The sequence below is a fragment of the Pseudomonas sp. NPDC087817 genome, from assembly GCF_044742875.1.
Lineage (GTDB): Bacteria > Pseudomonadota > Gammaproteobacteria > Pseudomonadales > Pseudomonadaceae > Aquipseudomonas.
Map to the genome: position 1 here is coordinate 117,214 of NZ_JBIUVJ010000005.1, position 42,592 is coordinate 159,805.

The window sequence follows — 42,592 nt, forward strand, 5'->3', positions numbered from 1 at the left end:
CAACGCGCTGAAACAGCGCGTGACCTTCGCCGACATGGACGAGTTTTACTACTTGTCGCGGGCGATTCTGGTGAAGGACGAACGGCATTTCGACAAGTTCGACCGCGCGTTCGGCGCCTACTTCAATGGTCTGGAAAAACTCGACGATCACTTGCAGGCGCTGATTCCCGAAGACTGGTTGCGCAAGGAGTTCGAGCGCTCGCTGACTGACGAGGAACGCGCACAGATCCAGTCCCTCGGCGGCCTGGACAAACTGATCGAAGAGTTCAAGAAGCGCCTGGAAGAACAGAAGGAGCGCCACGCCGGCGGTAATAAATGGATCGGCACCGGCGGCACCAGCCCATTCGGTTCCGGCGGTTTCAACCCGGAAGGCATTCGGGTCGGCGATGCCGGCAAACGCCAAGGCAAAGCAGTCAAAGTCTGGGATCAGCGCGAGTACAAGAACCTCGACGACTCGGTGGAACTGGGCACGCGCAACATCAAGGTAGCCCTGCGCCGTCTGCGTAAATTCGCCCGCCAGGGCGCGGCGGAAGAACTGGACATCGACGGCACCATCGACCACACCGCCAAGGACGCCGGCCTGCTCAACATCCAGATGCGCCCGGAACGGCGCAACACAGTGAAGCTGCTGTTGCTGTTCGACATCGGCGGCTCGATGGATGCGCACGTGAAGATCTGCGAAGAACTGTTCTCGGCCTGCAAGACCGAGTTCAAGCATCTGGAGTACTTCTACTTCCACAACTTCATTTATGAATCGGTGTGGAAGAACAACATGCGCCGCACTTCCGAGCGTTTCTCGACTCAGGATCTACTGCACAAGTACGGCGCCGACTACAAAGTGATCTTCATTGGCGACGCGGCCATGGCGCCTTATGAAATCACCCAGGCCGGCGGCAGCGTCGAGCACTGGAACGAGGAGCCGGGCTACCTGTGGATGCAGCGCTTCATGGAGAAGTACAAGAAGCTCATCTGGATCAACCCGTATCCGAAAGATACGTGGGGCTATACCTCGTCGACCAATATCGTGCGAGATTTGATCGAGGATCAAATGTATCCGCTGACCCTGCGTGGGCTTGAGGAAGGGATGCGGTTTCTGTCCAAATAATTGTTGTTGTCTGGACTGGCGCCATCGCGGGCAAGCCCGCTCCCACAGGTATCGGTGGTGTACATAAATTTCGAGTACAACTCGGACACTGTGGGAGCGGGCTTGCCCGCGATGCTTTTAGCGATTGATAAAGCGCTGCAAATACTCGACATGCTCGCGGTGCGCGACGTCCTGCACCACCGGCCTCAACCTCACCTTGGCCCCCGGCAAACACTGCGCCAGCCGCGCCAATGCCAACGGCGTCAGCGCCCCCAATCGCGGATAGCCGCCAATGGTCTGCCGATCGTTGAGCAGCACAATCGGTTGCCCATCCGGCGGCACCTGCACGGCCCCCAACGGAATACCCTCGGAAATCATCGGCTGGCCGTGATACTGCAACGCCTTGCCGAGCAAGCGAATGCCCATGCGATCGGCGCGACTGTCGAGCGTCCACGCGCTGTTGAACAGATCAAACAGACTCTGCCCGCTGAACTCGCCGATCTGTGCACCGAGCACCAGATCCAGCGGCGTATTCAGCCGTAGATCCGGACGATATTCCATCGGCACCTCACGAACCAGCAAGGTGTGTCCCTGATAAGTCAGCGTCGCGCCTTTGGCCAACGGCAAGCCCATGCCATCCAGACCGCCGAGCTCTTCGCGCACCACCGTGGCACTGCTGCCCAACACCTTCGGCGCGTCGAATCCACCGGGTGCGGCAAGATAAGCACGGGCGCCGAGCAGCGGCTGGGTGAACTGCAACTTCTGCCCTTGGGCCAGTTTGAAACTGCGCCACGGCGCCACTGGCTGCCCGTCGATCTGCGCGCCGAGATCGGCTCCGGCCAATGCCAGCAAGCAGTCCTCCTCAGCCACCACGGCAAACCCGCCAAGGGTAATTTCGACCACCGGCACGTCCAGCCCATTGCCCAGCAGCCAATTGGCCCAACTCATCGAACACCCGTCCGCCGCGCCGCCCTGGGTGACGCCCAGATGCCGCACGCCAAAACGTCCTGCGTCCTGCAACAGGCACAGCGGCGTGCTCGCTTCAATCTTCAGTCGGCTCATTCCAGCGCCTCCAGAGGCGTGTCATCGCCGCCCAAACGGATGAATTCGGCATGGCTCACCGCTTCGAAACGCACAGTGTCACCAGGTTGCATCAGGCTGTAGCCATCGCGGTTACGGTCAAACAGCTTTGCGGGCGTGCGGCCAATCAGGTTCCAGCCGCCGGGGGAGACCACGGGATAGGCGGCGGTCTGGCGTTCGGCGATACCGACGCTGCCGGCCGCGACTTTTTTCCGTGGGGTGCTCAGCCGTGGCGCCGCCAGAATCTCTTCGACCAACCCCATGAAAGCGAAACCCGGCGCAAAGCCGAGCGCGAACACCTGATATTCCCTGGCGCTGTGACGGCGAATCACCTCCTCCAGCGCCAGACCGCTGCGCTCGGCGAGCAGGCTCAGCTCCGGCCCGACACTCAGGTCGTACCAGACCGGCAGCACATGACACTGGCCGCCGGTTCGCGCATTCGGCGACAAGTCGACCAGCGCTTGCGCAATCAACTCCCGCGCCTGATTCGGACTCAATGAAGTCAGGTCGTAATGCACCATCAACGTCGTATAGGACGGCACCAGATCAATCAACTGCGTGCCGAAAGCCTGACGCAACCGCTCGCTGGCCGCCAGCATCCATGGCATGTTGGCCTCGGCAATTTCATCGAACAGACGCAGCATCAGGCAATCCAGTGCCACCACTTCAATCCTTGGGTTCATTGCGCATCCTGCTGATTCAGGGCCTCGCGAATGCGTTGCACGGCGGCGACCGAACTGGCGTTGTCGCCGTGTACGCAGAGGGTGTTGGCTTGCAGGCGCAAGGCGCTGCCATCGTTGGCGATCAGATTGTCACCACGGGCAATCGTCAGCGCTTGTTCGATGATGATCTCGGGATCGTGATGCACCGCGCCCGGCAGTTGCCGTGAAACCAGTTTGCCGGCGCTGTCATAGGCGCGATCAGCGAAGGCCTCGAACCATAGCGTGAGGCCGTACTCATCACCGATCTGCTGCGCAGCGCGATTGTCACGAGTGGCCATCAGCATCAGCGGCAGACTGCGGTCGTAAGCCGCCACGGCCTGAATCACCGCGCGCAATTGCGCCGGGTTCGCCATCATGTCGTTGTACATCGCACCGTGGGGTTTGACGTAACTGACTCGCCCGCCCTGGGCGCGGCAAATGCCGTCGAGGGCGCCGATCTGGTAATGCAGAATGTCTTGCAGTTCCTGCGCGGAGTACGCCATCGAACGGCGGCCGAAGCCGACCAGATCCTGATAGGCCGGATGGGCGCCGATCTGCACGCCGTGACTCAGGGCCAGGCTGACGGTTTTGCGCATGATGCTCGGGTCGCCGGCATGGAAGCCGCAGGCGACGTTGGCGCAATCGATGAAGGGCATGACTTCGGCATCCAGACCCATGGTCCAGCTGCCGAAACTCTCGCCAATGTCGCAGTTCAATAACAGGCGGCTCACGGTAAACACTCCTGTAGCTTTTTGTCTTTCTATCCGTAGGACATTACCCGTCGGGCAGTGCCTCGCAGGTTAGCAGTTACTGTGCATCGAGTTGCTTGCCGCGAGTCTCCGGCAGGCTCAAGGCCGCGAGAATCACCACGCCGTAGGACACTGCAGCGAACGCACCGATGCCCATGCTCAACGGCACTTTCTGGCTGAGCAGACCAATCAGCAGCGGAAACAATGCGGCCAGCGCGCGACCGATGTTGTAGCAGAAGCCTTGCCCGGAACCACGAATCCGCGTTGGAAACAGCTCGGTGAGAAACGCGCCCATGCCGCTGAAGATCCCTGAAGCAAAAAAGCCCAACGGAAAGCCCAGCCATAACATCACAGCGTTGCTGACCGGCATTTGCGTGTACAGCAGAACGATGGTGAACGAGCCCACCGAGAACAGGACGAAGTTCTTTTTGCGCCCCAGCAGATCGGTCAGATAGGCGCTGATCACATACCCGACGTAGGAACCGACGATCACCATGGCCAGATAGCCGCCGGTGCCGAGCACGCTCAAGCCGCGTTCATTTTTCAGGAAGGTCGGCAGCCACGAGGTGATTGCGTAGTAACCACCTAGCGCACCGGTGGTCAGCAGCGAGGCACGGAATGTGGTGAAGAGCATGCCGGGGGCAAAAATCTCGTAGAACTTCGCCGGGTTCTCGGGTGTTTGTGCAGCCTTGGCTTCGCGGTAAATCTCCGGATCTTTCACCAGTCGACGGACGAAAATCACGAAAATCGCCGGGACGATGCCGAGAATGAACAGCGCGCGCCAGGCGTCTTCCGGCGGTAGCACCGAGAACAACAGCGCATACAGAATCGCCGTCAGCCCCCAACCCAAAGCCCAACCGGATTGCACCATGCCCACCGCTTTGCCGCGATCCTTGGCGCGGATCACTTCACCGATCAGCACCGCACCGGCGGTCCATTCGCCACCGAAACCGAAGCCCATCAGGGTGCGGGCGATCAACAATTGTTCGTAGTTCTGGGCGAAGCCGCAGAGGAAGGTGAAGAAGGCAAACCACAACACGGTCAGTTGCAGGGTGCGCACGCGACCGATGCGGTCGGAAAGGATGCCGGCAACCCAGCCGCCGATGGCCGAGGCGATCAAGGTGCTGGTGTGGATCAGCCCGGCTTCACCGGTGGTGATGCCCCACATCGCAATCAGCGTTGGCACCACGAAGCTGAGCATCTGCGTGTGCATGCCGTCCAGACCGTAACCGATCTTGCAGCTCCAGAACGTGCGGCGCTCCTGTTGATTGATGTTGCGGTACCAGTCGAACGGCCCCGGACGCGCCGCTGCCTTGGGTAAATCAATGGTGTCGGGAGCACTCATGGCAAATCTCCGCAGGTTTTTATTGGTCTTGTTCGCAGATCCCGCGACGCCTATCGTGGGAACCGGATGCGCCGATTTTTGGGCGCGCCGCCCTGCTGCGTCCAACGAATAAAAACCCGCCTTAGGCATAAGAAAAATTTGTCACCCGAGCCTTTGCCATGAACCTGAAGTTTCTCGAGACCTTTGTCTGGGTCGCCCGGCTGAAGAGTTTTCGCCTGACCGCCGACAAGCTGTTCACCACCCAGGCGTCGATTTCCAGCCGTATCGCGGTGCTCGAAGGTGAGCTGGGGGTGAAGCTGTTTTTGCGTGATTCTCGCGGGGTCAGCCTGACGCCCGAAGGCTTGAAAGTGCTGGACTATTCCGAGCAGATGCTCGACACCATGAGTGCGCTCAAGCAATCGATCGAAACCCGTTCGAGCAAGGTCGGCCGGGTGCGTATCGGGGTGATGGACACGGTGATCCACACCTGGCTGAGCCCATTGGTGGCGCAGATGACCGATCTCTATCCACGCGTGGAAATCGAGCTGGTGGCGGATACCTCGCTGAACCTCTGCGATCAGCTGCAAAAAGGCTTTCTCGATCTGATCCTGCAAACCGATCTGGTGCGCCATGAAAGCGTGCGCAGCCTGGAGCTGGCCAGCCATCCGCTGGGCTGGATTGTCGCCAGTAATTCGATCTACAACCGCGAGTACGCCGATCTGGCCGAACTGGCGCAGGAACGGATCATCACCTATTCGAAAAACTCGCGGCCGCATCAGGACATTCTGGCGTTGATGCAGGCAAATGGCGTGCTGGCACCGCGATTGAATTGTGTGAATTCGGTATCGGCGATTACGCGGTTGTTGCGTGATGGATTTGGTATTGGCGTGTTACCGCCCGTGCTGGTGGCGGAGGAATTGGCGCGGGGGGAACTGACATTGTTGGCCATTGATCAGCGGCCGCCGGACTTGCAAGTGGTGGTGTCGTGGCGAGTGGGGGTTGAGTGGGTCGAGGAGATTGTGACGTTGTGTCAGCAGGTGTTGGCGGGGTATGCGCACAAAGTGGGTGAAAACTACATCACCCTCACTGACTGATCACACCTGTGGTGAGGGGATTTATCCCCGATGGGCTGCGTAGCAGCCCTCAAACCTGCAGCATCAGGTTTACCTGACACACCATAGGGGGCCGCTTTGCGCCCCATCGGGGATAAATCCCCTCACCACAAAATCCCCTCACTTCAACGGATTGTGCAGGCCTTACAACCCGCGCACGTCGCGATCTTCGATCGGCCGGCTCTGGCGCAGACGCTTGCCGCCCAGCACCACCCAGTCAATCAGACGGAACAGGCATTCAATCCCGAACGACAGCAGCAGCGCGCCACTCATGCCCCAGATCATCGCCTCTGGCGTCAGCAGAATCTGGTAGCTGTAGCCATTCCAGGTTTCCTTGCGGATGTCCGGATCAGCGGCCAGCACCACTTGCAGGAAGCGGATGTACCACGGGCCCTGCATCGCCTGGTATTGCTTGTCCAGCGCCAGCTGACGATTGAGCAAGGTGCTCAGGCTGTCGGCGTCGCTGCGAAATACCGGATCTTCGCTGGCGCGGTAATGCGCAACCAGCGCCTGCAAGTCGCCTTTGAAAAACTGCTCGGCAGTGCCCTGAAACCCGCGCAGGCCGGTCTGCGCTTCGATCAGATGAGCCTCGACGCGTTTCGCATAATCGCTGATGAACCCCGGCACCTGGACACCGATCAACAGGCCCGCCGCAAACAACACCAGCCGTAGATAACTGAGCAACATGGGGTGCAATCCTTATTCGGTCTTGCCTTGGCTGACGCATTCGCCGCGTCGCCACAGGCTCCATTGGCCCGGTTCGTAGCGGGTCCAGGTTTCGTTTTCGGTCAGAGGTTCGGTGGCGATCACCGTGACCACGTCGTTGGGCGTGGTTTCCGCCTGGAAGTCGACGATCACATCGACGTCCTTCAGGCGAGCCGGGCCGAACGGTGCGCGTCGAGTGATCTGCGCCAGTTTGGTCGAGCAATAGCAGAACAGCCAGTCGCCGTCGCTGAGCAGGCAGTTGAACACGCCTTTGCTGCGGTATTCGGCGCACGCGGCGACCAGATCCGGCAGCAGCACTTCTATATCGACCGGTTCCGGGAATGCTGCACGCACACGATTGAGCAAATCGCAGAACGCCGCCTCGCTGTCGGTATCGCCGACCGGGCGGTAGAAACTTTTGATCGGGGTGAAATCGGCGAGCTGGCCGTTGTGCGCGAAGCACCAGTTGCGCCCCCACAGTTCACGGACGAACGGGTGAGTGTTGGACAGGCAGACCTTGCCGACGTTGGCCTGACGAATGTGGCCGATGACCACTTCGCTCTTGATCGGGTAACGCTGCACCAGGTTGGCGACTTCGGATTCGCAACTCGCCGCCGGATCCTGAAACAGCCGCAGGCCACGGCCTTCATAGAAAGCGATACCCCAACCGTCGCGGTGCGGGCCGGTGCGACCGCCGCGCTGCATCAGGCCGGTGAAGCTGAACACGATATCGGTCGGCACGTTGGCACTCATGCCCAGTAATTCACACATGTGCGGACTCTCGGATTACAGACGCGGCTCGACCCGCATGCGCTGCGGATTGTTCGGCACTGGCGGGCGACCATAACGATCATCACCGGCACCACCGAACGGTTGATCGTCGTCTCGATCCTCGGACCGGGCCGCTGCCTTGGCGGCTTCAGCCTGTTCGCGGCGAGCTCTGGAAGCGCGCTCGATCGGGAAGCGGATCAACACGAAGATCAGGTAAATGCCAAAAGCGATCATGCCGTACATGAACAGATCGGAGATTGCGCGCCAGGCGTTGTTACCGACCTTGAAGGCCAGATCCAATGCGGTGATGGCGATGGCCGGCGCAACCTTTTCCTTCACCGGATCAATGATGGTCGGGCTGAACAGCAACACCGCCATCAACACGCGCAACGGTTCGCGCAGCCAGCGCCACATCCAGGTGGTCAGGCGCATCCATACCAACAGGCAGCCTACAGCGGCAAAGGCGTAGAGGCCCCAGGCGATCAGATAGTCGTTCTCGGTCATGGTGTCCATGGCAAGGCAGGCAAAGAGGCGCTTATAGTAACGACTTTTCGCCCGTCAGGCTTGTCCCAATAGACATGCAACCTGTGGGAGCGAGCCTGCTCGCGATGAGGCCGGCACATTCAGCACCTATGTTGTCTGGCCGTCCGTCATCGCGAGCAGGCTCACTCCTACAGGGTCTGCGGCGGTATCAATATCAGCGAAAAACCCTATTCCGAACATTGTCCGAGAGCCTTCCATGCCCGTATCCGCCAACGTCATCAGTGCCCCGATTGCCCACAAGGCACCCGGCGCCGACCCGTATGCCTGGCTGCAGGAGCGTGACACCGACGCGGTGCTCGACTACCTCAAGGCCGAAAACGCTTACCAGGAAGCGCAAACCGCCGATCAGGCCGAGCTGCGCGAAAGCCTGTTCGAAGAGATCAAGGGCCGGATTCTTGAAACCGACCTGTCCCTGCCCTCGCCGTGGGGCCCGTATCTGTATTACACGCGCACCACTGCCGGTGACGAATACGCCCGGCACTACCGCTGCCCGCGTCCGGCGGACGACAGCCTGACCCTCGATGAAAGCCGCGAGCAACTGTTGCTCGACCCGAACGTGCTGGCCAATGGCGGTTTCTTCTCGCTGGGCGCGTTCAGCATCAGCCCCGATCACCAGCGTCTGGCCTACAGCGTTGATGCCTCGGGCGATGAGATCTACACGCTGTTCGTCAAAGAACTGGCCAACGACAAAGTCAGCGAACTGGAGTTCGAAGACTGCGACGGCAGCATGACCTGGGCCAACGACAGCCTGACGCTGTTCTTCGGCGTGCTCGACGACACCCATCGCCCGCACAAACTGTTCCGCTACCGCCTCGACGGTACCGCTGCCGAAGAAGTTTTCCACGAGCCGGACGGGCGTTTCTTCCTGCACTGCTACCGCGCAAGCTCCGAACAGCAGTTGCTGCTGTCGCTGGGCAGCAAGACCACCAGCGAAATCTGGGCGCTGGACGCCAACCAGCCGCAGCTGCCATTCGCTTGCCTGGCGCCACGGGTCGAGGATCACGAATACGACGTCGACCATGGCCTGCTCGATGGCGTATGGACATGGTTTATCCGCACCAACCGCGATGGCATCAACTACGCCCTGTATCAGGCGCCAGACACTGGCGTGGTGCCGACGGAGGCCGATTGGCAACAGCTGATCGCGCACAGCGACACGGTGATGCTCGACGGTGTGAGCCTCAACAGCGAGGCTATGACCCTGAGCCTGCGCGAAGGTGGCTTGCCGATCATCGAAGTTCACCCACACGGCGTGGCGCCTTATCGCGTGCAATTGCCGGACGCGGCCTACAGCCTCTACGTGCAAAACAGCCTGGAATTCGATAGCGACCGCATTCGTCTGCGCTATGAGGCGTTGAATCGCCCGGCTCAGGTCCGCCAATTGATACTGGCCAGCGGCGAACAGACCGTCCTGAAAGAAACCCCGGTACTCGGCCCGTTCGATGCCGACGCTTACGTCAGCCAACGCCTGTGGGCGAGCGCGCCGGACGGTACGCTCGTGCCGATCAGCCTGGTGATGAAACGCGAAATGGTCGGCAAACCGGTGCCGCTGTATCTCTATGGTTATGGCGCTTACGGTTCGAGCCTAGACCCGTGGTTTTCCCACGCACGTCTGAGTCTGCTCGATCGCGGTATGGCCTTCGCCATCGCCCACGTACGCGGTGGCGGTGAACTGGGTGAAGCCTGGTATCGCGCAGGCAAGCAGGAACACAAACACAATACTTTCAGCGACTTCATCGCGTGCGCCGAGTTTTTGATCCTCAACGGCATCACCACGGCGGAAAAACTGGCGATCAGCGGTGGCAGCGCCGGTGGTCTGTTGATCGGCGCGGTGCTCAACCAGCGCCCGGATCTGTTCGGTGTGGCGATTGCCGAAGTACCGTTTGTCGACGTCCTCAACACCATGCTCGACCCGGAGCTGCCGCTGACCGTCACTGAATACGACGAGTGGGGCAACCCGCAGGAACCGGAAGTCTATGATCGGATCAAGGCCTATGCACCGTACGAAAACGTCAGCGCTCAGGCGTATCCGGCAACGCTGGTGATCGCCGGCTACAACGACAGCCGCGTGCAGTACTGGGAAGCGGCCAAGTGGGTGGCAAAATTGCGCGCGACGAAGACCGACGACAATGTGCTGCTGCTCAAGACTGAATTGGGCGCCGGCCATGGCGGAATGAGCGGGCGTTATCAGGGATTACGTGACGTAGCGCTCGAATACGCATTTGTGTTCAAGGTTTTGGGCATCGTCTGAGGAACTCCGTCGGTCACTTGGGTCTTAACTCCAGACCCAAGAGGCCGATACCTCACAGATCTCCGTGAGAACCGGTCCCCTCACCACAAAAAGGGTTCCCACGGGATCCGTGTACAGCCTCGAAAATGTGAAAACAAAAAGATTGCCACGACATGTCAGAACCCACCTTACTCAACAACGAAATTCGCGACTGGCTGATGGATTGCGGCCTGTTCGATCAATTGCAACTGGCCGATTTCGCAGCGGCATCCGGCTACTTCAGCATCAGCACCGTGGCTGAAGGCGAAGCGATTTTCCGCGAGGGCGATGCCGGCAGCTTCATGTGCATCCTCCACACCGGCCAGGTCGCCGTGCAGAAAACCGGCGCCGACGGCCAGGTCATCACCATGGCCACCCTGCGCAGCGGTCGGGCGTTCGGCGAAATGGCCGTGCTGGACGGCGAAAGGCGTTCTGCGACGTGCGTGGCAGCGAGCAATTGCCAACTGCTGAACCTGGGCAAGGACTCGCTGGAAAAAATGCTCAACGACGCGCCGAAGATCGCCGCCAAGATCATCCGCGCCCTCGCCGTCTCTCTCTCCAAACGCCTGCGCATGGCCGACGGCCAATTGGCGGCGCAGCAGATTTAACCGCCCGGGGATTTGGCCTTGGTGCCGCTCGGTTCAATGCCCGGCACCGCTTGATCCTTGCTCGGCGGACTGGGCATTTCGATCGGCACCAGCGGCGGGCTGCCACTGCCGGCGCCCGACTTGGGAATGTTGATCGGCGTGATCTGCGGATACGGTGTCGGTGTTGCGGTTCCGGGCGAGCCAGGCTGCGGCGCCGGGCTGACCGGAACAACCTGCTGTGCCTGCACGGCAGTAATCGAGAGCGCGGCCAGGGCAATGACCGTTAGAATGGTGCGCTTCATCAAGGGCTCCGTTGGCCTTAGTCTGCGCTCAGGCTACTCCCAACGGGCCTGCTTGCCTTCCCCCTTGTAGAGATTTCCATGAAACGTTTCGTTCTGCTCGACACCACCCCGATCCCTGAAAGCGGCGGTGCCCTGTGCCTGTTCGAGTATGGCGAGGATTTCGTCATCAAGATCCAGGGCGGCGACGGCGGGCAATTGATGAACACGCGTATGCACGGTTCCGAAGATGCGCTGGCCGAGATTCCTTGTCGCAAGGTGGCTGGCCGGCCGAACTCGCGGGTGCTGATCGGTGGGCTCGGCATGGGTTTCACCCTCGCCTCGGCGCTCAAGCATCTGGGTAAAACCGCCGAAGTGGTGGTCGCTGAGCTGGTGCCCGGCGTGGTCGAGTGGAACCGTGGCCCGCTCGGCGAAAAGTCCGGGCGGCCATTGCTTGATCCGCGCACGGTGATCCGTCAGGACGATGTGGCCAAGGTGCTGCAAAGCGAGCCGAACGGCTTCGACGCGATCATGCTCGACGTCGACAACGGCCCCGAAGGCCTGACCCAAAAGGCCAACAGCTGGCTGTATTCCGCCGCTGGTTTGAATGCCTGTGCCAAGGCCCTGCGTCCCAAAGGCGTACTCGCCGTATGGTCGGCCAGCGCCGATCGGCTGTTTTCCGACAAATTGAAGAAGGCCGGTTTCAAGGCCGAAGAAGTGCAGGTGTTCGCCCACGGCAACAAGGGCACCCGCCACACGATCTGGATTGCCGAGAAACTCAAGGGCTGAGCTAAACTCTGCACATAACCGTCATTAGTCTTTTACAAAGGTGAACCCATGAGTTCGTCCACCCCAACCAACACGTCGAAGCTGGATCGCATCCTCGCCGACAACCAGCGCGACAAGGAAATGGGCTACCGCGACAAGGCCCTGAAGATGTATCCGCACGTCTGTGGCCGCTGCACCCGCGAGTTTTCCGGCAAGCGCCTGAGCGAACTGACCGTGCACCATCGCGACCACAACCACGACAACAACCCGCAGGACGGCTCGAACTGGGAGCTGTTGTGCCTGTACTGCCACGACAACGAGCACTCGCGCTATACCGATCAGCAGTATTTCAGCGAAGGCTCGCTGAGCACGCCGAAAATCGCCAAGGCAACGCACAACCCGTTCGCCGCCCTGGCCGGGCTGATGAAGAAAGAAGACTGATCTTCATCGCCTGAATTGGCCTCATCGCTGGCAAGCCAGCTCCCACAATGATTTTGGTCGCTCACAAATTTTGTGTACACCCGAGATACCTGTGGGAGCTGGCTTGCCAGCGATGAGGTCAGAGCAGACAGCGCAAATCCTGAATCTGCCCGCCCTCCCCCAATCCCCGTATAATCGCCGTCTTTTTCCCGAAGGCACCCCGCTCGTGGCAGACAAACGTTACAGCTGCATTGGTTTGTACAACCCCAAGTCACCGGAGAACGTCGGTTCGGTGATGCGCGCCGCAGGCTGTTACGGCGTGGCGTCGGTGTTCTACACCGGCAAGCGCTATGAACGCGCCGCCGATTTCGTCACCGATACAAAACGCGTGCACTACGACATCCCGTTGATCGGCATCGATGATCTGAAAAAGATCCTCCCGCTCAACTGCGTGCCCGTCGCCGTGGAACTGGTCGAAGGCGCCCGTCCGTTGCCGGAATACACCCACCCTGATCGCGCGCTGTACATCTTCGGTCCCGAAGACGGCTCGCTGGACAAAGAGATTCGCGACTGGTGCGAAGACGTCGTGTACATCCCGACCACGGGCTGCATGAACCTCGCCGCCACGGTCAACGTCGTGCTCTACGACCGCATGGCCAAGGGCCTGAATACCCGCTCCGGGCCGAAATTCCGCTGAAGCGTCGCACATCCGATGGAACAAGCGGACCGCTCTGGCAGTCAGCTTGTTTATCCATTACTCATTGCCTGGAGAAAGATCATGAGCGAACTCAAACGTGTCGAGCGTATCGAATCCACCCCGTTCCAGAGCCGTTCCGAGCAGAACGTGGAAGGCTGGGAGCGCATCGGATCCTTGGCCGGCGGCGTGATCATGGTCGGCAAGGGCCTGCGCCGTGGCGGGGTGTTCGGGTTGATTCAGGTGGCGATTGGCGGCGTGGCCATGGCTCGTGGGATTACCGGGCACAGTTCGGTGAAAAGCCTGATCGAGAAAAGCCGTCAGGACATGAACAACGTGCGGGCGAAGATCGAACGCGCGGGTGAAGAACTGAGCAAGCTGAAGGCCAATGCCGAAGCAGCGACCAGTACCGCCACCGTTACCGGCAATGATTCGGTGAAATCGCCGAAAGCCGGGGTTTGATCCAGGATTTGCTTTGGGGCTGATGACCCCATCGCTGGCAAGCCAGCTCCCACAGGTCTTGTGGTGATCACATATTTTGTGTCCGACCTAAAACACTGTGGGAGCTGGCTTGCCAGCGATGGCGGAGTTACTGAAGTAACGCGGTATCGAGGACTTTGGAAGACTCGCCGAGAACACTCTCGGCCAGTTGCACAAATTCCTTGGTACTCACCGTCCCCAAATGCATCGCCCCGCGCAACACGTCATCCAGCGAGCGCTTGTTGCGTGTCTTCAAACGAATCTCGCCATCCAGTTCCTGCAACACCACCACCGCTTTCGCCACCTGCGCCGGGCTGATCTGCTCGCCACGCAAGGTTGTAACCTTCTGGCTGTCCTTGGCCAATTTCGCCTGTAACGCCTGATAACGCTCATCGCTCATACCACCGGCACGGCGTACCAGTTCGATCGCGTAATACTCGGCAAACCCTTCGCTGATCCAGTCGCTGCGCTGCTCGTCATTGATCCGGCCGAACACCTGCGCCAACTCACGCACCAAGGCACTGCTGCCGCTTTCACTGACCAGCGGCAGGCGCGTATTGAGATAGATCGACTCGTGTGCGCCGAGGCTGCCGCGCCACATCGGATCATTGGCGCCGACGATCAGCAACTTGGTCGGATGACGCGGATACAGCGCTTGTACCTGCGGCCAGACAAACGTCAACAACGTCAGCACGTCCATCCGCCGCATGCCCTGCCCTTGCGGCGACGCCACGGTGACCTCGGTTTCACCCAGGCGCGTGCGCCGGCTGCCGAGATGGCCGGCAAGCATCCAGCCCGTCGGGCGATCGAACAGACGTGAGGGATTGTCGATGCGGAATTTGTTCTTGCCGATGCGTGGCCAGGCGGTTTCGACGCTTTTCCAGCCCTCGGGCAGTTCGAATTGCAAGCGCGAGACCAGTTCGGTGCCGTCCTGTTGATCGAGTTTGGCCGACGGCACCAGTTCGTCGCCGCGCATCAACGCCCAGGTTGACGTCATACGGGTGTCGAAACTACCGCTCTTGCGGCCGTGGCTGATGCGCACGCGGTAGGTCAGGCTGGCCTTGTCGCTGGTCGGACGCCAGACGCCACGGGCCTGTTTGCCGGGCGTCAGCAGCCATTGGCCGTCCGCCTTGAAGTCGCTGTAATGACTGCCGTCGCCGAGGTCGAAATCAAGGCTGCGCACCGCTTCACCTTTGGCCAGGGTCAGGCGCACTTCAGCCTGATCGCTCTGTGGCAACAGGCGTACGTGGTAATCCAGATCGACTTTCTTCGCCGCCCATGCCGGCGCGCTGAGCGCCAACAGCGCAACCATCAACGCCCGCTGCAATCCCACAGCCATACCCACTCCTTGTTGAAATCTGGATTTGCGGGCGTTTAACCCGCCCGGAAAATCAGGTGATCTTCCCAGTCATCCTCCGGCACGCTGCCCTCGGCGAGCATGCGCCCGGACTGCGAAATCCGCTCGTGGTGCACCGCGTCGCGGTCGCCGCAGACCAGGTGATGCCAGAGTGGCAGGTCCTTGCCTTCGCTGACCAGACGATAGCCGCAGGTCGGCGGCAACCATTTGAACTCTTCGGCCTGGCCCGGGGTGAGCTGGATGCAATCCGGGACAAACTTGATGCGGTTCGGGTAATCGCTGCACTGGCAGGTTTTCAGATCGAGCAGTTTGCAGGCGATGCGAGTGTAATAAACGCTGTTGTCCTCTTCATCCTCGAGTTTTTGCAGGCAGCACAGACCACAGCCGTCGCACAGCGATTCCCACTCCTCGTGATCGAGTTGATCGAGGGTTTTGCGTTTCCAGAACGGTTCGACTTTGGCGACCATGGCTCAAGCATCAACATCAGGTGGTGAAAAGGCCGCCAGTCTAGTGCTCCAGGCCTTGCGGGCCAAGCGCTGGCGACTGCCGGTTGCGCAGCACTTGTCAGTTTTTGTGACGGCGAGTAGCTTTGCCAGTCGCAGGAGCCTTGCCCGGGAGCCATTAACGCTCGACCACGTTGCATCCCGGTGAACTGACACGGCTCGGAAAATCCCATCGTTCAGCGCAACTGATCCCGCCGGGTTTTCGTTCGAATCTTTTACTCAAACGTAGCAAGGAATTTCTTGATGAGTGCCAACCCTCGCGTTGCCGAATACGCCATTCACCCACAGTTCACCGACCGCTGGTCGCCCCGCGCCTTTACCGGTGAAGCGATCCCGGAAGAAACCCTGCTGAGCTTTTTCGAAGCGGCGCGCTGGGCGCCATCGGCCTATAACTCGCAGCCGTGGCGCTTTCTGTACGCACGTCGCGATACGCCGAACTGGGAGCGTTTTCTCGGTCTGCTGAACGAATTCAACCGTGGCTGGGCGCAGCACGCTTCGGCGCTGGTGATCGTGATCTCGAAAACCACCTTCGCCGTGCCGGGCGCCACTGAAGAAACGCCGGCGCTGTGGAGCACCTTCGACACCGGTTCGGCGTGGGGTCATCTGGCGCTGCAAGCCAGCATCAGCGGCTGGCATACCCATGGCATGGCCGGCTTCGATCAGGAGCTGACGCGCAAGGAGCTGAACATTCCTGAGGGTTATGCGCTGCATGCCGCAGTGGCCGTCGGCAAACTTGGCGACAAATCGACGCTGGCGGATTACCTGCAAGCGCGTGAAGAGCCGAGCCCGCGTCGCCCGTTGAGCGAACTGGCGGCAGAAGGCGACTTCACCCTGTAAGCCACAACGCAAAAAAACTATAGGAGTGAGCCTGCTCGCGATGAGGCCGTGTCAGTCGACATTAATGTTGTCTGACACACCGCTATCGCGAGCAGGCTCACTTCTGCATTGTTTGCGGTGAATCAGTAACCGCGGTTGAAATCCACTTCCCCGCGCAACGCTTCACCCGCCTGATACGCCCGCAGATTCTCGACAAACAACTGCACCATCAACGCCGGTGAAGTCGGTGCCGAGCTGTGACCGGTCAACAGCAAACCCCAGGCCGTCCAGAACGGATGACGTTGCGGCAACGGTTCCTGACGGCAGACGTCGATCACCGCGCCCGCCAGATGCCCTTCCTTCAAGGCCTCCACCAGATCCGCATCAACCACCGCCACACCGCGCCCGACGTTGATGAACAACCCGGTCGGCTTGAATTGCTTGAACAGCGCCGCGTCGTAGATATCGTGGGTGTGTTCGGTGTTCGGCAGCAGGTTGACCACGTAATCGACCTCGCCCACCAGACGCGGCAGATCCGCCATCGAGCCGACTTCAACGAACGGTGCCTGCTCACGGGCGCTGCTGGCGATACCGTACAGTTCGACGCCGAACGGCAACAGGAACTGCGCAACGCTCTGGCCGATGTCACCGGTGCCGACGATCAGCACCTTGCGTCCGACCAGGCTCTGGCCGGTGCGGTTGTCCCATTTGCGCTCGACCTGGCTGACCAGCCGCGCCAGCACTTCGCGTTCGTGGCCGAGCATGTAAGTCAGCACGTATTCGGCCATCACCTGGCCAAAAATCCCCACCGCGCGGGTCAAGCGGTAATCCCGACGCAAGCCATCAGCGAGCAGCGGCGTGATGCCGGCCCAGGTCGATTGCAGCCATTGCGGTTGATGGCCCTGGCGCAACAGGGTCGCGAGCAGATCCGGTTGCCCCAGCCATACCGGGCAATCGGCGGCCTGACGGGCCAGTTCAGCGGAGTCGCCGCTGGTCAATACTTCAAGCTCCGGCGCTGCCTGACGCAGCAGCCGGGCGTATATCGCGTGGTCGTGTTCAGCAATCAGAACGCGCATCTTCAAACCTTTCGCAAACCGTGCAGACAGCCGCCGCTTTCAGGGCGGCCATCGCGGTAAAAACAGTTCCAGGGTTAACAGAGGCCCAGAACAGGGCCTCGCCGATCAGACCGGGTCGTTGCGGCGCAGCAACTCTTCGGGCAAGTGCTCGATGTACTCGTCCTCGGCCGGTGGCATTTGCAGGTGATAGCCCTGCTTGTCGAGGTTTTCCAGGACCACGACGATGTCCTCACTGGCCAGTTTGCGCTCAGGCGTCAACACCAGACTGAAGGAAAATATGGCTTTGCCGAAAGCCGCCATCAACGCCTCGGGCACGCGTTCCAATTCATCGCTCTTGAGCACATAGAGGTACATGCCTTTGCGCTTCGAGCTTTGGTAAATAGAGCAAATACGTTTCAAGGCTGTTCTCCGGCGGTGGCCAGGCTGTCGAGCAGCTTCTGGCCCATGAGTTCGCGGCGCCAGCCACGCAACGACTCAGGCAATTGGTAAGGACCCTCGGGGTAGCCGCTTTTGACCAGCGCTTCGAGGGTTTTCTTGCGCAGCATCAGCTCTGGGGCAATGCCCAGACGCTCGGCCTCAGCCTGGCCCAATGCGCGCAGTTGTTTGATCAACGCTGCCGCTTCGATCGGCAATGGCTCTGCTACAGCAGGCGGCCATTGATCAGGCCCCACACTGCCAGAGCGCTTGATCAGATCAAGCAGAAATTGACCGTCCTGACGCACGGTACGCGGGTGCATGTCTTCGATCTTGCCCAGCGCGGCGAGGTTGTCCGGTTGGGTACGCGCCAGCGGCCACAGCGAATGCTCGCGAACGATGCGGTTGCGTGGCAGATCGCGGGCACGGGCTTCTTTTTCACGCCAGGCGCACAGTTCACGCAGTACAGCCAACTGGGCGCGAGACAGTTTCCACGCCAGTTTGGCCTCGCGATAAACCTCGTAAGGGTCGGTTTCGCGACGCAGGTTGGCGACCAGTTCGGCGCCGTCTTCCAACACCCAGGCGAACTTGTCGTCAGACAGTTTCGGCCGCAGCTGGACGAAAACCTCCGCCAGATGCACGGCATCTTCAGCGGCGTAGCTGATTTGCGTGTCGGACAACGGACGCTGCAGCCAGTCGGAGCGGGTTTCGCCTTTCGGCAGTTCGATGCCGAGCACTTCCTGCACCAGTCGCGAATAGCCCATCGAGAACCCTAGGTTCAGGTAAGCAGCGGCCAATTGCGTGTCGAACATCGGCGCCGGCAGGCTGCCGGTCAGGCGCAACAGGACTTCGAGGTCTTCGCTGCACGCGTGCAGGACTTTGAGCACTGCCGGGTTTTCCAGCAATGCGGCCAGCGGTTGCCAGGCATTGATGGTCAGCGGATCTATCAGGTAGGCGCGTTTGCCGTCGCCGACCTGCAACAGGCCGGCAATCGGGTAAAAGGTGTCGACCCGCATGAATTCGGTGTCGAGGGCCACGAAAGGCAGCTGCTGCCACTCGGCGCAAAATTGCGCGAGGCTTTCGTTGTCGCGAATCCAGTGAATATCGATGGCCACACGGCTCTCCCTTGAAGAATGGCGCGCAGTATATATCGCCACTGGCGATTTACGCGCCTGCGAAGGGCAAGAGCTGTAACGAAATGTCCTGCCAAAGAGCAAGAATAGTCTGACAGAGGAAACGGACAGGCCCGTCGCGTCAGAACGACAGGCCTTAAACGGCTCAGTCCTTGGCCAGCACGCCGTCAATCACCGCGCCACGGCATCCGGCAAACAGGTCCAGATCCGGCTGATAGACCTTGCTGCGCACCTCCAGCAGACCAAGCATCGAGTGGAACAGATTGTCCTGACTCAACGGTTTGTCACGACTCATTTGCAGGCAATGGGTGTCGACCGAATAAGCCTTTTGATAGTTGTCGGAGAACCACGCGAGCATCGCCACATGCTTTTGTTGCTCGGGTGCCAGCATGTAAGGCGTGCCATGCAGGAACAAGTTGTACTCGCCCAGCGACTCACCGTGATCAGACAGATACAACATCGCAGTATCGACTTTGTCCTGATTGTTGCGCAACACATCGATCAGGCTCGACAGCACATGATCGGTATAGACCAGGGTGTTGTCGTAACCGTTGACGATACTTTCGCGGCTGCAATTGTTCAGCGCGTTACTTTCACAGACCGGCGTGAAGTGCTCGTATTCCTTTGGATAACGCTTGAAGTATTCCGGGCCGTGACTACCCATCTGATGCAGGACCAGCACGGTGTCCTTGTCCAGATGATCGATAAAGCCTTGCAGACCTTGCAGCAGGATTTCGTCGCGGCACTCACTGTTGGCGCACAGCGTCGGGTCCTTCAAGTTGCTGACATCCTGCAAGGTGACCCGATCACAGGTGCCCTTGCAGCCGGACTGGTTATCACGCCAGATCACGTCGATGCCGGCACGTTTGAGCACGTCAAGCAGGCCTTCTTCGTTCTTCGCCTTGCTGGCGTCGTAATCCTTGCGGCCCATGTTGGAAAACATGCACGGTACCGAGACCGCGGTTTCAGTGCCGCAGGAATGCACATCGGTGAAAGCGATCAGCCCGGCTTCCTTGTCCAGTTTCGGCGTGGTGTCCCGGCCATAACCGAGGATGCCGAAGTTCTCTGCACGGGCACTTTCCCCCACCACCAGTACGGTCAGGGATTTGCGCGGCTGGACTTTCAGATCCGGGTTGCGTTGTGCGTCTTCGCCAATTTTCACGAACGTTTGCTGCGCCGAGACGACCTGCTCCCGCAGGTAACCGGCCGACGCGCCAATGTAGTTGCTCGGCACGAGCATCAGGCGCAGTTCATGGTGATTACGAAACAGCGAAGACAATCCCTGATAGTTGGCCAGCGCCACACCACCGATGACCGCGACCGAGGCCACACTGACGATAACTTTACTGAGCAGTTCGTGATGCCAGCGACGATAGTTGACTGGAACTTTCCATAACAACCACGACGGTAAAACGCCTAACAACAAGACATACACAAACAACTTCAACGACAACAAGTCACGCACTTCCGTGACGTTGGTTTCAGCAAAGTTACGAAACATGCCCGAATCAATCATCACGCCATACTGGCTCATGAAATAAGCCACGCCGGCGCTGATCAAGAACATCAAAGTCAGGATGGGTTTAAGCAGCGGACGAAAGGCCAGAAAAGTCAGCACGATGTTGAACGCGGCAAAGATCATCACGGCGAAAGCCACGCGCATGGCGATGCCTTTGCCATCCGCCGCGGTAATCTCGAACAAATGCTGCCAGAGCACAAAGTTGAAACCGAGCAAAAGAAAGGCACTGGCAATCAACGTCACCCATTCCGGGCGCACGGTTTTTAACTTCAACATAGAGGTGGGCAATTCCTGAAAAGAAGCGCCTGGGTTAATTGTGAAAAACTCATTAACCGAGGCATAACAAACTTTAGGCAGGCAACCATCAATTTTTTGTGAAAAAGACGCCAACGATTAGTTGGCAGGTGGCTATAACGCGAACTTGTGAAGTATTTGAGAATGATTCAGCTCTGGTTAAGTTTTGGACCAGACACTTTCTGTGGGAGCGGGCTTGCTCGCGAAGAGGTCGGCACATTCCGCACTGAGGGTGACCGCCCCCACCGCTTTCGAGAGCAAGCCCCCTGCCACAAGGAGAGAAGTGTTATCGACTTTTTAAATACTGCTCGGGATTTTCTGGTTTGTCCGGTGCGACAGCCGGGCGCCTAATTGTCAGCCTCTCGCTCATAGGTCTGAAGATGGAAAACGTCCGCACCACCGCCCGCCCCGCTCTCTGGCTGATGCTCGCCATCATTCTGGTCGCACTTAATCTGCGTCCATCGATGGCCGCGGTCGGGCCATTGCTCTCGGCCATTCGCGGCGATATCCCGTTGAGTTACAGCCTCGCGTCGCTGCTGACCATGCTGCCGGTGATGGCCATGGGCATGGCGATGTTTTTCGGCATTAGCATCAGTCAGCGTCTGGGTGAGCAGCGCACGGTGCTGCTGTCGCTGCTGATCATCGGGTTGGCAACACTGGCGCGGCTGTTTGTCGATTCTGCGGCGGAGCTGATTATCAGCGCGGTGCTGGCGGGAATCGGCATCGCGCTGATTCAGGCGTTGATGCCGGCGCTGATAAAAGCACGTTTCCCGGACAACGTGGCGCTGTGCATGGGCTTGTACGTGACCTCGATCATGGGCGGCGCGGCCCTTGCCGCCTCGTTCGCCCCACTGGTGATGGTGCAAACCGGAAGCTGGCGCGTAGGGTTGGCCATTTGGGCAGCGCTGGCGTTGTTCGCCTTGCTGTTCTGGTGGTCACAACGCACCCATCTGCCAAACGCCGTCAGCGCTGCCGCGAAGAAAGAATCGTTTTTCGCCAATTCCCGCGCCTGGTTACTCGCGGTCTTCTTCGGTCTGGGGACGGCGTCCTACACCTGTGTGCTCGCCTGGTTGGCGCCGTACTACGTTGAAAAAGGCTGGAGTGAACAGAACGCCGGTCTGCTGTTGGGTTTTCTGACGGCCATGGAGGTGATTTCCGGCCTGGTGGTTCCGGCCATCGCCAATCGCAGTCGTGACCGGCGCGTGGTGTTGATGGCGCTGCTCGGATTGATCATCGTCGGCTTCTGCGGGTTGATCCTCAGCCCGCACCATCTCAGCCTGCTGTGGCCCTGTCTGTTGGGGCTGGGTATTGGCGGACTGTTTCCGATGAGCCTGATCGTCTCGCTCGACCACCTCGACAATCCACAGCGTGCCGGCGGCCTTACCGCTTTCGTGCAAGGCATTGGTTATCTGATTGCCGGCCTCTCCCCTCTGCTGGCGGGGATGGTTCGTGATCAACTCGGCAGCTTCGAATGGGCGTGGTGGTCGCTGACAGCGGTGATGGTGGTCATGCTGCTGATGGTGCTGCGCTTTAATCCGCGACATTATACGCAGCATATTCGATGATCGCAGAAGCCCATGAGCTAGAGGCCTCTGGCCATCTTTGCGCGGATTATTCAGCGACGTCGTGTTGCTAAAACTTTCTGTCCCACAACTGTCCGTGAAATGTCCTACAGGGGTTTCTCCTAGTACCATCGTTCCGTTAGGATCGTTCGCACACGTTTGCGCGGATTCAGCGCAAGGAGCACAGCGAGACAGTACGGATGCTGAACAGTAACTTGCTTCGAAAGCTCGACATGCAGGACCTCATGGTGTTTATCGCCGTGTATGAGCAGAGCAGCGTCACCGATGTGTCGGAAACGCTGTTCGTCAGTCAATCCACCGTCAGTTATTGCCTGAAAAAACTGCGTACCAGTTTCGAAGACGAGCTGTTCATCAACACCCGTACCGGCATGCGCCCGACCTACAAGGCCTGCAGCATGTACAGCCATGTGCAGAAAATCCTCGAAAGTATCAACCTGTGCCACGCCGGTGCCCCGGCATTCGATCCGAGCCGGCAAGCCGTCACCTTCAACATCTGCGCCCCGGAGTACTTCGAGCAACTGATCCTGCCGCGTCTGTTGAAGCGTTTCGACTACGATGACTTGCCAGTAATGGTCAACATGCACAAGTTCGAAACCGACGTGCCGGCCGATGAACTGCGTGACGGCAGTCTCGACCTGGTGATCAGTTTCGGCCCGAACTTTCACCGCAATCACACTGACCTGAAGTCGCGGATGCTGCTTGAAGATGATCTGGTCTGCGTCTTCGATAAACGTGCCACACCACTGGAACCACGCCTGAGCCTGCAAGCCTTCACCGAACGCCGGCATGTCTTTCCGACACCCTGGACGTCCACCACCAACATGGTCGATGGCTGGCTGGCACGGCAGGCGCAGAAACGTCAGATCGTGGCACGCTCCAACAGCTATAGCGCCGCACTGAAAATGATTACCGGCACCGATTTCATCCTCACCCTGCCCCGGCGCATCCAGCGTTTACTGACCAAAGAAGCCATCTTCAATCACTGTGAGGCGCCGAATGGCCTGCCGGGGTTCACTCTCGACATGCAATGGAGCCAGCACGCCGACCATGACAGCGCCAACATCTGGCTGCGCGAACAAGTGATCAAGGTGTGCAGCGAACTGGAAGCCGCCTGAAGCTTCACCAATGCCGGTTTTGCAAATCCCTGCAGGCGCTGTCGCGCCTGACTGCAGTGATTTCAAGGCGCGGTGAGGGGGCGCTCGCTCATGAACGCTTCCAGCCGCGAACGTAACCAGCGCTCGGCCGGGTCGCTGTCGACGTGACTGAGCCAGACCATCGACAGATCGAGCATCGGCGTCTTGAAAGGAAACGGCTCTTTGAACAGCAATCCGGACGCAGCCATGGCCTCGGCGGTGTAATCCGGCAGGCTGGCAATCAGATCCGTCCCGGCCAACAAGGCAGGCAATGAGCTGTATTGCGGCACTGACAACACGACCTGCCGGGTGCGACCGAGTTCGGCGAGCCACTCGTCAGCGTAACCACTGATGTTCGCCGTGTGGGAAACCAGCACATGGGGCCGCGAGCAGTATTCATCGAGGGTCAACGGTGAGTCGGATGCATCGGCACGCAGGATACTCGGCTGGATATGCCGCAGCAGTTTACGTTTGGCATTGGCCGGTAGACCACGGGTCTGGCTGATACCCACGGTGATATCACCCGCTGCGAGCAAGTCGGGAATGCGCCAGTAATCGACGTGTTGCACCACGAACACGACTTTCGGCGCTTCCTGGCGCAGGGCGCGCAGCAAGGGTGGCAACAGGCCGAACTCGACGTCATCGGACAAGCCGATGCGAAAGGTCATGTTGCTGACAGCAGGATCGAAATTGTGCGTCAGGCTCAGCGCGACGGACAGCGAATCGAGCGCCGGCGAGAGATGACGAAACAGTTCTTCGGCACGGGCCGTAGGCTCCATGCGATGGCCGACGCGGATAAACAATGGATCGTTGAACATCGACCGCAAGCGATTGAGCGCCGAGCTGATGGTCGGCTGGCCGAGAAAAAGCTTTTCCGCCGCCCGGGTCACATTGCGTTCGAGCATCAAGGTCTCGAACACCACCATCAGGTTGATGTCAGCCTTGCGCAGTTCATTTCGATTCATCCATTGCTCCCCTGATCCCCAGACTGGAGGCAGTGTAGAAAGTCCTTGGGCCTGGCGTCCATCAGCATCCACACAGTGTTTCAGCGCTTAGTGGACGGTCAGCGTTTTCAACCCCAGCCCCATGACCCGCGCATCATCATTCAAGCCCAGCTGTTGCGGGCTGACGGCATCGGGCAGATGCAACTGAAGTTTCAGCAGACCATTCTTGCCCAACGTCTCGCGGATGGCCGTACTGAGCGGAATTTCCAGCCGGTTGTCTTGCACCTGCGTCAGACGCGTCGACAACACCTGTTCACCATTGATGCTGACGATGACCCGCTGGGTAAGACCTGGCGGCATCACGAATGCCAGTGCCTCCAGCACGATCACTTGGGTATCCGGCTTCACCCGCAGGGTGATTTCAGCCTCCGTCCCTTCGCTCCAGGTACCCCAGGTTTCAGGCGCCGCCCAGCCCTTGGTCAGCTGTCGGCTTTTACGATTGAATGTCTGCACCAGCCCTGACTGGCTGGACGGAATCGAGGACATTGCCCGCCCCTCATCAACCATCGCCAGGCATTGATTGCAGTGTTTCCAGCCCGGTGCCAATACAACAAAATCGTCTACGCGGGTCAGCAGGTCAGTGTCGCTGTGCACACTGTTGATGGCCGCGTCCAACGCCTCATCATCTATGATGTACAGCGAGTCGGCCTCGTAATCGCCCGTCGCCAGCCTGCGCTGCGCACCGAGCTGGGTGCGTTCGAGGACAGAAGGACTCATGCGCCCCATGTACACGGCATCGGTCTGCAATCGATGAGCAGCGGCGAAATCGGCGATGGCCTGCCACTGATCGGGCTGATTTTTCGGGATCATCGCGCGGATATTCTTGTAATGAGCCGCGGCGCTGTCCCAGAAAGGATCATGCATGGGGCTGGCCCAGGTGGATGTCGGTGGCAGCATTTTCGCCGCCCGCAAACTCGCCCAGGCGATGCGGGTATCCACCACTTGCACCACCAGCGCCAGTGCCAGCAAACCGATGGCGGTACGCGTTCGATAGCCCCGCACGACGAAGAACACCAGCAACACGACGATGGCGTAAAACACCGGCCAGAACATGCGACCCGAGGCGCGAAAAATACTCGCCAGACGCTCAAGGATTTTGGGTAGCGGATAGCTGAACGTGTGCGTGCCCCAACCGATCTGGTTCGACAGTGCGAACAGGGTCAATCCCAGCATCGCCAACACCAACCAGGGCCGGCTGCGCAGCAGCGCCTTCAAGGAAATGCCGCTTCTGAACCAGGCGATGCTCGCCAATGGCAGCAATAACAGAACCCCGAGGCCCAGATAATTGAAGCCTTCATAATCGCCGCCGCCGTTGGCAAGGTTTGGCAGAACATATGACCAGCCATCCGAATCGACCAGGGACAGCAGATTCATTCGATACCAGCCAAACCCGCCACCGCCCGCGCCGTCGACAATGCTGAAATACCCGGCTTGCCAGCAGCACACGCTGACCAGGGCAAACAGACTGGCGAACTCGATCAGGCCCTGACGTCGGGTCAGCCTGCCTACCCAGACCTTGCCAAGCAGATCCGCCACCCAGATCAGCGCCACCATCACCAACAGATACGCATGCACCAGTGCGGTGGCGGCCAGTAATGCGCCCCATGCCAGGCGCCGCCGTTGGAGCATCGGCTGCAGCGCCAGGTAAAGGGGCGCCAGAATCAGGAAGTGTCCGGCCAGGGACAAGTGCCCTCCGGTACGAAGAAACATCGGCGGAGAAAACACCAACAGCCCCGCGCCCAGCAGTCGAAGCACGGGGTTATCAGTCATCAACCCGAGCAATTGCCAGGCAAACCAGGCCTGCAAAACGAAACAGGCCAGCAACCAGATTCCGAAATACTGAAAGGTGTCCGGCAACCAGCCACTGAACGGTTTGAACAGCAACGCCATCAGTGGATTGGAGTCAGAAAAGATGATCGCGCTGCCCAACTCCAACCCATACGACGGGTTGAGCCCGAGCGGAAACGTCCAGGGCGAATGACGGAAATTCACCCAGCCCAGGTAATGCGTTGCCGGATCACCGTCCTTCAACCAAGCGATGTTCTGCGGATCCAGCGCCTGTGGACCGATCACCAGGAAGAACACCAGCACGCCCAGCAGGATCGGTAGCAACGCGAGGGCCGGATGGGTGTTCGAAACCTTCATCGATACGTCCAGAAGTTATGCAGCACAAAAGTGAATGCCGGAATCGTCAGCGCCACCGCACCGATGCCCAACAGATAGTGGAGCCCGGCCATTTGCGCAGCCCAGGCAACCAACATCGCCAATAAAAACCCACCCAGCGATACCAGCAGAAAACGCATCAGGGTTCTGCCATGCAGCCGGGCCGAGAAACTCCAGGTGGTGTTGATCACGTAGGAAACGACGGTCGCGACGGCAAAAGCCACGCCGTTGGCAAGCGGTGGCTGAGGGGCGATGAAATTGATGAACAGCACCGCGACCAGGGCATGCAAGCCAGTGACGAAAATCCCGGTCAAGGCAAAACGCAAACCGCGCTGGATCAACAGGGATTTTTCCGCTGAGGTCACGGTTTTTGCGCCAGCACAAAAACGCTCAAACCGGCGAGGCGATTGGTGCGCATCAATGGCAGCTCCAGGCTGCAAAGGGCCTTGAGCACCGAGTTCACCAGCGGGTGATGACGCTTGAGCTGCGAGCGTGGCGTTGCAGTCTGCGGGCCCTGTGGCAGCAAACGCAGTGCCGCCGCAATCGGGAACACCGCGCCGAAATAATAGGCACCGCGCTGCACCGTCAGGCCGGCATCGCGAGCCAGTGTTTCGAACTGTGCCAGGGTGTAGCGGCGCTTGTGTTCAAGGAAGTCGTCGTGACCGCTCCAGAGAAACTGGAACGCCGGCACCGTCATCAGAAAACGGCTGCCGGACGGCACTTTGTCGACGTATTCCTTGAGCAGACCGAGGTCGTCATCGACGTGTTCAAGGACATCCATCAGCAGCACGAGATCGGCGTCAATGGTTTCGATGCCGCGCCGGTAATGCACCGGTTTGCCGGTGGTGGTTGCATCTGAATCAACGGGGTAGCTGATATCCACGCACCAGGCCTCACGCGCATCGGTCTGGCTCAACAGATGATGGGAGAAAAACCCGGAACCGGCGCCCACATCGAGAATCCGCTTGATCGGCGCATCGCCGAGCAAGCGACGGGTGGCTGCTGCTTTGGAGCAGTAATACCAATGCTCGCCGATGCTGTCGCCGAGGATGTCGGTTTCCTTGAGATCCATGTGTCAGTCCTTGGGGTCGTAGACGCGACGCACCAGATAAACCGGCCGGCGTTTGGATTCGATATAAGTGCGGCCCAGGTACTCGCCGAGCACACCGATGCCAATCAATTGCAGGCCGCCAAGGAACGTGACCGCGACCATCAGCGAGGCGTAACCAGGCATGTCGACACCGTGGACCAGCGTACGCACCACGATAAAAATGGCGAAGGCAAACGACACCAGCGACACAAGTGCCCCGATGTACGTCCAGATCCGCAACGGTTCGGTGCTGAAACTGGTGATGCCTTCCAGGGCAAAATTCCACAGTCGCCAGCCGTTGAACTTGCTGTGCCCGGCCACGCGCTCGGGGCGCTCGTAATCGACGTGAGTGGTGCGAAATCCGACCCAGGCGAACAAGCCTTTCATGAAGCGTCGGGACTCCGGCAAGGTCAGCAACGCATCGACCACACAACGATCCATCAGGCGGAAGTCGCCGACGTTCTCCGGCAATGGCTGTTCGGCGATTTTATTGTGCAGGCGATAGAACCAGTGCGCCGAGGTCTGCTTGGCCCAGGTATCGCTGCGGCGACTGATGCGATGGCCCAGCACCACTTCGTAGCCTTCCCGCCAGCGCTCGATCATTTGCAGGATCACTTCAGGCGGATCCTGCAGATCGGCATCGATCGGCACCACGATCTGCCCCGTCGCCATTTGCAGACCGGCAGACAACGCCGCCTCTTTGCCGAAGTTGCGACTCAGATCGACGATGCGCAGGCGCGAGTCTCGCTGCTGGCGCTCAAGTAAACGCTGCAACGTGGTATCAGTGCTGCCGTCATTGACGAACACCAGTTCAAGGTCAATTGACGGTTGGGTCTGAAAGACCTCATCTATGCGCAGGAGAAACGTGTCGAGACTGTCCTCCTCGTTAAAAACGGGGACAACCAGCGATAACGTCACCCGAACGGCCTGTTGCGTTCCGTGCTCAGTCAAAGGAGTGCTCTTTTTATAGTGTTTGTCGGTCGACGAAAGATTTTCGACGCCATGAGCCGTCCCGTATTAAGCAGTAGCGTCGACGGCGTTGCAAGGGTCAAACGGCGTCATATCGGCCAAACCAGAGGCCTGACCCGGCGCTCTAGTCCGCACTCCTCAGAAACATCCGCGAACGATTGGAAACAAATGTCCGATAGCCAAAACACTCGCCTGCGCTAGGCTTGCGTCGATGCGCCACACAGGCTGTCGCACGCACAAATCGCATGGAGCGAACTGAATGTATTTCGAGATTTACAGGCAATCCAGAGGCACCCCAAGCACCGGCAAAGGCCAATGGCGGTGGAGGCTGCGCGCGGGCAATCACGAGACCATCGCCAGCGGCGAGTCGTATGTGAACAAGGCGGATTGTTTGCATGTGATCGCGCTGATCAAGGGTGCAACGGGAGAGACGCCGGTCAAGGAGATTTAACCGCGAGAGCCAATGCACGACTGCGTCCTACAGCCCTTTCCTTTTTTGTTCGAACCAGTGGCGAGTTATCCCAACGCCTCTACGCTGACCGGCGTATGGGGCAATCCGGCCCTGTTCCACCTGATCAATCGAACTCGAAAGGAGCCGTAAAAATGGCTAGAGACAAAGCGAAAGACGACAAGCACTTCAACTGCTCGCAAGAACACGAAGCGGACTATGTCGCCGGCCTCTACCCACATGCCAAGGACGAAGTGAAAACCTTCCTCAGCTCGGCATGCAAGGACAAGACGCTGCACAACTCGACGCATAAGGATGTGTATGAATTGATCAAACGGAAGCTGGGGCACTCGCAGCCGTGAGTGATTGATTGCGGGGAGTTTTAGACCCTGCAAACATGGAAAAGCCCCACATAGTGAATTCTGTGGGGCTTTTCCAAGGCACCGAAAACAAAAAATCCCCGTAGATTTTCATCTACGGGGATTTTTCTATATATGGCGGAGAGATAGGGAATCTCCGATTTCAAAACTACAGCCCACAGAGCACGGTATTTCTTGGCTTCCGACCTCAAGAGTGGTCAAATTGAGTGGGCAAATCAGGAATAAAAAATGGCCGACTACCTCACACGAAAAAAGGGCGAATCGAGATGGTACGTGCGCATGACGGTTCCCCCGGAAGTCCGTCATGCATTTGGTGGACGTGCCAAACTTATCAAAACCACTGGCACCAGTGACTTAACCGAAGCGAAAGCTATAGCCATGCGCGTCGCTGGTCAGTGGAAGGCAGAGATTGAGAAAGCTAAGGAGCTAAAGCTCAACGCTCGTGACCAGTGGCGTCCCGAACTCGCAGATAAAAGCTTGAACCTGCAACAACAAATAGATGCAGCGTTGTTAGATGCCGTCAAGAATCCACCCAAGGGTTTAGGCGGTACAGCCGCTGAGATTTACGTCCGTTCTGCGAAGCTGCAAGAGGAAATAAAAGAGTTCTTGCGAGATGCTCAGCAGTTGGAGATACAAGGTGCCACCGGCCTTGTAGACCGTTTAAGAGCTGACCTTGAGTCAGAGCCAATCACGATGGTTGACGCGGTGATGCGTTCCGCTCAAACCGTACAAAACACTATGGTTCAGCTAGCCGAACGCAGACATGGGCTTTCTACGCATGATCTGAGAGAAGCTCACGAGATTATCCAAGAACCAACAAGCTACAAACCAGTTTCTCCTATTACAGCGCATCGCCTAGAAAAATTTCGAGCATACCGCGTAAAAGATGGTATTGCGGCTAAGACCATCGACCAGCAGGAAGCCAAGCTCATCAAGCTGTCTGGTTACCTCCGTGATCAAGGTGCATCGCTGACAAGTACCACCGTTGCCGCGTGGTTAGAAACGCTTAATCTATCGAGCAAAACCAAAGCTCAATACTTACTAGCAGGTTCAACGTTTTGGCGGTGGGCAATGAAGACTGATGCGCGTTGGCAAGAGTTGCACCTGGGACTGGACAACCCGTTCAAAGGACAAGAACTTCCCAAGGTGCGTGGTAAAGCCAAGGCAGATGCAGCCCGCAAGGCATTCGCCCCAGAGCAGATTGAATACTTGTACGGAGTTGCCCAAGCTGAAGGCAACCAGACGTTGTGCGATTTAATCATGCTCGGTGCCTACACTGGATGCCGTATCGAGGAGCTAGCCCAGCTTCGCAAAGATACGGTGTTGAAGATCGAAGGGGTTCTGAGCTTCACCATTGAAGACAGTAAGACTGTTGCAGGTATTAGACAAATACCAATACACCCATCCCTGTTGACCACCGTTGAGCGCCTGAATGCTGATAGTACGGACGGTTTCCTCCTGCCAAGCTCAGCAGGGAACAAGTACGGGATTCGATCCGACTCACTCAGCAAAGCATTCGGTAGATTGAAAACAGCACAAGGCTTCGGCAAGCAGCATGTATTCCACAGCGTAAGAGCAATGGTCGTAACTTTATTACTACGAAGCGGAGTTCCCGGCCCTACTGTTGCGAACATCGTCGGTCACGAGACAGGTTTGGTTACATTCGATGTCTACGACGAAGGTGCCAGCCCAAAACAGAAACTTGACGCACTCTCTAATCTATCATTCGAATTTAGTTTTTTGTAAACTTAAGTGTGAAAAACATATTACTCTTAGTTGACAAATATGAACTAAAGTGTTATACTTTAAATATGAATCGAGCAACATCAATGCTAATTAACAATCCTTCGTAGTTTCGTATTTCCTTCCGTTGTAAATCAGCTATCTCGGTAGCAACCCTCTAAGCAAACTGGTCTGTCACTTCTTCTTTTTCTTCCGAGTGACGGACTTTTTTGTGCCCTAAATAAAATATGTCAAATTCTAATCACAGTTAACTGTCGAAGTAAGCTGTGCATCATCTATAGGAAAACAAATGAAATTCACACAATGTATTGTTTGTGCTACACCGCTTATTAACCGTAGGGCTGATACTAAGACCTGTACCAGCAAATGTAGAACAGAACTCTATCGTCGAAACAGAACAGGAACCGTCCTTCTCCAAATACGAGTTCCAATCGTTATGTACACAGATCTTGCTCTTAAGACTTTTAACGACGGAGTAAGTGTGAATGACCGTCTGCTACGTCAGCTGGAATGTTTGTGAATACTGTGTTCATACACTAAACCCACTCCCACACATAACGAGGTATAAATACCCAAGGAGGTAATCATCAGTAATTACTTTGCAATCAACGCACCATCAAACCTAATCATTGGTGTTGTAACCTGTAGCTACATCCCGCAGGACAGTAAGTTAAAGAGATTTGTCTTAGCCAATGACAAGGCATTAGACATCTACTACCGACACCTTGCTAAACAAGATTCAACGCTGTTAGACATTGGTGAGTTAATGGCCCGCTCTGCGTATATAGGCGATCAAGTGTCAGGCGGTAGGGTTGGTAATGCAAAGCCAATGAAGATCCGAATAAGAGACGAACAACGTAAGCTGTTTGTAGACCGTGAAACACAAGTGAAGATGTGGATTGACGCTAATCCTAACGCTACTCCATATGAATTGGATGAAGCATTGAACACAAGCATCTATTCCGCTCGTGCCTACCTGCTGAATACGCAAACATCGCTTAACGGTTTTACTGGGCTGTAGAGCATGAAAAGTGGCAACCCTACATAGGGTGTCAGTAGACACTTTTGCACCTCTGGAGGCCACGTAATACGTGGATCAAAACATCAAATATCGCATTATCTCAGCCTAACTTGAAGGCGAGGCTCAACTGTGGAGGAAAGGAATGGTTTACATGTACGAAACGTATGACATGAGTGAGTGGAATACTTACCCTGATGTGATGAAATGTCTAAGCGCTCTGCGCATTGCTGCCAGTGAAGGCAACAAGATGTTGTACCAATATGCTCAAGATACGCTGGGTAAGCTGATTGAACATCATGGTTTACAACCAACTGCCACTTGCATTGAGAGGAATGCAGTTCAAGCCCAGTCGTATGCAAGTTTTAGGTACGGTCGACAATTGAGGGCCGCAGCATGAACGGACTGGATCAATTTAAAAGAGCAGCAGCCAAAGTAAAGGCAAGGAAAGAAGCTGAAGCACTGGTTGCTACATCGGCCGAGGCTGCTAAAGCGAACGTGCAATCAGCTGTACATACAGTAGTACCAAATACTACTAAGACCTTGGTAAAACACGTACAGCTGACAGATGCTGAACAGTCTGAGGTGGATGAGCAATTTAGATTAAAGCTACAAACTACTATTATCGGGCATTTCAAGAAACTAAGAGGAGTAAGCAAATGAGTAAACATGATAAAAAAATTAAGATCCAAGGTGTACCACCTGCATGGGATGATCAAGAGTACTTGCGTCGGCTTGATATGGAGCTGCATGCATATCATCACACTGCTGCCAGCCTTGAGATGATACATGCTCCATTGGAGCATAACTTTCTCAACCTTGTGATTGAGAAGGCTCAGCAAGGATATAGCGTTAGCACTCGCTACCCTGTTGAACATGGCCAACTATCGCATACGGTTATGATGATCAAGCCCCTTGAGATGCAAGAAGCTGACATTGAACACCTGAAGCAAAAGACGAAGGCTGACTATGTTGAGCATCTGAAGTCCGAACACAAACGTTATCAAGACTTACTGCGTGAACAATTGGTACAAGCTGATGAAGAAAGACAACGACTCCAGCGCGAGAAAGAAGAAGCTAAAAAACAGGATGTCATCAATAAGCAAGTGGAACAATGTTATTCCCCGTTGGTTATTCCCGATGATATTCCTGAACAAAAAGCCGTTGAATTTTCGACAGATATGCAAGGTTAACCCAATATCAAACGAAGCCCTGTGGTGGCTATCTTAACGGTTGACCATGGGGCTTTTTCATGTGTGTACGCCATACCGTTGCCCTGAGTGGCTCATGCAAGCGTTGTTCGTGAGACAGCTTTCATCAGCACCACCGATTCTAAGCGGTTCAGAGAAATAGTGTAGGGCTGATTATCAGCAAGAATTCACCTTTTTGATTTCTCTACAGTTGCATTAATTGACCTGTAATTACTCTACAGATTAAATTACGTCAGCTTATACGTCGCTCACACAGTCCCTGTCGAAATTGATGTGTGATCCTGCGCCGGTAAGCGATATCGATCGAAATATTTTCATACTGATCTGGCAGTTACCGTGAGGAATGCCTATGAGCTGAACTAACAAATGGAGAAAAACAATGAGCAAAACCATACAACAGTGGAACGCACAGTGTCGCTGCAAAGGTTGCACTGGTCACGGCTTGGGTTGGATCAAGCATGTACAACCTAAGAGTTATCAGCCGAGGCTACACCACTGCAACGATCAGAATGTAAGTCGCACACACAACATTGATGGATTCAGTGTGAACCCAGCTACGGGCGAAATAATGGGGATCTACACAATCCAAGATTATCATCCGGAGCCATACGGCTATACGATTCAAGCAAAGAAAAATGTTGCTAACCGATCTTGCTTTGTAATGTCTGATGATGGCACCCCAATTGACATTGGTGCTACCTCAAACATTGCAACTCAATGCTCAGGGGACGTCATTCAGTTTCCTGCACAGGCCGATTATCGGAAGTCGAACGCAGGCTCCCCTGTTATTAATCTGACCAACCCCATTTGCGGATACTTGCAGTTCTTCAGATTTGACGGGCACTCAACCTCCTGGATAGATGATTGCGTTATCGGAGCGTGTGGCACACAGGTAGAGCGAGAAGGTGGCGGCACGCCGACAACGGGACGTTTCAACGTGTCCCCCGGTGATGTACGTAGAGTTTTGTATCTGCCTGAAATCTCGACTGAAACAGCTGCTACAGTGCTTTGCAATCACAACGTAGAGCCTATGAGCATCCGTCAGGTTGAGCGTGTTGTTCAAGCTGCACGAATTGCACTTGGCGGTCTAATGCTTCACCTTGAGCGTCGTCCAGAGTTACTGGAGCAGTTCAATTATACGCTAGATTTCGATGCGTTCTGGAAGGAGCGTGGTGGACAGCTTCGTGGTGCATCTCTCGAAAAATTAGATGCAATTTTGCTATTCCAGCAAGATCAAAGCCTAACGATCAAACATATGGCTGAACGGTTTGGCGTACACAGGAATACAGCAAGCAAGTGGAGGCAGGAAGCACTGATGCACAATTAACGACAGATCTATAAGAGAGCGAAGCGAACGTGATTCTTGATGTCGGAGGTCATCCACTTGGTTTCCAAAGGGATACTCTAGAAAAGATAAGGAAGAAGAGGGGCGCCCCCCCCCCTCAAAACGTCAAAGTAACTATTCCTGTGCAACGCACAGAAGCATGTACTTATAAAGTAGTGATAATCATGTACTGACGTACATAGGCAGATCAAGAGCTTGGTGGTCTTATTGACTCACCTCGTGAAAATCATTCACACCTTTGGTGCTCACTGGCTAACACTGGATCTATGAGTGTCAATCTGTAAAGACATGTAGGCGAGGTGAACGGAGTGAGCTGCTTTTAGAGGGAAGGATGAAATAATCATCCCCTCGCTTTTGATCTTTCTTGTGTGTCACACACACAAATACCTACCTGTTGAATCAATAGCCTATGTACGTTCCATATACGGCGACTTCCTGTACCTGTATGAGTGTGTATCAGGATCTTCAACAGGGCATATTGGTGTCGATTCTGACCTTAAATATCAGTCATGACCTGGGTCACGAGTTGATTAATTGGCTGACATGCCGATGTCTATTGGTGATGGGTTACTTATCTGGTAAGCACTGTCAGTAATCGGTCGTGATTGGCTAATGATTCGTCACATTTCTTCCATTCTAGGTCATTTTGATATTGATTCTCAATCGACAATAGATTTCATTGTGTTCGATGATCAGTTATTCGCCAAAGTGAATACCTGATGTTGTCAAGAGTTTTTATTTTGCTCATTGTCACTGCATGGTTGTTCCACCTAGGTTTGACAAACCATAGGCTGAAAAGTAAAATCAGTACCATCAACAAGGCACTCTGCCAGACCACACAGGAATGATACTTAAATGAAAAGCGTTGTCGCCTACCTTCGAGTTTCCAGCGGTAAACAGGAGCGCTCTGGCTTAGGTACCAAGGCACAACGTGAGTACATTGCCACCGCCGCCAAGTCGAATGGCTGGAACATCGTTGCTGAGTTTGTCGAAACTGTCAGCGGCAGCATCGCACCAGCCGACCGCCCTGAATGCTCCAAGGCCATTGCTGCCTGTAGGGAATATAGTGCCGATTTTGTAGTTGCCAAGCTTGATCGTGTAGGTCGAGACGTTGAACACGTTGCTGGGTTGATGAAACGCGTAGACGTGAAGGTAGCTACCATGCCAAACGCTGATAACTTCGCATTGCACTTGTTCGCAGCGCTCGCTGAACAAGAACGTAAGTTCATTGCTCAGCGTACTAAGGACGCAATGGCAGCTTTGCAGCGTGATGCTGATGCTGGTAAGGCCGAGGCCGTGGCAAAGGTTAATCGTCGTACACAAGGACTTGAGAAAGGTCGTGGTAAAGCTACCGGGAAAGAAGGTAAGGCAACTATTGCAGCGGTAGCGAAAGCAGCAGCATTGAACGCGGTAACCCGTCCACACATCGAAGCGTGCCTGTACAACAAGCTCAACACGTTGCAGGCCGTAGCCGATTGCCTGAATACCAAGGGCATCATCACTTCGCGTGGTAGTGCATGGAATCCAACAGCAGTTCGCCGCCTGATGATTGCCCTTGACCTGAGCTTTGACAAGGCAGCTTAAAGCCGCGGTCATAGAGCAACAAGCCTAACCCTATAGGGCGAGTTGGATAGCACCGCTAGCACCTCGCCACGAGCCTTCTATGAGCTTCTGGCGGGGTGTTTTAGTTTGTAGCGGGGGGGATTTTAGATATCTGAAGTACTGGACTACCAGTGCAGCAAGGTACAGGCTCGACACTGTCGATATCGGACGGGGGATTTGACCACCATACTTCCGTTGGCTGTTTTGAAGATGGTGGTTTCATTTTGGCGGGGGTAGTTAATCTCGCTGCAATAACTTCTTAAGAGCATCGGTGGATTCTTGCGCGCTTTGGATATCCTCAGAAATCTCCACCATACAGTCAACCAAAATGCATGCCATGATGGAGCTGAGTCTACTTATCAGTCGCCGTTATCGCTGGATGAAACTCATCAACACAAAGTTTGTTCCAGTAAGCATCTTCGAACCCGGAGAGCATGCCCACATCTCTCGCCTGCGCTGTTTCCGATGGATTTTCAATCTTAACCGTATAAGTATCGAATGTGCCAAGGTTCTCATTTGAGACGCTTCTCGAAGCGAATCGCACGCTATCCGCATAACCGCCGAAGCTATTTTTTCCATCTACAAACCCGCAGACGGATATCTCTCTTCGAGCACCTGATTTTCTCTCAACGACGTAAGATGATCGAATAACCATAGAGTTTGGGTCTTTCATTTTAGCTCTTAAAGACTTCTCGACATCATCCATGGCCCAGCCGACCGGGCCAATGGCCTTGTTCCTGATGAAAGCCCCTACTACGACCACAACAGGGACAAGCACGATTACCGCGATCCATTTAACAGCTTTCATAGGTTTCCAAGCTCCGTTCTTCAGTGCCATCCACAAGTAGTTGTGTCGCCAGTTGAGATTCGTAATTTCAGGGGGGGGTAGCGGTGACTGGGCCGAAGTCTCCTGAAGCTAACAATCAGTCCGTATTCACGTCCCTGGGCAAGATTTCGCTAGACGAGTTTTTCGCACCAGTCTCAAGCAATGCCAGACTTGGCCTCGCAATATCTACGCTGATCGCCCATCAATTGGCCAATTTGTCTCTTAGCCCGCAACTGGCGTCAAGGTGCAGATTATCCCAAATTCAGATATCTGGAAACCAGATATAGCTTGAGAGGCTAGTCAGGTAGCCGATCAGCCCATGCCAAAAACGATCTATAGACGCGAGCACGCGGTGCTTCTCTCACTGTTGAAGAAATACAGAAAGGCAGCGGGACTCACTCAAGTTCAATGCTCAAAAGCCCTGAACCGCCCGCAGTCATTCATGAGCGATGTGGAAGGCGGGACGCGTCGGCTGGATATCGTGCAGCTCCGCGACCTGTGTGAGGTATTGGGACTTAGCCTTCCAGAATTGATAACTGAATTTGAAAAATCTTTGTCTGGTGGATGAGCGAGTCTGTAACGCTGAAATCATGTTGCTTGATATAATCTATGCCGCTCGCTCACACCTACAGTTTTTTCGCGTGCAGGATGACAGTCCTTTAGTAGGGGCGGGCTTTCGCCTTATTATTGTTCCAGATCAGAACACAGTCCGATCCCACCCTTTGCAATATCTGAAAACGGCGGGGTCAAATTCTGAGAGTATCGACTCATGGTTTCGCAGTGTCCGTGGTGCACTGCTTCAAGCGATCAGTGTCCGTACCGCTACCTTCACTGGTATCAATGTCGCCATTAGCATCAAGGTAAATATGAGTCGTCGGCCACTTCGGGGTGACGTTGACGCAATGGTTGCGAGTCTTGGCACCCCACCAATAGAACTCCATAAAGAAGTCTTCGTCTGGGAAGATATGACCAAAGTCCAGCGACGATTCACCGGGGTACAAACCACCGCGACCACTTCTATAAATCCTATCCTGTGTATTCCAGACAGCCCCAAGTTTTTCGGTAGCCTCCTTTGAATAGTGGACGATCACCGTCGGGGTTGCGATGTACCAGAATGCAAGCGGCGAGAGCAGCAGCAGAAGTACGGCAAAAAATCGCCTGTATCTAGTTGGTATGACATTTGTGCGCACGTACACCGTCTCCCCACTCTGTTGGTGATACTGCCAACACTTTGTCCATAACCATTTTGGCTGTGATACCTCCATTCGGGTGCTCCTTGAAAAGCTGCACGCCTATCTGAATCGATATTCGGTCGGGAGCATCGTCAAAGGCGCGGGCCCCTTCAACATTCCCGGAACGGTGTGGGCCGGGAAGTGGTTTTTCAGGTGTCTGTTGCGTTAGGATTTCTACGATTTTTTCTTCCGCTTTTCGAATGAAATCTGAGGCATATTGTTCAACGCCCGCACCGTCTGAAAGAGCGCTCTCGGACAAACCACCAGCCATCCCCACATACCCGTAATGGACGTTCGACCAAATGTCGTAGAAGTAATCGTAGTCTCCTTGTTTGTGCCAAACGCCTCCAATAATCTTGGGAATCTTTTTCTTGTGATCCCAATCCATACCCTGCCCCACGCGCTCAGTCCAAAGTGCCATAGCAGCCGCAACATTTGCAGCGCCAATAGTTTGAGGACTGGTCGCACCTACTTGAGCATACCAAGGCAGCTCCATTTGCTTTCGAGTTTCTTCCGCAACGTCGTAGCTCAATAGCTCTTTCATCTTCAAGACTGATGGGTGATGGATGTTGGTATTTATCTCGCCAGCAATGTAACTTGCCAGTTCTTCCATCATGTCATGGTCTTTACAGACAGTAGGTGCCGCTTTCTCCTCAGGCTCCTTACCGGCAGCCTTAGGGTCTACCAAAGCGTTCGCTGCTAAGGCTTTCTCTTTGAGATTCGGGTCGGCCAACAAGGTCGCCATTTTCTCATCGTCTACGGTGCCATCTGGGCGGAACGCTCCCAGTGCCATGAAGTTGATGATCGTTGCACTGCCAGCATCGCCCATTACAAACCCGCCACCGACATCACCTGATCCCGTGATGATCGTTCCGCCGTGACTCGTGGGACTGCCCAAGTGGGCCATAGGACGGCCATTCACCTGGATCGATGGAAACCCTGTGGTGATTACGGCGCCACAACCACACGTATCGCCAACACGAGCCGACCCCATGAAATTGATATTCACGTTGCCACTGGCGGAGGCAATTGGAGTGGTGCCATGACCGGGCAATGGACAAACATGTTTGTCACCCAATCGTGCGGAAGAAATCATAAATCGTCCTTGAATCGTTGTGAGGAATTCCAGCGTGAAGCTGGTGCAGAATGACGTTACCGGGAGGATCAAGCGTTGGCTGTAGGACGAATCCCAAAAGCCTCGTTGATTGCTCCCCGCATTCCGTGTCGTTTATTGAGGAGCGGAGGATAAACGTTCAGGTAGTAGCTTTGAATGGTGGCCATAGGCCAATCAGATCCGTTGCACCGCGTAATTCACCGTCAGGTAAGAGTGGAAGCAAAGGCAGTCATCGGGAAGAGCAGAGTCGGCTATTTGGAGCATAAAACGACTACTCGTCATTGTAGCGAGCAGCCTCCCAATCCAGTTGGTCAATGTCGTGCTTGATGTTGATGAACTGCTGACCAATCGCTTTATCGATCCAACCATACTGCTGGATGATTCGTGGATTTATCCATCCAACAAATGCGAAAGCTAAAATCTGGCTTCTCCAGCCTTTCTGATAAGCAGGAACATCGAACCTTCTCCAGCCTTTCAGAGCATCTTCACTCCCGAGCGCATACCAAGGGCTGTCGTACGCATTCTCGAAAACCAAATTGACGCTTTTTCGCTTCCAATAATTGTTCATCTGACGCTTACAACTCTCAAAGTTAAATTGTTGACCTTGCGTCAAATCGTGTACAGCCCCCTTGATATGAACTTCGGCCAGTCTACGAGCTTTATAGCGAATTACTTCATTGAGCAAAGCTACCATGAGAAACTCCGTAAGAGGTGGATATGAGAATTTCTCGGATCAGTGGAATCACTACCCGACTTCACACGGTAGACTCGGGTCCTCGGTAACCTTGTCGCTCAAAGTCATACCAAGGGCTGTGATTTTTCCATTTTAGTCCTCGCATTTCGACTCCCATACCGCTGGTGAGATGGGACATTTCCTTTTTGTCCTCTTCAGCAGTGTCCTCACCGAACATCATCCCCACCAAGGCACTTCCGAATTTTACATCCAGCGGTTCAGTTGTTTTTGCAAACGCAACCCAGCGAAATTCATTCTCAGCCTTCCAATCGCTCATTTTTTCGAAGAAAAGCTCGCGATAATGCTTTCTTAAATGGATTGCCGGATATCTATCTCGACCATATTTTTCAAGGTCGTCCGTGTTAATGCTAAAGAGTATCTCTTCAAATATGTCTCGGGCAATACCGCGATCTTTGTACTGCACCGCCCCACCAAGCAGTGGTGTGTGCATAGCTAGCTGGGTGGTTATTTCTTTTTCGAGACTCTCGCGGTTGAAGACCAGACAAACGCCGGTGTGTTTTTCAGCGTACTGTGCCCACATCCTAGGCTTGCAAAAACCCCGGTTAAAAATGTCTTGAAGGTGATTGCCGGTCAACGGCCCTGTATCAAGCGAGAAACAAGTCAGCCGCGTATTTCGCTTCAACTCATCTGACAGCCAAGCCGACATAGCATTGCGATCGTAACTTATACGGTCAGATTTTTGTTCAAATGATACGAAATCGAACAACCAGTTTTTACTTTCTTTGGGGTCATTGGTATTCCTATACTCGCCAAGCCGAAGAGTACGATATTTGAGAATGCTATTGATGGCCGTCGCGGCACTGGTGTAATGGTAGAGGTACTTATTGTGATCGGTGACATTGATTATCACGGCTTCATCCTTGGTGGTGATGCATAAGATGGTAATAGTCAATGATGCTGTTGAAGCTGTCGACACTCCATAGAGATTTTACTTCCATCGAAATACTTTACGGGTTGAAAACAGCGCTTCGATTCTGGCTTGGAGGGGCTTGTGCGATTCCAAATAGCCATCACATGGTGGTAGCATAATAGCTACTACAATTCACATGGAACGGCGTTATGGCTCACGAAGTGAAAATCAATCTCCAATCCAAGCTGGTGCAGCGCCAAGACGTGGAAATTGAAGTGAAAAAGGATGGCGGCAAGCTAGGCACCATTCTGATTAGCAAAGGGAATATCGAATGGGTTCCTTCCGGAAACCACGTCAACAAGCATCACCTAACGTGGACACAGTTCGCTGAACTGATGGAAGAAAAGGGAAAACTGCGCAAGATAAAATAACCCATGCATACAGATAGCCCCTTTTCGGGGCTTTCTTTTGCGAAGAAAAAGGGTCGTCGTGGCTGCGACATGCTACCGAGCAGAACACCTCATGACCCGCAACATCATTTGACACTGAGTGGTCAAAGTAAGTGGTCAAACCTAAAAACGATCGCTCACAAAAAAGCCCCGTAAATCAACGACTTACGAGGCTTTTACTTGTATGGCGGAGAGATAGGGATTCGAACCCTAGGTACCGGTGAAGGTACAACGGATTTCGAATCCGTCCCATTCGGCCACTCTGGCATCTCTCCAACGGCGCGCATCATAACAACACTTTTACCGAAAGCAAACCCTCTTTCGAAAATTTCTTCGTGCTATCAGATGCTTGCGTCGATTAAAGCGGTACACCCAGACGATTGGCGACTTCTTCGTAGGCTTCGATGACGTCACCGAGGCCCTGGCGGAAGCGGTCCTTGTCCATCTTCTTCTTGGTGTCCTTGTCCCATAGACGGCAGCCGTCCGGGCTGAACTCGTCGCCCAGGACGATGGAGCCGTCACTGAACACGCCGAATTCAAGCTTGAAGTCGACCAGCAGCAGGCCGGCGTCGTCGAACAGCTTGGTCAGGACTTCGTTGACCTTGAGCGACAGTTCTTTCATGCGAACCAGTTGCTCGGCGGTACCCCAACCGAATGCCACGACGTGGGATTCGTTGATGAACGGGTCGCCCTTGGCGTCGTCCTTCAGGAACAGCTCGAAGGTGTACGGGTTGAGCTTCATGCCCTCTTCGACGCCCAGGCGTTTTACCAGACTGCCGGCGGCGTAGTTACGCACGACGCACTCAACCGGGATCATGTCGAGTTTCTTCACGAGGACTTCGTTGTCGGCCAGCAATTTGTCGAACTGGGTCGGAATACCGGCCGCTTCGAGTTTCTGCATGATGAAGGCGTTGAACTTGTTGTTCACCATGCCTTTGCGGTCGAGCTGCTCGATGCGCTTGCCGTCGAACGCCGAGGTGTCGTTGCGAAACAGCAGGATC

At 55.8% G+C, this 42,592-nt stretch carries 46 protein-coding genes and 1 tRNA gene; 21 read left to right on the plus strand and 26 right to left on the minus strand.

Translation table 11 applies throughout. The features are described from left to right. The coding region (locus ACIONG_RS07235) for a VWA domain-containing protein (RefSeq protein WP_401297730.1) at positions 1 to 1,105 on the plus strand (1,105 nt) is incomplete at its 5' end. A 117-nt stretch (positions 1,106 to 1,222) separates the two neighbouring features. Here the strand turns inward: ACIONG_RS07235 and ACIONG_RS07240 are convergent. The 4 genes from ACIONG_RS07240 to ACIONG_RS07255 form a co-directional block, all read right to left on the minus strand. Then, positions 1,223 to 2,146 (minus strand): biotin-dependent carboxyltransferase family protein, encoded by a 924-nt coding sequence (locus tag ACIONG_RS07240; protein WP_401297733.1) that lies wholly within the window; start codon positions 2,144 to 2,146, stop codon positions 1,223 to 1,225. After that, positions 2,143 to 2,847 carry a 5-oxoprolinase subunit PxpB gene (pxpB, locus tag ACIONG_RS07245; protein ID WP_401297736.1) on the minus strand — a complete coding sequence of 235 codons (705 nt, stop codon included), beginning with the start codon at positions 2,845 to 2,847 and terminating at the stop codon, positions 2,143 to 2,145. The genes ACIONG_RS07240 and pxpB overlap by 4 nt, the downstream gene beginning before the upstream one ends. After that, positions 2,844 to 3,596 (minus strand): 5-oxoprolinase subunit PxpA, encoded by a 753-nt coding sequence (locus ACIONG_RS07250; protein WP_401297739.1) that lies wholly within the window; start codon positions 3,594 to 3,596, stop codon positions 2,844 to 2,846. Before ACIONG_RS07250 ends, pxpB begins: the two co-directional genes overlap by 4 nt. Before the next feature lie 76 nt (positions 3,597 to 3,672). Next, positions 3,673 to 4,959 carry an MFS transporter gene (locus tag ACIONG_RS07255; RefSeq protein ID WP_401297742.1) on the minus strand — a complete coding sequence of 429 codons (1,287 nt, stop codon included), beginning with the start codon at positions 4,957 to 4,959 and terminating at the stop codon, positions 3,673 to 3,675. Between the two features lie 158 nt (positions 4,960 to 5,117). Here ACIONG_RS07255 and ACIONG_RS07260 point away from each other — a divergent pair, with 158 nt between their 5' ends. Beyond that, a complete protein-coding gene (locus ACIONG_RS07260) occupies positions 5,118 to 6,032 on the plus strand; it encodes a LysR family transcriptional regulator (RefSeq protein WP_401297745.1) in 915 nt (304 codons plus the stop codon). Between the two features lie 162 nt (positions 6,033 to 6,194). On the opposite strand, the gene ACIONG_RS07265 is transcribed toward ACIONG_RS07260, so the two are convergent. The 3 genes from ACIONG_RS07265 to ACIONG_RS07275 are packed head-to-tail and all read right to left on the minus strand — an operon-like array spanning position 6,195 to position 8,039. After that, positions 6,195 to 6,737, minus strand: coding sequence for a DUF2937 family protein (locus tag ACIONG_RS07265; RefSeq protein ID WP_103306150.1), 543 nt, complete (start codon positions 6,735 to 6,737; stop codon positions 6,195 to 6,197). Between the two features lie 12 nt (positions 6,738 to 6,749). Beyond that, complete coding sequence (locus ACIONG_RS07270) at positions 6,750 to 7,526, minus strand: class II glutamine amidotransferase (protein WP_100847538.1); 777 nt, start codon at positions 7,524 to 7,526, stop codon at positions 6,750 to 6,752. Between the two features lie 15 nt (positions 7,527 to 7,541). Further along, entirely contained in the window at positions 7,542 to 8,039 is a 498-nt protein-coding gene (locus tag ACIONG_RS07275; protein WP_213027855.1) for an MFS transporter, read from the minus strand. A gap of 226 nt (positions 8,040 to 8,265) precedes the next feature. Between ACIONG_RS07275 and ACIONG_RS07280 the strand changes: the two genes are divergently transcribed. Both ACIONG_RS07280 and ACIONG_RS07285 read left to right on the plus strand, forming a co-directional pair. Then, positions 8,266 to 10,320, plus strand: a complete 2,055-nt coding sequence (locus tag ACIONG_RS07280; RefSeq protein ID WP_401297749.1) for a S9 family peptidase — start codon at positions 8,266 to 8,268, stop codon at positions 10,318 to 10,320. Between the two features lie 152 nt (positions 10,321 to 10,472). Beyond that, positions 10,473 to 10,946 carry a cyclic nucleotide-binding domain-containing protein gene (locus ACIONG_RS07285; protein WP_103306147.1) on the plus strand — a complete coding sequence of 158 codons (474 nt, stop codon included), beginning with the start codon at positions 10,473 to 10,475 and terminating at the stop codon, positions 10,944 to 10,946. Here the strand turns inward: ACIONG_RS07285 and ACIONG_RS07290 are convergent. Next, on the minus strand, positions 10,943 to 11,227 hold the full coding sequence (locus tag ACIONG_RS07290) for a hypothetical protein (protein ID WP_103306146.1): 285 nt from the start codon (positions 11,225 to 11,227) through the stop codon (positions 10,943 to 10,945). The genes ACIONG_RS07285 and ACIONG_RS07290 overlap by 4 nt on opposite strands. A gap of 78 nt (positions 11,228 to 11,305) precedes the next feature. Here ACIONG_RS07290 and ACIONG_RS07295 point away from each other — a divergent pair, with 78 nt between their 5' ends. The 4 genes from ACIONG_RS07295 (at position 11,306) to ACIONG_RS07310 (ending at position 13,547) form a co-directional block, all read left to right on the plus strand. Continuing rightward, the gene (locus ACIONG_RS07295) at positions 11,306 to 11,992 is read left to right on the plus strand and encodes a spermidine synthase (RefSeq protein WP_103306145.1); all 687 of its coding nucleotides are present in this window, start codon (positions 11,306 to 11,308) and stop codon (positions 11,990 to 11,992) included. A gap of 48 nt (positions 11,993 to 12,040) precedes the next feature. Next, positions 12,041 to 12,412 carry a YajD family HNH nuclease gene (locus ACIONG_RS07300; protein WP_007911336.1) on the plus strand — a complete coding sequence of 124 codons (372 nt, stop codon included), beginning with the start codon at positions 12,041 to 12,043 and terminating at the stop codon, positions 12,410 to 12,412. Positions 12,413 to 12,617: 205 nt separating this feature from the next. Beyond that, on the plus strand, positions 12,618 to 13,088 hold the full coding sequence (locus ACIONG_RS07305) for an RNA methyltransferase (RefSeq protein WP_007911337.1): 471 nt from the start codon (positions 12,618 to 12,620) through the stop codon (positions 13,086 to 13,088). Between the two features lie 81 nt (positions 13,089 to 13,169). Continuing rightward, positions 13,170 to 13,547 carry a DUF2892 domain-containing protein gene (locus ACIONG_RS07310; RefSeq protein ID WP_213027853.1) on the plus strand — a complete coding sequence of 126 codons (378 nt, stop codon included), beginning with the start codon at positions 13,170 to 13,172 and terminating at the stop codon, positions 13,545 to 13,547. 127 nt (positions 13,548 to 13,674) lie between these two features. On the opposite strand, the gene ACIONG_RS07315 is transcribed toward ACIONG_RS07310, so the two are convergent. Next, positions 13,675 to 14,904 (minus strand): hypothetical protein, encoded by a 1,230-nt coding sequence (locus tag ACIONG_RS07315; protein ID WP_401297755.1) that lies wholly within the window; start codon positions 14,902 to 14,904, stop codon positions 13,675 to 13,677. Between the two features lie 35 nt (positions 14,905 to 14,939). Continuing rightward, complete coding sequence (locus tag ACIONG_RS07320) at positions 14,940 to 15,389, minus strand: YcgN family cysteine cluster protein (RefSeq protein ID WP_103307054.1); 450 nt, start codon at positions 15,387 to 15,389, stop codon at positions 14,940 to 14,942. A gap of 279 nt (positions 15,390 to 15,668) precedes the next feature. Here ACIONG_RS07320 and ACIONG_RS07325 point away from each other — a divergent pair, with 279 nt between their 5' ends. Then, entirely contained in the window at positions 15,669 to 16,262 is a 594-nt protein-coding gene (locus ACIONG_RS07325; RefSeq protein WP_315447028.1) for a nitroreductase family protein, read from the plus strand. A 122-nt stretch (positions 16,263 to 16,384) separates the two neighbouring features. Here ACIONG_RS07325 and ACIONG_RS07330 read toward each other — a convergent pair whose 3' ends face one another. From ACIONG_RS07330 to ACIONG_RS07345, 4 genes are all read right to left on the minus strand, one after another. Then, entirely contained in the window at positions 16,385 to 17,317 is a 933-nt protein-coding gene (locus ACIONG_RS07330) for a D-2-hydroxyacid dehydrogenase (protein ID WP_103307058.1), read from the minus strand. A 105-nt stretch (positions 17,318 to 17,422) separates the two neighbouring features. Next, positions 17,423 to 17,716, minus strand: a complete 294-nt coding sequence (locus ACIONG_RS07335) for a YcgL domain-containing protein (RefSeq protein ID WP_103307060.1) — start codon at positions 17,714 to 17,716, stop codon at positions 17,423 to 17,425. Next, positions 17,713 to 18,846, minus strand: a complete 1,134-nt coding sequence (gene rnd / locus ACIONG_RS07340; protein WP_077571546.1) for a ribonuclease D — start codon at positions 18,844 to 18,846, stop codon at positions 17,713 to 17,715. Before rnd ends, ACIONG_RS07335 begins: the two co-directional genes overlap by 4 nt. Before the next feature lie 163 nt (positions 18,847 to 19,009). Further along, the gene (locus ACIONG_RS07345) at positions 19,010 to 20,659 is read right to left on the minus strand and encodes a phosphoethanolamine transferase (protein ID WP_401297760.1); all 1,650 of its coding nucleotides are present in this window, start codon (positions 20,657 to 20,659) and stop codon (positions 19,010 to 19,012) included. Positions 20,660 to 21,057: 398 nt separating this feature from the next. On the opposite strand from ACIONG_RS07345, the gene ACIONG_RS07350 reads away from it, so the two are divergent. After that, positions 21,058 to 22,242: a cyanate transporter gene (locus ACIONG_RS07350; RefSeq protein WP_401297763.1), complete on the plus strand. Its 1,185-nt coding sequence runs from the start codon at positions 21,058 to 21,060 to the stop codon at positions 22,240 to 22,242. A gap of 197 nt (positions 22,243 to 22,439) precedes the next feature. Then, positions 22,440 to 23,375: a LysR family transcriptional regulator gene (locus ACIONG_RS07355; RefSeq protein WP_315447019.1), complete on the plus strand. Its 936-nt coding sequence runs from the start codon at positions 22,440 to 22,442 to the stop codon at positions 23,373 to 23,375. Between the two features lie 62 nt (positions 23,376 to 23,437). Here ACIONG_RS07355 and ACIONG_RS07360 read toward each other — a convergent pair whose 3' ends face one another. The 5 genes from ACIONG_RS07360 to ACIONG_RS07380 all read right to left on the minus strand — a co-directional run bounded on the left by ACIONG_RS07360 (position 23,438) and on the right by ACIONG_RS07380 (position 28,601). Continuing rightward, the gene (locus ACIONG_RS07360; protein WP_401297767.1) at positions 23,438 to 24,358 is read right to left on the minus strand and encodes a LysR substrate-binding domain-containing protein; all 921 of its coding nucleotides are present in this window, start codon (positions 24,356 to 24,358) and stop codon (positions 23,438 to 23,440) included. Positions 24,359 to 24,445: 87 nt separating this feature from the next. Beyond that, positions 24,446 to 26,542: a DUF6311 domain-containing protein gene (locus tag ACIONG_RS07365; protein ID WP_401297770.1), complete on the minus strand. Its 2,097-nt coding sequence runs from the start codon at positions 26,540 to 26,542 to the stop codon at positions 24,446 to 24,448. Next, positions 26,539 to 26,925, minus strand: coding sequence for a GtrA family protein (locus ACIONG_RS07370; protein WP_103307069.1), 387 nt, complete (start codon positions 26,923 to 26,925; stop codon positions 26,539 to 26,541). Before ACIONG_RS07370 ends, ACIONG_RS07365 begins: the two co-directional genes overlap by 4 nt. Further along, on the minus strand, positions 26,922 to 27,632 hold the full coding sequence (locus tag ACIONG_RS07375) for a class I SAM-dependent methyltransferase (protein WP_401297774.1): 711 nt from the start codon (positions 27,630 to 27,632) through the stop codon (positions 26,922 to 26,924). The genes ACIONG_RS07370 and ACIONG_RS07375 overlap by 4 nt, the downstream gene beginning before the upstream one ends. A gap of 3 nt (positions 27,633 to 27,635) precedes the next feature. Continuing rightward, positions 27,636 to 28,601: a glycosyltransferase family 2 protein gene (locus ACIONG_RS07380; protein ID WP_213027843.1), complete on the minus strand. Its 966-nt coding sequence runs from the start codon at positions 28,599 to 28,601 to the stop codon at positions 27,636 to 27,638. Positions 28,602 to 28,878: 277 nt separating this feature from the next. Between ACIONG_RS07380 and ACIONG_RS07385 the strand changes: the two genes are divergently transcribed. From ACIONG_RS07385 to ACIONG_RS07420, 8 genes are all read left to right on the plus strand, one after another. Further along, a complete protein-coding gene (locus ACIONG_RS07385; protein WP_103307075.1) occupies positions 28,879 to 29,070 on the plus strand; it encodes a DUF1508 domain-containing protein in 192 nt (63 codons plus the stop codon). A 152-nt stretch (positions 29,071 to 29,222) separates the two neighbouring features. Further along, complete coding sequence (locus ACIONG_RS07390; protein ID WP_103307076.1) at positions 29,223 to 29,429, plus strand: hypothetical protein; 207 nt, start codon at positions 29,223 to 29,225, stop codon at positions 29,427 to 29,429. A gap of 246 nt (positions 29,430 to 29,675) precedes the next feature. Continuing rightward, on the plus strand, positions 29,676 to 31,193 hold the full coding sequence (locus ACIONG_RS07395) for a tyrosine-type recombinase/integrase (protein WP_401297779.1): 1,518 nt from the start codon (positions 29,676 to 29,678) through the stop codon (positions 31,191 to 31,193). A gap of 1,169 nt (positions 31,194 to 32,362) precedes the next feature. Beyond that, entirely contained in the window at positions 32,363 to 32,608 is a 246-nt protein-coding gene (locus ACIONG_RS07400; protein WP_401297782.1) for a hypothetical protein, read from the plus strand. Then, on the plus strand, positions 32,605 to 32,871 hold the full coding sequence (locus ACIONG_RS07405; protein ID WP_401297785.1) for a hypothetical protein: 267 nt from the start codon (positions 32,605 to 32,607) through the stop codon (positions 32,869 to 32,871). Before ACIONG_RS07400 ends, ACIONG_RS07405 begins: the two co-directional genes overlap by 4 nt. Next, positions 32,868 to 33,401 carry a hypothetical protein gene (locus ACIONG_RS07410; protein ID WP_401297788.1) on the plus strand — a complete coding sequence of 178 codons (534 nt, stop codon included), beginning with the start codon at positions 32,868 to 32,870 and terminating at the stop codon, positions 33,399 to 33,401. Before ACIONG_RS07405 ends, ACIONG_RS07410 begins: the two co-directional genes overlap by 4 nt. A 397-nt stretch (positions 33,402 to 33,798) precedes the next feature. Beyond that, complete coding sequence (locus tag ACIONG_RS07415; protein WP_401297791.1) at positions 33,799 to 34,746, plus strand: hypothetical protein; 948 nt, start codon at positions 33,799 to 33,801, stop codon at positions 34,744 to 34,746. A gap of 873 nt (positions 34,747 to 35,619) precedes the next feature. Then, positions 35,620 to 36,348: a recombinase family protein gene (locus tag ACIONG_RS07420; protein WP_401297794.1), complete on the plus strand. Its 729-nt coding sequence runs from the start codon at positions 35,620 to 35,622 to the stop codon at positions 36,346 to 36,348. 370 nt (positions 36,349 to 36,718) lie between these two features. Here ACIONG_RS07420 and ACIONG_RS07425 read toward each other — a convergent pair whose 3' ends face one another. Then, a complete protein-coding gene (locus ACIONG_RS07425; RefSeq protein ID WP_401297797.1) occupies positions 36,719 to 37,174 on the minus strand; it encodes a hypothetical protein in 456 nt (151 codons plus the stop codon). A 337-nt stretch (positions 37,175 to 37,511) separates the two neighbouring features. Here ACIONG_RS07425 and ACIONG_RS07430 point away from each other — a divergent pair, with 337 nt between their 5' ends. Beyond that, on the plus strand, positions 37,512 to 37,760 hold the full coding sequence (locus ACIONG_RS07430) for a helix-turn-helix domain-containing protein (RefSeq protein WP_401297800.1): 249 nt from the start codon (positions 37,512 to 37,514) through the stop codon (positions 37,758 to 37,760). 199 nt (positions 37,761 to 37,959) lie between these two features. Here the strand turns inward: ACIONG_RS07430 and ACIONG_RS07435 are convergent, their stop codons facing one another. From ACIONG_RS07435 to ACIONG_RS07450, 4 genes are all read right to left on the minus strand, one after another. Then, positions 37,960 to 38,382: a hypothetical protein gene (locus ACIONG_RS07435; RefSeq protein ID WP_401297803.1), complete on the minus strand. Its 423-nt coding sequence runs from the start codon at positions 38,380 to 38,382 to the stop codon at positions 37,960 to 37,962. Continuing rightward, on the minus strand, positions 38,357 to 39,520 hold the full coding sequence (locus ACIONG_RS07440; protein ID WP_401297805.1) for a polymorphic toxin type 44 domain-containing protein: 1,164 nt from the start codon (positions 39,518 to 39,520) through the stop codon (positions 38,357 to 38,359). The genes ACIONG_RS07435 and ACIONG_RS07440 overlap by 26 nt, the downstream gene beginning before the upstream one ends. A gap of 289 nt (positions 39,521 to 39,809) precedes the next feature. Beyond that, complete coding sequence (locus tag ACIONG_RS07445) at positions 39,810 to 40,232, minus strand: hypothetical protein (RefSeq protein ID WP_401297808.1); 423 nt, start codon at positions 40,230 to 40,232, stop codon at positions 39,810 to 39,812. A 61-nt stretch (positions 40,233 to 40,293) separates the two neighbouring features. After that, entirely contained in the window at positions 40,294 to 41,142 is an 849-nt protein-coding gene (locus tag ACIONG_RS07450; RefSeq protein WP_401297812.1) for a DUF2971 domain-containing protein, read from the minus strand. A 209-nt stretch (positions 41,143 to 41,351) separates the two neighbouring features. On the opposite strand from ACIONG_RS07450, the gene ACIONG_RS07455 reads away from it, so the two are divergent. Further along, a complete protein-coding gene (locus tag ACIONG_RS07455; protein ID WP_401297815.1) occupies positions 41,352 to 41,573 on the plus strand; it encodes a hypothetical protein in 222 nt (73 codons plus the stop codon). Positions 41,574 to 41,776: 203 nt separating this feature from the next. Here the strand turns inward: ACIONG_RS07455 and ACIONG_RS07460 are convergent. Together ACIONG_RS07460 and purC are read right to left on the minus strand one after the other, a co-directional pair. Further along, a tRNA-Ser gene (locus ACIONG_RS07460) sits at positions 41,777 to 41,866 on the minus strand. A gap of 83 nt (positions 41,867 to 41,949) precedes the next feature. Beyond that, positions 41,950 to 42,592 (minus strand): phosphoribosylaminoimidazolesuccinocarboxamide synthase (gene purC / locus ACIONG_RS07465; RefSeq protein WP_401297818.1); only part of this gene is annotated, 643 nt, incomplete at its 5' end.

Coding starts and splice junctions, on each gene's coding strand:
- ACIONG_RS07395 (WP_401297779.1), top strand. CDS start 29,676: ATGGCCGACTACCTCACACGAAAAAAGGGCGAATCGAGATGGTACGTG.
- ACIONG_RS07280 (WP_401297749.1), top strand. CDS start 8,266: ATGCCCGTATCCGCCAACGTCATCAGTGCCCCGATTGCCCACAAGGCA.
- ACIONG_RS07300 (WP_007911336.1), top strand. CDS start 12,041: ATGAGTTCGTCCACCCCAACCAACACGTCGAAGCTGGATCGCATCCTC.
- ACIONG_RS07445 (WP_401297808.1), bottom strand. CDS start 40,232: ATGGTAGCTTTGCTCAATGAAGTAATTCGCTATAAAGCTCGTAGACTG.
- ACIONG_RS07320 (WP_103307054.1), bottom strand. CDS start 15,389: ATGGTCGCCAAAGTCGAACCGTTCTGGAAACGCAAAACCCTCGATCAA.
- ACIONG_RS07440 (WP_401297805.1), bottom strand. CDS start 39,520: ATGATTTCTTCCGCACGATTGGGTGACAAACATGTTTGTCCATTGCCC.
- ACIONG_RS07405 (WP_401297785.1), top strand. CDS start 32,605: ATGAACGGACTGGATCAATTTAAAAGAGCAGCAGCCAAAGTAAAGGCA.
- ACIONG_RS07270 (WP_100847538.1), bottom strand. CDS start 7,526: ATGTGTGAATTACTGGGCATGAGTGCCAACGTGCCGACCGATATCGTG.
- ACIONG_RS07285 (WP_103306147.1), top strand. CDS start 10,473: ATGTCAGAACCCACCTTACTCAACAACGAAATTCGCGACTGGCTGATG.
- ACIONG_RS07425 (WP_401297797.1), bottom strand. CDS start 37,174: ATGAAAGCTGTTAAATGGATCGCGGTAATCGTGCTTGTCCCTGTTGTG.
- ACIONG_RS07385 (WP_103307075.1), top strand. CDS start 28,879: ATGTATTTCGAGATTTACAGGCAATCCAGAGGCACCCCAAGCACCGGC.
- ACIONG_RS07365 (WP_401297770.1), bottom strand. CDS start 26,542: ATGAAGGTTTCGAACACCCATCCGGCCCTCGCGTTGCTACCGATCCTG.
- ACIONG_RS07265 (WP_103306150.1), bottom strand. CDS start 6,737: ATGTTGCTCAGTTATCTACGGCTGGTGTTGTTTGCGGCGGGCCTGTTG.
- ACIONG_RS07345 (WP_401297760.1), bottom strand. CDS start 20,659: ATGTTGAAGTTAAAAACCGTGCGCCCGGAATGGGTGACGTTGATTGCC.
- ACIONG_RS07240 (WP_401297733.1), bottom strand. CDS start 2,146: ATGAGCCGACTGAAGATTGAAGCGAGCACGCCGCTGTGCCTGTTGCAG.
- ACIONG_RS07430 (WP_401297800.1), top strand. CDS start 37,512: ATGCCAAAAACGATCTATAGACGCGAGCACGCGGTGCTTCTCTCACTG.
- ACIONG_RS07295 (WP_103306145.1), top strand. CDS start 11,306: ATGAAACGTTTCGTTCTGCTCGACACCACCCCGATCCCTGAAAGCGGC.
- ACIONG_RS07290 (WP_103306146.1), bottom strand. CDS start 11,227: ATGAAGCGCACCATTCTAACGGTCATTGCCCTGGCCGCGCTCTCGATT.
- ACIONG_RS07330 (WP_103307058.1), bottom strand. CDS start 17,317: ATGCGCGTTCTGATTGCTGAACACGACCACGCGATATACGCCCGGCTG.
- ACIONG_RS07325 (WP_315447028.1), top strand. CDS start 15,669: ATGAGTGCCAACCCTCGCGTTGCCGAATACGCCATTCACCCACAGTTC.
- ACIONG_RS07255 (WP_401297742.1), bottom strand. CDS start 4,959: ATGAGTGCTCCCGACACCATTGATTTACCCAAGGCAGCGGCGCGTCCG.
- ACIONG_RS07420 (WP_401297794.1), top strand. CDS start 35,620: ATGAAAAGCGTTGTCGCCTACCTTCGAGTTTCCAGCGGTAAACAGGAG.
- ACIONG_RS07415 (WP_401297791.1), top strand. CDS start 33,799: ATGAGCAAAACCATACAACAGTGGAACGCACAGTGTCGCTGCAAAGGT.
- pxpB (WP_401297736.1), bottom strand. CDS start 2,847: ATGAACCCAAGGATTGAAGTGGTGGCACTGGATTGCCTGATGCTGCGT.
- ACIONG_RS07355 (WP_315447019.1), top strand. CDS start 22,440: ATGCTGAACAGTAACTTGCTTCGAAAGCTCGACATGCAGGACCTCATG.
- ACIONG_RS07315 (WP_401297755.1), bottom strand. CDS start 14,904: ATGGCTGTGGGATTGCAGCGGGCGTTGATGGTTGCGCTGTTGGCGCTC.
- ACIONG_RS07375 (WP_401297774.1), bottom strand. CDS start 27,632: ATGGATCTCAAGGAAACCGACATCCTCGGCGACAGCATCGGCGAGCAT.
- ACIONG_RS07390 (WP_103307076.1), top strand. CDS start 29,223: ATGGCTAGAGACAAAGCGAAAGACGACAAGCACTTCAACTGCTCGCAA.
- ACIONG_RS07360 (WP_401297767.1), bottom strand. CDS start 24,358: ATGAATCGAAATGAACTGCGCAAGGCTGACATCAACCTGATGGTGGTG.
- ACIONG_RS07275 (WP_213027855.1), bottom strand. CDS start 8,039: ATGGACACCATGACCGAGAACGACTATCTGATCGCCTGGGGCCTCTAC.
- ACIONG_RS07350 (WP_401297763.1), top strand. CDS start 21,058: ATGGAAAACGTCCGCACCACCGCCCGCCCCGCTCTCTGGCTGATGCTC.
- ACIONG_RS07260 (WP_401297745.1), top strand. CDS start 5,118: ATGAACCTGAAGTTTCTCGAGACCTTTGTCTGGGTCGCCCGGCTGAAG.
- ACIONG_RS07410 (WP_401297788.1), top strand. CDS start 32,868: ATGAGTAAACATGATAAAAAAATTAAGATCCAAGGTGTACCACCTGCA.
- ACIONG_RS07455 (WP_401297815.1), top strand. CDS start 41,352: ATGGCTCACGAAGTGAAAATCAATCTCCAATCCAAGCTGGTGCAGCGC.
- ACIONG_RS07400 (WP_401297782.1), top strand. CDS start 32,363: ATGTACGAAACGTATGACATGAGTGAGTGGAATACTTACCCTGATGTG.
- ACIONG_RS07310 (WP_213027853.1), top strand. CDS start 13,170: ATGAGCGAACTCAAACGTGTCGAGCGTATCGAATCCACCCCGTTCCAG.